This is a genomic window from Chryseobacterium sp. SIMBA_038 (genome assembly GCF_046535115.1).
In the GTDB taxonomy this organism is placed as follows: domain Bacteria; phylum Bacteroidota; class Bacteroidia; order Flavobacteriales; family Weeksellaceae; genus Chryseobacterium.
Genome location: NZ_JAWRXH010000011.1, coordinates 1 through 57671 on the forward strand (window position 1 = coordinate 1; position 57671 = coordinate 57671).

Annotated in this window: 48 protein-coding genes and 1 riboswitch; of the genes, 23 read left to right on the forward strand and 25 right to left on the reverse strand. The window is 33.5% G+C overall.

From position 1 onward, the window contains the following. Positions 1–54 precede the first annotated feature (54 nt). Together SB689_RS21325 and SB689_RS21330 are read right to left on the reverse strand one after the other, a co-directional pair. On the reverse strand, positions 55–861 hold the full coding sequence (locus tag SB689_RS21325) for a hypothetical protein (protein ID WP_410694103.1): 807 nt from the start codon (positions 859–861) through the stop codon (positions 55–57). 325 nt (positions 862–1186) lie between these two features. Then, a complete protein-coding gene (locus tag SB689_RS21330; protein ID WP_410694104.1) occupies positions 1187–3802 on the reverse strand; it encodes an MGH1-like glycoside hydrolase domain-containing protein in 2616 nt (871 codons plus the stop codon). 187 nt (positions 3803–3989) lie between these two features. Continuing rightward, a riboswitch (SAM riboswitch) is annotated at positions 3990–4097 on the forward strand. Between the two features lie 65 nt (positions 4098–4162). On the opposite strand from SB689_RS21330, the gene SB689_RS21335 reads away from it, so the two are divergent. From SB689_RS21335 to SB689_RS21365, 7 genes are all read left to right on the forward strand, one after another. Next, positions 4163–5101 (forward strand): alpha/beta fold hydrolase, encoded by a 939-nt coding sequence (locus SB689_RS21335; protein WP_410694105.1) that lies wholly within the window; start codon positions 4163–4165, stop codon positions 5099–5101. A gap of 3 nt (positions 5102–5104) precedes the next feature. After that, positions 5105–6643, forward strand: coding sequence for an ACT domain-containing protein (locus SB689_RS21340; protein ID WP_410694106.1), 1539 nt, complete (start codon positions 5105–5107; stop codon positions 6641–6643). 100 nt (positions 6644–6743) lie between these two features. Then, positions 6744–7910 (forward strand): O-succinylhomoserine sulfhydrylase, encoded by a 1167-nt coding sequence (locus tag SB689_RS21345; protein WP_410694107.1) that lies wholly within the window; start codon positions 6744–6746, stop codon positions 7908–7910. Between the two features lie 188 nt (positions 7911–8098). Further along, a complete protein-coding gene (locus SB689_RS21350) occupies positions 8099–9109 on the forward strand; it encodes a homocysteine S-methyltransferase family protein (protein WP_410694108.1) in 1011 nt (336 codons plus the stop codon). 63 nt (positions 9110–9172) lie between these two features. Then, positions 9173–11833: a methionine synthase gene (gene metH / locus SB689_RS21355; protein ID WP_410694109.1), complete on the forward strand. Its 2661-nt coding sequence runs from the start codon at positions 9173–9175 to the stop codon at positions 11831–11833. Positions 11834–11917: 84 nt separating this feature from the next. Beyond that, positions 11918–12874 (forward strand): methylenetetrahydrofolate reductase [NAD(P)H], encoded by a 957-nt coding sequence (gene metF, locus SB689_RS21360; RefSeq protein WP_123982691.1) that lies wholly within the window; start codon positions 11918–11920, stop codon positions 12872–12874. Positions 12875–13072: 198 nt separating this feature from the next. Continuing rightward, complete coding sequence (locus SB689_RS21365; RefSeq protein WP_410694110.1) at positions 13073–14590, forward strand: hypothetical protein; 1518 nt, start codon at positions 13073–13075, stop codon at positions 14588–14590. Positions 14591–14642: 52 nt separating this feature from the next. On the opposite strand, the gene SB689_RS21370 is transcribed toward SB689_RS21365, so the two are convergent. After that, positions 14643–15341, reverse strand: a complete 699-nt coding sequence (locus SB689_RS21370) for a hypothetical protein (protein WP_410694111.1) — start codon at positions 15339–15341, stop codon at positions 14643–14645. Between the two features lie 78 nt (positions 15342–15419). Then, the gene (locus SB689_RS21375) at positions 15420–16574 is read right to left on the reverse strand and encodes a hypothetical protein (RefSeq protein ID WP_410694112.1); all 1155 of its coding nucleotides are present in this window, start codon (positions 16572–16574) and stop codon (positions 15420–15422) included. A 98-nt stretch (positions 16575–16672) separates the two neighbouring features. On the opposite strand from SB689_RS21375, the gene folE reads away from it, so the two are divergent. The 8 genes from folE to SB689_RS21415 all read left to right on the forward strand — a co-directional run bounded on the left by folE (position 16673) and on the right by SB689_RS21415 (position 26165). After that, positions 16673–17338 (forward strand): GTP cyclohydrolase I FolE, encoded by a 666-nt coding sequence (gene folE / locus SB689_RS21380; protein ID WP_066752686.1) that lies wholly within the window; start codon positions 16673–16675, stop codon positions 17336–17338. A gap of 11 nt (positions 17339–17349) precedes the next feature. After that, the gene (locus SB689_RS21385; protein ID WP_410694113.1) at positions 17350–17781 is read left to right on the forward strand and encodes a DinB family protein; all 432 of its coding nucleotides are present in this window, start codon (positions 17350–17352) and stop codon (positions 17779–17781) included. Between the two features lie 150 nt (positions 17782–17931). Further along, the gene (cysS, locus tag SB689_RS21390) at positions 17932–19398 is read left to right on the forward strand and encodes a cysteine--tRNA ligase (protein ID WP_410694114.1); all 1467 of its coding nucleotides are present in this window, start codon (positions 17932–17934) and stop codon (positions 19396–19398) included. A gap of 309 nt (positions 19399–19707) precedes the next feature. Further along, positions 19708–20874, forward strand: coding sequence for a T9SS type A sorting domain-containing protein (locus tag SB689_RS21395; RefSeq protein ID WP_410694115.1), 1167 nt, complete (start codon positions 19708–19710; stop codon positions 20872–20874). Between the two features lie 123 nt (positions 20875–20997). Then, entirely contained in the window at positions 20998–23649 is a 2652-nt protein-coding gene (locus SB689_RS21400; protein WP_410694116.1) for a 4-alpha-glucanotransferase, read from the forward strand. A gap of 139 nt (positions 23650–23788) precedes the next feature. Then, positions 23789–24886 (forward strand): hypothetical protein, encoded by a 1098-nt coding sequence (locus SB689_RS21405; RefSeq protein ID WP_410694117.1) that lies wholly within the window; start codon positions 23789–23791, stop codon positions 24884–24886. A 184-nt stretch (positions 24887–25070) separates the two neighbouring features. Next, on the forward strand, positions 25071–25529 hold the full coding sequence (locus SB689_RS21410; protein ID WP_410694118.1) for a hypothetical protein: 459 nt from the start codon (positions 25071–25073) through the stop codon (positions 25527–25529). Between the two features lie 126 nt (positions 25530–25655). Next, the gene (locus tag SB689_RS21415) at positions 25656–26165 is read left to right on the forward strand and encodes a ferritin (protein ID WP_066759553.1); all 510 of its coding nucleotides are present in this window, start codon (positions 25656–25658) and stop codon (positions 26163–26165) included. A gap of 69 nt (positions 26166–26234) precedes the next feature. Here SB689_RS21415 and SB689_RS21420 read toward each other — a convergent pair whose 3' ends face one another. Both SB689_RS21420 and SB689_RS21425 read right to left on the reverse strand, forming a co-directional pair. Next, complete coding sequence (locus tag SB689_RS21420) at positions 26235–26687, reverse strand: hypothetical protein (RefSeq protein ID WP_410694119.1); 453 nt, start codon at positions 26685–26687, stop codon at positions 26235–26237. Between the two features lies 1 nt (position 26688). Further along, a complete protein-coding gene (locus tag SB689_RS21425) occupies positions 26689–29829 on the reverse strand; it encodes a UvrD-helicase domain-containing protein (protein ID WP_410694120.1) in 3141 nt (1046 codons plus the stop codon). Positions 29830–30012: 183 nt separating this feature from the next. Between SB689_RS21425 and SB689_RS21430 the strand changes: the two genes are divergently transcribed. From SB689_RS21430 to SB689_RS21440, 3 genes are all read left to right on the forward strand, one after another. Then, positions 30013–30759, forward strand: a complete 747-nt coding sequence (locus SB689_RS21430; protein WP_410694121.1) for a hypothetical protein — start codon at positions 30013–30015, stop codon at positions 30757–30759. Positions 30760–30806: 47 nt separating this feature from the next. Beyond that, entirely contained in the window at positions 30807–31616 is an 810-nt protein-coding gene (locus SB689_RS21435) for a carboxypeptidase-like regulatory domain-containing protein (protein ID WP_410694122.1), read from the forward strand. Positions 31617–31700: 84 nt separating this feature from the next. Next, positions 31701–32435, forward strand: coding sequence for an SIMPL domain-containing protein (locus SB689_RS21440; protein WP_410694123.1), 735 nt, complete (start codon positions 31701–31703; stop codon positions 32433–32435). Positions 32436–32588: 153 nt separating this feature from the next. Here the strand turns inward: SB689_RS21440 and SB689_RS21445 are convergent, their stop codons facing one another. The 5 genes from SB689_RS21445 to SB689_RS21465 are packed head-to-tail and all read right to left on the reverse strand — an operon-like array spanning position 32589 to position 37515. Continuing rightward, positions 32589–33101 carry a GNAT family N-acetyltransferase gene (locus SB689_RS21445; RefSeq protein WP_410694124.1) on the reverse strand — a complete coding sequence of 171 codons (513 nt, stop codon included), beginning with the start codon at positions 33099–33101 and terminating at the stop codon, positions 32589–32591. A 3-nt stretch (positions 33102–33104) separates the two neighbouring features. Continuing rightward, complete coding sequence (locus SB689_RS21450) at positions 33105–33326, reverse strand: PspC family transcriptional regulator (protein WP_034712816.1); 222 nt, start codon at positions 33324–33326, stop codon at positions 33105–33107. A gap of 1 nt (position 33327) precedes the next feature. Continuing rightward, positions 33328–34593 carry a DUF2851 family protein gene (locus SB689_RS21455; RefSeq protein ID WP_410694125.1) on the reverse strand — a complete coding sequence of 422 codons (1266 nt, stop codon included), beginning with the start codon at positions 34591–34593 and terminating at the stop codon, positions 33328–33330. Between the two features lie 26 nt (positions 34594–34619). After that, positions 34620–35768, reverse strand: a complete 1149-nt coding sequence (gene bshA, locus SB689_RS21460; RefSeq protein WP_066752650.1) for an N-acetyl-alpha-D-glucosaminyl L-malate synthase BshA — start codon at positions 35766–35768, stop codon at positions 34620–34622. Positions 35769–35772: 4 nt separating this feature from the next. Further along, positions 35773–37515 (reverse strand): glycoside hydrolase family 3 protein, encoded by a 1743-nt coding sequence (locus SB689_RS21465; RefSeq protein ID WP_410694126.1) that lies wholly within the window; start codon positions 37513–37515, stop codon positions 35773–35775. Between the two features lie 115 nt (positions 37516–37630). Between SB689_RS21465 and SB689_RS21470 the strand changes: the two genes are divergently transcribed. After that, positions 37631–38158: a hypothetical protein gene (locus SB689_RS21470; protein WP_410694127.1), complete on the forward strand. Its 528-nt coding sequence runs from the start codon at positions 37631–37633 to the stop codon at positions 38156–38158. Between the two features lie 74 nt (positions 38159–38232). Here SB689_RS21470 and ribA read toward each other — a convergent pair whose 3' ends face one another. The 8 genes from ribA to SB689_RS21510 all read right to left on the reverse strand — a co-directional run bounded on the left by ribA (position 38233) and on the right by SB689_RS21510 (position 45288). Further along, positions 38233–38829: a GTP cyclohydrolase II gene (gene ribA, locus SB689_RS21475; RefSeq protein ID WP_410694128.1), complete on the reverse strand. Its 597-nt coding sequence runs from the start codon at positions 38827–38829 to the stop codon at positions 38233–38235. Positions 38830–38854: 25 nt separating this feature from the next. Next, positions 38855–39313 carry a hypothetical protein gene (locus SB689_RS21480; RefSeq protein ID WP_410694129.1) on the reverse strand — a complete coding sequence of 153 codons (459 nt, stop codon included), beginning with the start codon at positions 39311–39313 and terminating at the stop codon, positions 38855–38857. After that, a complete protein-coding gene (locus SB689_RS21485) occupies positions 39310–39921 on the reverse strand; it encodes a DUF4254 domain-containing protein (protein WP_410694130.1) in 612 nt (203 codons plus the stop codon). The genes SB689_RS21480 and SB689_RS21485 overlap by 4 nt, the downstream gene beginning before the upstream one ends. 15 nt (positions 39922–39936) lie before the next feature. After that, positions 39937–40146: a twin-arginine translocase TatA/TatE family subunit gene (locus tag SB689_RS21490; protein ID WP_066752633.1), complete on the reverse strand. Its 210-nt coding sequence runs from the start codon at positions 40144–40146 to the stop codon at positions 39937–39939. Positions 40147–40177: 31 nt separating this feature from the next. Further along, the gene (locus SB689_RS21495; RefSeq protein WP_410694131.1) at positions 40178–41737 is read right to left on the reverse strand and encodes a peptidoglycan DD-metalloendopeptidase family protein; all 1560 of its coding nucleotides are present in this window, start codon (positions 41735–41737) and stop codon (positions 40178–40180) included. Beyond that, positions 41734–42579: a DUF4292 domain-containing protein gene (locus SB689_RS21500; protein WP_410694132.1), complete on the reverse strand. Its 846-nt coding sequence runs from the start codon at positions 42577–42579 to the stop codon at positions 41734–41736. Before SB689_RS21500 ends, SB689_RS21495 begins: the two co-directional genes overlap by 4 nt. A 108-nt stretch (positions 42580–42687) precedes the next feature. Continuing rightward, positions 42688–43704 (reverse strand): sugar phosphate nucleotidyltransferase, encoded by a 1017-nt coding sequence (locus SB689_RS21505; RefSeq protein WP_410694133.1) that lies wholly within the window; start codon positions 43702–43704, stop codon positions 42688–42690. A 156-nt stretch (positions 43705–43860) separates the two neighbouring features. Beyond that, positions 43861–45288 carry an oligosaccharide flippase family protein gene (locus tag SB689_RS21510; protein ID WP_410694134.1) on the reverse strand — a complete coding sequence of 476 codons (1428 nt, stop codon included), beginning with the start codon at positions 45286–45288 and terminating at the stop codon, positions 43861–43863. Between the two features lie 202 nt (positions 45289–45490). Here SB689_RS21510 and SB689_RS21515 point away from each other — a divergent pair, with 202 nt between their 5' ends. After that, complete coding sequence (locus SB689_RS21515; protein ID WP_410694135.1) at positions 45491–46828, forward strand: dihydroorotase; 1338 nt, start codon at positions 45491–45493, stop codon at positions 46826–46828. Between the two features lie 167 nt (positions 46829–46995). Here the strand turns inward: SB689_RS21515 and SB689_RS21520 are convergent, their stop codons facing one another. The 5 genes from SB689_RS21520 to SB689_RS21540 all read right to left on the reverse strand — a co-directional run bounded on the left by SB689_RS21520 (position 46996) and on the right by SB689_RS21540 (position 53954). After that, a complete protein-coding gene (locus tag SB689_RS21520) occupies positions 46996–47892 on the reverse strand; it encodes a helix-turn-helix domain-containing protein (RefSeq protein WP_066752618.1) in 897 nt (298 codons plus the stop codon). Between the two features lie 188 nt (positions 47893–48080). Beyond that, positions 48081–49082: an aldo/keto reductase gene (locus tag SB689_RS21525; RefSeq protein WP_410694136.1), complete on the reverse strand. Its 1002-nt coding sequence runs from the start codon at positions 49080–49082 to the stop codon at positions 48081–48083. 315 nt (positions 49083–49397) lie between these two features. Further along, complete coding sequence (locus SB689_RS21530) at positions 49398–51695, reverse strand: GH92 family glycosyl hydrolase (protein ID WP_410694137.1); 2298 nt, start codon at positions 51693–51695, stop codon at positions 49398–49400. 316 nt (positions 51696–52011) lie between these two features. Next, positions 52012–52692 carry a response regulator transcription factor gene (locus SB689_RS21535; RefSeq protein WP_410694138.1) on the reverse strand — a complete coding sequence of 227 codons (681 nt, stop codon included), beginning with the start codon at positions 52690–52692 and terminating at the stop codon, positions 52012–52014. Positions 52693–52709: 17 nt separating this feature from the next. Continuing rightward, a complete protein-coding gene (locus tag SB689_RS21540) occupies positions 52710–53954 on the reverse strand; it encodes a sensor histidine kinase (protein WP_410694139.1) in 1245 nt (414 codons plus the stop codon). 169 nt (positions 53955–54123) lie between these two features. Between SB689_RS21540 and SB689_RS21545 the strand changes: the two genes are divergently transcribed. The 3 genes from SB689_RS21545 (at position 54124) to SB689_RS21555 (ending at position 56785) form a co-directional block, all read left to right on the forward strand. After that, on the forward strand, positions 54124–54534 hold the full coding sequence (locus tag SB689_RS21545; protein WP_410694140.1) for a DUF1573 domain-containing protein: 411 nt from the start codon (positions 54124–54126) through the stop codon (positions 54532–54534). A 342-nt stretch (positions 54535–54876) separates the two neighbouring features. Continuing rightward, positions 54877–55758, forward strand: coding sequence for an SDR family oxidoreductase (locus SB689_RS21550; RefSeq protein WP_410694141.1), 882 nt, complete (start codon positions 54877–54879; stop codon positions 55756–55758). A 199-nt stretch (positions 55759–55957) separates the two neighbouring features. Then, positions 55958–56785: an endonuclease/exonuclease/phosphatase family protein gene (locus SB689_RS21555; protein ID WP_410694142.1), complete on the forward strand. Its 828-nt coding sequence runs from the start codon at positions 55958–55960 to the stop codon at positions 56783–56785. A 31-nt stretch (positions 56786–56816) separates the two neighbouring features. Here the strand turns inward: SB689_RS21555 and SB689_RS21560 are convergent, their stop codons facing one another. Beyond that, positions 56817–57647, reverse strand: a complete 831-nt coding sequence (locus SB689_RS21560; RefSeq protein WP_410694143.1) for a DUF3658 domain-containing protein — start codon at positions 57645–57647, stop codon at positions 56817–56819. Between the last annotated feature and the right edge of the window lie 24 nt (positions 57648–57671).

Genomic DNA, 57671 nt, shown 5'->3' on the forward strand with positions numbered 1-57671 from the left:
AAATTAGTAAGTTTATAAACCGAAAATCCTCCTTAAAGATTTAAACCAAAATGTCTAAATTGGTTTGAAGACATACAGACAATTGTGAGCATCTAGATTTACATTGTAATTATTAAAAGTCAAAGTTTTTAAACTAGGTAAATTAGAAACATTTAGAGGATTACTAATTGTGTTTGTAGTATATTCTTTAAGAGTTATATTTTCTAATGCATTACACCCTTGAAGTAATAAATTATTTAAGTTAATATTTTCAATATAAAGAGATTTTAGCGAAGTGAAATTATTAAGGTTTATAGTTCCTATTGTAGGGCTGCTATCGCCATTCCCATAAAGCTTAACTTCCTGTAAAGTTGTGCATCCATTAAAATTAAGATTTGCTCCGTTTGAAGCAGATGTCTTTAAGGTTTTTAAAGCTGTGCAATTGGAAACATTTATATCATGATTAAGAGTACTTGTAAAGCCTATGGATAAGTCTGCTTTTTCTAAACTTGCCATATTAGATAAATCAATTGCACCAGAGTAATAATTTGTATTTCCTATTTGCAGTTTAAAGCTTTTTAAAGCAGAAAAACTTTTAATTCCGTCTATAGAGTTGATAGTAGTGTATGAAAGCCCCGTGTCACTTCCATAAAATATTATATTTAACTCACTTACTTGTAATGCCTCACTTTGTTGTATTTGTCCATCACCGTTAGCGTCAATTTTAAAATAATTTCCACTTAAATTTTTGGCAACAGTGTTACTCGCTGATGAAGAAAGAAGCCTTGTTTTAAAATTCACATCAGGAATACTGATGTTTTGCGCATTTATTCCCAAGCTGAGCATTAAGAAATAAAGCAGACAAAATAATTTTGTTTTCATAGATAATTTTATTGTGTGTTTTAAATTTTCGATATTTCTGAACTTTAAGCAATAAAGAAAATACGTTCCGATAACATTTTATCAGAAATAATAGCTTGTAAGTGATATTTTATTGAAGTAAAATTAAGATAGATAACAGATCGTTTTAAAGTCTGTTTATGGATTCCTAATAAGTATATTAGGAACACAGGTGAAGAATTTGTGTTCATTTATTTGTGTTTTTGTGATGCAAATATAAATAAATTATCAATATCTCGCGGCTCTATTATTTAGATATAAATCGATGAATGTGCATCAAAAAAGCCCCTTAAAAAGAGGCTTTAAATTATATTGTCATTCTAGGTTTCATGAGTTTTGCGACGGTGGCCGTCCATCCTGTTTGGTGTGATGCACCGACTCCGCGGCCATTATCTCCATGGAAATATTCAAAGAAGGTAATGTAATCTTTAAAGTTGACATCATAATTAAACTTAGCATTTCCGCCGTTAAAGGCTCGTTCTCCATTTTCATCTTTTAAGAAAATAGAACACAATCTTCCGCTGATATTTTGGGCAACTTCATCAAGATTTCTTTTGTCACCACTTCCGGTTGGTAGCTCTACTTTCAAGCTGTTTCCATAATAAAAATGAAAACGCTGTAAACTTTCAACGATCAAAAAGTTGATAGGAAACCAAATCGGACCTCTCCAGTTACTGTTTCCTCCAAACATTCTGCTATCGCTTTCTGCGGGAGTATAATAAACCATATTTTCTCTTCCATGAACAGAGAATACAAACGGGTTTTCTTCATATACTTTAGACATTGCACGGATTCCGTAAGAACTTAAAAATTCCTTTTCATCAAGCATTCTTGTCAATACTTTTGAGAGTCTGTTTTTACGAAGAATACTCATCAAATGCTTTCTCCCGTGTCCTTCCTCTTCCCAATGAGAAACCAATTTCGTAAGTTCAGGTTTATTTTTTAAAATCCATTCCATTCTTGTGGTGAAATTGGGCATTTTATCAAGCAAATGATGATCAATAACCTCTACCGCAAACAATGGAATTAATCCAACAATACTTCTCAAACGTAAAGAAACACTTTCGCCGTTTCCTAGCTGTAAAACATCATAGAAAAACCCGTCTTCTTCGTTCCACAAGCCTTCTTTGCCGTCTCCCATATTTTCCATGGCTTCAGCGATATAAAGATAATGTTCAAAGAATTTGATGGCCATATCTTCATAAACCTGATAATATTGAGCTAATTCCATTGCCATTCTCATCATATTCAGGGCATACATTGCCATCCAGCTCGTTCCATCGGCTTGTTCGAGATGTTGACCGTCTTTTAATTCCATATTTCGGTCAAAAGCACCAATATTATCAAGTCCTAAGAAACCTCCACCGAAAATATTATTCCCGCTTTTATCTTTTCTATTTACCCACCAAGTGAAGTTAAGAAGCAGTTTTTGAAAAACTTTTTCTAAGAATAAAAGATCCGGTTTCCCGTTTGTTTTTTCATCGATTTTAAAAACCCGGAAACAAGACCATGCATGAACAGGCGGATTTACATCACTTAAATTCCATTCATAGGCAGGAAGTTGACCGTTGGGATGCATGTACCATTCTTTGGTTAATAAAAGAAGTTGGTTTTTGGCAAATTCTGCATCAATGATGGCAAAAGGAACACAATGGAAAGCCAGATCCCAAGTTGCATACCAAGGATATTCCCACTTGTCGGGCATGGAAATGATGTCTTTGTTGTGCATGTGATTCCACTCCGTATTTCTTACATAATTGTTGAAATCTCTCGGAGCTTCAAAATTGGGATCACCTTTTAACCATTTTCCAACATTGTAATGATAAAACTGTTTGTTCCAAAGTAGGCCTGCGAAGGCTTGTCTTTGCACATTTTTTTCGTCCTCACTGCTTACATCATGCTGAATGTCGTTATAATATTCATCAGCTTCAGAAATTCTTGCATTAAAAATTTCATCAAAGTGATTAAATGGTTCATCTGTTTCATTCGGAGAAAGTCTGAAATCAAAGGTTTTTGATTCTCCCGCTCCAATCATTTCATCAATTAAAAAAGAAGCCTTTGTGCCCTGTTTTTCAGGGTTTACAGTGTTGCTTCCGTAGATAATATGATCATTAATTCCGTCTTTAAAATACGTATTTCCAGAATAAAGCGTTCCGTATAATTTAGGAGCATTCGTTTCATTTTCACAAAAAACACTGTTGGAATTATCCTTTCTCGAGTAGAATTTTTTAATAGAAATACTGTCGTGATTAATATCGATACAGTTTTCCGAAGAGGCATTCAACTGACCTTTGTAAACGTTGTAACCCCATTTCCAGTTATTTCTGAACCATACGGTCGGAGCAACCAATATCGGAGCCTCTTTCTGACTTCTGTTGGCTACCGTTACTCTTACTAAAATATCATTATGCTCAGCTTTACAATATTCAATGAAAATATCGAAGTACTCATCGTTATCAAAAATTCCGGTGTCAAAAAGCTCGTATTCGGGTTCTTTTTTGCTTCGTCTTCCGTTCTCGGCAATAATTTGGTCGTACGGAAATTCGTTAATAGGATATTTGTACACCATCTTCATATAGCTATGAGTAGGTGTGTTATCTAAGTAATAAAAGAGTTCTTTGATGTCTTCGCCATGATTTCCCTGATGATTGCTCAACCCGAAAAATCGCTCTTTTACCATTTTATCTTTTTTGTTCCAGAAAGAAAGGGCAAAACATAAAAGCTGCTTCGGATCCGAGATTCCGGCGATGCCTTCTTCTGCCCACCTGTAAGCATAACTTTCCGCTTTATCATGACTTGTAGATCCCCACGCATTACCGTCCGGACTGTAGTCTTCACGCACATTTCCCCATTGTCGGTTGCTTACATACGGTCCCCAGTTTTTCCAGTCTTTATCTTGTAGTCTTTGTTTTTCAACACTCATATTTCATCACTTTTCATTACGAAGGTAAGTTTTTTGAAAAATAATTCCAACATTTGGAATCTGAATAAAACGTAACATATCCCTGAAGCTCTTTTGTTTAAAGGCTTTTCGAGATTAAATTAAATTTTTATAAATTTTTAAAATAAAAGTTTTATCTTTGCAGCATTCGATCATTCACATATTGAAAATGTTATCAAGAAAGGTTGAGGGATAGACCCTGTGAAACCTTAGCAACCCTTTGCGCAAGCGAAGAAGGTGCTACGTTCTACCAAATATAATTTTGGACAGATAACTTACTGAAGTTCTTTCAGCCATTTCTAGTGGCATTTTCAAATTGTATTATCAAAAAGTATAATAGAATTGAAAACAGAACTAAACTATATTAATCTTTCGTATCAGACAAATTCCAAAAAGGAATACAATATCCCGTTGAGCTACCAGCTTTTCGGGAAAGACCTGTTTTCAGCACCTATCATTTTAGTTAATCATGCCTTAACCGGAAATTCAGATGTTTCTGGAGAAAAAGGATGGTGGAAAAAACTGATTGGTGAAAATCAGGTCATTGATACAAATAAATATACAGTTCTGTGCTTCAACATTCCCGGAAACGGCTATGATAATTTTTTAATTGATGAATATGAAGATTTCACGCCTTCAGATATTGGCAATATCTTTTTAAAAGGTCTTGAAAAACTTAATATAAAAAACTTGTACGCCATTATTGGAGGTTCTCTAGGAGGTGGAATCGGCTGGGAAATGTTGGTAAAAAATCAACAGATTGCCGAAATTTTTATTCCTATTGCCTGCGATTACAAAACTCATGATTGGCTTCATGCACAATGTCTGGTTCAGAAATTTTTATTAAATGGAAATGATAAACCACTGCAAAAAGCCAGAATTCATGCGATGTTGTGTTATAGAACACCACAATCTTTAAACGATAGATTTCAAAACAAATACAATCAGGAAAAACAGCTTTTAGAATCGGAAGATTGGCTTGTTTATCACGGAAATTCATTAAACGAAAGATTTAGTTTAAAATCTTATAAACTGATGAATCATTTATTAATGAACATTAATGCAGAAGAAACTCAACTGGAAAAAATCGGGGCGCGAATGCACATGATCTCCGTTGATACAGACTTATTCTTTCCTGCTTCTGAAATCCGAATGTGTTTTGAAAAGCTTAAAGAAAAAAAGGAAAATGTTTTCTATCACGAGATCAAATCAATTCATGGGCACGATGCCTTCTTAATGGAATACGAACAATTAAATAACATTATTAAAAATATTTTATAGACGATGAAAAATGCTAACGAAATAAAATTTTTAAAAAACAGATCAATCATCAAATTTGAAGGAGAAGATTTCTTAGGTGAAATCGGGATTGACGGAAGAATTTTTAAAGCGCTTACTTTAGCGAGAATCAGTGTTGGAGTAATTTCTCAACAGGCAATTGAAAACGGATTATCAATTTTGGTTCAGGAAGCTGATTCCGAAAAAGCGGTTAATTGTCTGATTGACGAATTTGAAGCAGAAAGAAAATCGGGAAAAGTTTCTCAGATTTACAGTATAAATAATGTTTCTGTAATAGGTTTTGTTGCAGAAGACTTAAATAAAGTGTTGGCAGAATTAGCTAGAAACAACGTTTTTCCATTGCTTTTAAATCAAGTAGGAAGCGAAAAACGTATCAATATTGTGGTAACTTCTTCGCAAGACGAAAAAGCAAAAAATATCATCGAATCTGAGACGTCTAAAAAACCAAAAACGGTTCATTTAGCAATTATCGGCCACGGAAATGTTGGAAAGACTTTGATAGAACAGGTTTTACAATCGTCAGAAGAAATCAGAAGACGTAAAAAAATCGATCTTAAGGTTGTAGCGGTTGCTAATTCAAGAAAAATTGCCTTCAACAAAACAGGATTTGATAGCAATTGGAGTGATGAGGTTTTAGCTGCAGAAAATCCATCAGATGTTCAGGAGTTAATTAAGTTTTCAAAAGAAAATCAACTGGAAAATCTTATCGTTGTTGATAACACAGCGAGCAAAGATTTTGTTCACAACTATCACGCATTGGCAGAAAATGGATTTGACTTGGTTTCTTCCAATAAAATTTTCAACACCCTTCCGATCGAAGAATACCGTAAACTAAGATATACGTTGAACAAAAATAACAGACGTTATTTATACGAAACCAATGTTGGTGCGGGTTTGCCGTTAATCGATACCATAAAACTTTTACACCTTTCAGGAGAAAATATCACAAGAATTAAAGGAGTATTCTCCGGAACATTGAGTTATGTTTTTAACAATTTTTCTTTAAGAGACGATAAGTTTTCAACAATCATCAATGAAGCCCTAGAAAAAGGATTTACAGAACCAGATCCAAGAGAAGATTTGTCAGGAAACGATGTTGCGAGAAAATTATTGATTTTGGCGAGAGAACTTGACTTAATTAATGAATTCGATGACATCAATGTTCAAAATTTGGTACCTGAAAATTTACTTTCCGTTTCAAAACCGGAATTCCTATCCAAATTGGATGAATTGGATGATGAATATCAAAAAATCAAAGAAAACCAAGAACCTGGTCACGTATTGAGATATGTTGGAGATTTGCATGGAGATTTACAAAAAGATAAAGGTGAATTAGATGTGAAATTAATTTCTGTTCCTGCGACTTCCGCATTAGGACAATTGAAAGGTTCAGATTCAATCTTTGAAATTTATACCGAGAGTTATGGTGAAAATCCAATCGTAATTATGGGAGCCGGAGCCGGAGCTCAGGTTACTGCGAGAGGTGTTTTCGGAGATATTTTAAGAGTAAGCGAAACTAAATAATCAGTGAACCCGAAGGGTTCAATATCAATAGCCGTAGGTGAAACCTATGTAACGAAATAATAACAAACAACCGTAAATAAAACCTACGGAAAATATAGAAATGGAAAACGAAAATTTTGAAACCTTCGCAATAAGAACGCAGACTGAAAGAACCCAGTTTGATGAACATTCTACACCGTTATATCTTACATCCAGCTTTATTTTTCAGGATGCAGAAGATATGAGAGCGAGTTTTGCAGAAGAAAAACCAAAGAATTTATACAGCCGATTTTCAAACCCTAATGTTACGGAATTCACAGATAAAATTGTGAAAATGGAAGGCGCAGAAGCAGGATATGCTTTCGCAACGGGAATGGCAGCGATCTATTCAACATTTGCGACTTTGTTAAATGCTGGAGATCATATTGTAAGCTGTCAGTCGGTTTTCGGATCTACACACACATTGTTCACAAAATATTTCCCGAAATGGAATATTGAAACAACCTATTTCAAAGCTGAAGATGCCGAAAACGTAGAAAAATATATTCAACCAAATACCAAGATCTTATATCTTGAGACTCCTACAAATCCTGCAATTGAAGTATTAGATTTGGAATTTTTTGGGAAAATAGCGAAAAAACATAATCTTATTTTTATTGTAGATAATTGTTTTGCAACGCCTTATCTTCAACAGCCTATTAAATATGGTGCAGATGTTGTTGTTCATTCAGCAACGAAATTGATTGACGGTCAAGGTCGCGTTTTAGGTGGAGTAGCGGTTGGTAGAGAAGATTTTATTCGTGAGATTTATCTTTTTGCAAGAAATACGGGGCCTGCAATGTCACCTTTCAACGCTTGGGTTTTGTCAAAGAGTTTAGAAACGTTGGCAATCCGTGTTGAGAAACATTGTGAAAACGCGTTGAAAGTAGCTGAGTTCTTGGAAAGTCATCCGAATGTAGAATTGACAAAATATCCTTTCCTGCCTTCTCATCCAAGTTATGAAGTGGCAAAAAAACAGATGAAGCTGGGAGGAAATATCGTTGCATTCGAGATCAAAGGCGGAATTGATGGCGGAAGAAACTTTTTAGATAAAATAAAAATGTGTTCACTTTCTGCAAATCTTGGTGATACCAGAACAATTGTTACGCATCCGGCTTCTACCACGCACTCGAAGCTATCAGATGAAGAAAGAAATGAAGTAGGAATTACGGCTGGTTTGGTTCGTTGTTCAGTAGGTCTGGAAAATGTAGACGATATCATCGCAGATCTGAAACAGGCATTGGATTAATTATTTGGGCAGCTGTATCCGCCTTCCGCTCCCAATCTTTTTTTTCCATCGCTTTTGCCAGATAAAAAAGGATTTCCGCTCAAGTCGGGCTGCAAAAGAACCCGAAGGGTTCAACAACAATAGCCATAGGTGAAACCTGTGGAAAAATATCAATCAAAGGATTAATTCACCAATGAAAAATAAATAAAATGAAAAATTCAGAACAACTATATAAAGCATTATCCGAAAGAATTCTTGTTTTAGACGGAGCGATGGGAACAATGCTTCAGCGATACAAATTCGAGGAAGAAGACTACCGTGGAGAAAGGTTTAAGAATTATGAACACCCTGTAAAAGGAAATAATGATCTACTTTCATTAACACAACCTAACGCGATCGAGGAAGTTCACAAAAAATACTTGGAAGCTGGGGCAGACATAATTGAAACCAATACTTTCTCAGGAACAACCATTGCTATGGCAGATTACCACATGGAAGATCTGGTATACGAACTGAATTATGAGTCCGCAAAAATCGCAAGAAAAGCTTGTGATGAATATACCGCTCAAAATCCTGGTAAACCAAGATTTGTAGCAGGTTCAATCGGGCCAACGAACAGAACGGCAAGTTTAAGTCCTGATGTAAACGATCCAGGATACAGAGCAATCACTTTTGATGAATTGAGAATTGCTTACAAACAACAATCTGAAGCTTTATTAGACGGAGGTTCAGATATTTTATTGGTAGAAACTATTTTCGATACTTTGAATGCAAAAGCAGCTCTTTTCGCTATCGATGAAATTAGTGAAGAAAGAGGAATTAAAATTCCAATCATGGTGTCGGGAACCATTACCGATGCATCAGGAAGAACGTTGAGCGGACAAACCGCAGAAGCTTTCTTGATCTCAGTTTCACATTTAAATTTATTGAGTGTTGGTTTCAATTGTGCTTTGGGAGCCAATCAATTGACGCCTTATTTGGAAACATTGGCGCATAATTCAGATTTCTTTGTTTCAGCTTATCCCAATGCAGGTCTTCCCAACGCTTTCGGAAAATATGATGAGACGCCAGAATTTATGGCAGAACAAATCAGAGAATATGTAGAAAAAGGACTCATCAATATCATCGGAGGTTGCTGTGGTACAACACCAGATCATATCAAAGCGATCGCAGATTTGGTTGATAAATATGAGCCAAGAAAAGTGAGAGAAATTGTATAAATTTTTCAACATTTATTGCTTAGGATTAACGCTACTAATTTATTTTAGAAGAATACACAATTAATGAAATATTTAAGATTATCGGGGCTTGAGCCTCTTATTATAACGCCGGAAAGTAATTTCATCAATGTTGGTGAAAGGACGAATGTTGCCGGTTCCAAAAAGTTTTTGAGATTAATTAAAGAAGAGAAATTTTCTGAAGCTTTGGATATTGCCCGTCACCAGGTTGAAGGCGGTGCACAGATCCTTGACGTCAATTTTGATGACGGATTAATCGATGGAAAAGCATCCATGATAAAATTCCTGAACTTAGTAGGTTCAGAACCGGATATTTCCAGAATTCCGATCATGATAGACTCCTCAAAATGGGAGATCTTAGAAGCCGGATTACAGGTGGTTCAGGGGAAATCTGTAGTGAATTCCATCAGTTTAAAAGGTGGTAAAGAGGAATTTGTCAAACAGGCTAAAGCCATCAAAAGATACGGTGCAGCGGTTATTGTCATGGCTTTTGATGAAGACGGACAAGCTGATACCTATGATCGTAGAGTTGAAATCACAAAAAGATCTTATGATATTTTAGTTGATGAGGTGAAGTTTCCCGCAGAGGATATTATTTTTGATTTAAATATTTTCCCTGTTGCAACGGGAATGGATGAGCATAGAAGAAATGCAATCGACTTCATCGAAGCAACAAGATGGGTTCGCCAAAATCTTCCGTATGCATCGGTAAGTGGAGGAGTGAGTAATGTTTCGTTTTCTTTCCGTGGAAATGATACGGTGAGAGAAGCGATGCACTCGGTTTTCCTTTACCATGCGATTCAGGCGGGAATGAATATTGGAATTGTAAACCCTGCGATGTTGGAGGTTTATGATGAAATTAATAAAGAATTATTAGGTCTTGTAGAAGATGTAATTCTCGATAAAAGAGAGGATGCAACGGAAAGACTTCTTGATTATTCTGAAAAGAATAAATCTGTCAAAAAAGAAGTTGTTGAAGAACTGGAATGGCGTACCAGACCTTTACAGGAAAGAATTACGCATTCTTTGGTAAAAGGAATCGATCGTTTTATTGAAGAAGATGTGGAAGAAGCAAGGCTACAATCTGCTAAACCTTTACATGTTATTGAAGTTAATTTAATGACAGGAATGGGCGTAGTCGGTGATTTATTCGGAAGCGGAAAAATGTTCCTGCCGCAAGTTGTAAAATCGGCGAGGGTAATGAAAAAGGCGGTTGCTTATTTACAGCCGTTTATTGAAGCTGAAAAGGATGGTGAAAGACCTGCCAACGGGAAAATTTTAATGGCAACAGTAAAAGGTGACGTTCATGATATTGGTAAAAATATTGTGAGCGTTGTGTTGGGTTGTAACAATTATGAGATCGTAGATCTTGGAGTAATGGTTCCGGCCGAGAAAATTATTCAGGCTGCGATTGAACATAACGTTGATGTTATCGGTCTTAGTGGTTTGATAACACCAAGTTTAGATGAAATGGTGTATATCGCATCAGAATTGGAACGTCAGAATCTTAATTTTCCTTTATTGATCGGTGGTGCAACGACTTCAAAAGCACATACTGCCGTAAAAATAGATTTAAAATATAAAAATGCAGTAGTTCACGTAAACGATGCTTCCAGAGCGGTAAACGTGGTGAGTTCTTTATTGGGAGACAGAAATAAAGAATATGTTAGCGATTTAAAGAATGACTATTCGGATTTCCGTGAAAAGTTTCTGAATAGGCAGATTGATAAAGAATATGTTTCCATTGAAGATGCAAGAAAAGATAAATTTAAAATTGATTGGGAAAATGAAGAGATTTTCACACCGAATAATTTAGGAATACAGGTTTTCGAAGGTCAAGATTTAAATGAATTGGTTCCGTTTATCGACTGGTCACCGTTTTTCAGAAGCTGGGATCTTCACGGGAAATACCCGAATATTTTTGATGATGAGGTCGTAGGAGAGCAGGCTAAAGAATTATTTAAAGATGCTCAGGTTATTTTAAAGAAAATCTTAGATGAAAAAGCATTGACAGCTAAAGCTATTTTCGGAATATTCAAAGCAAATTCAACTGAAGATGATGATATTTTAATTTTTGATGAAAATGATCACCAGCAATCGAAATTCATCACATTAAGACAGCAGCTTCAAAAATCTAAAGGCAAAGAATATTTAGCATTAAGCGATTTTATTGCTCCTCAAAGTTCAGGAAAAACTGATTATGTGGGAGCTTTCTGTGTGACCACAGGTTTTGGAACTGATGAATTGTCAGATGAGTATGAAAAAGCCAATGACGATTATAATGCAATCATGGTAAAAGCTTTGGCTGACCGTTTTGCAGAAGCTTATGCCGAATTTTTACATAAAAAAGTAAGAACAGAATATTGGGGATATGCCAATCAGGAAAATTTAAGCAATGATGACTTAATTGCTGAAAAATATAAAGGAGTTCGTCCCGCACCAGGTTATCCGGCTTGTCCAGATCATTTGGAAAAACATGCCATTTGGGATCTTTTAAAAGTAGAAGAAAATATTGGAGTTTATCTTACAGAAAGTTTAGCAATGTTCCCAACAGCTGCAGTTTCTGGATATTATTTCGGAAGTCCACATGCAAAATATTTTGGGCTCGGAAAGATTACAGAAGATCAGTTGAAAGACTATTCTAAGAGGAAAGGAATTTCTTTACAGGAAGCAAGGAAATGGTTGTCACCTAATTTAGCGGATTAATAAAAATAGTTAATGGTTGATAGTTGTTTGTTGCTCGTTTAAAACAATCAACGAGTAACAATCAACACTCAACAAAAATATAAAATGAAGATTACAGAACACATAAAAAATGCAAACGGAAAAACTTTGTTCTCCTTAGAAGTTGTTCCGCCTCAGAAAGGAATCGGGATTGAAGATTTGTATAGAAACATAGACCCTTTGATGGAGTTTAAACCTCCTTTTATTGATGTAACGACTTCTCGTGAAGAATATATTTACATTGATAAAGGCAACGGTTTGATGGAACGTAAAATTACCAGAATGCGTCCCGGAACGTTGGGGATTTGTTCGGCAATTCAGCATAAATATAATGTAGATACCGTTCCACATTTGCTTTGTGGAGGATTTACAAAAGAAGAAACAGAATATCTTTTGGTAGACTGTATGTATCTTGGAATTGATAATGTAATGGCGCTTCGTGGCGATGCTATGAAAGGTCATCAATATTTTGAGCCAACAAAAGGAGGTCACGAAAGTGCGATGGATTTGGTTCATCAAATCAATGATTTAGGAAGAGGGAAATATCTTCATGACGAGCAGGCTTGTGAAGAAAACAACAAATTTTGCATTGGAGTAGCGGGTTATCCCGAAAAGCATATGGAAGCACCTTCCATGAATTACGATTTAAAATGGCTGAAACAAAAAGTAGATGCCGGAGCAGATTATATCGTGACCCAAATGTTTTTTGATAATAAAAGATTTATCGAGTTTGTGACAAAAGCTAGAGAAATGGGAATTACAGTTCCAATTATCCCCGGAATTAAGCCGATTGCAACAAAAAGACATTTAAAGTTATTGCCACAGGTTTTCAAAATCGATTTGCCGGAAGATTTAATTAATGCAGTGGAAAGTGCTAAAAACAATGAAGCCGTAAAACAAATCGGAGTAGAATGGGCAATCAATCAATGCAAAGAACTTCTTGATTTTGGGGTTCCTGTTTTACACTTTTACTCAATGGGGAAAAGTGACAATATTAAAAAAGTAGCTGGAGAGCTATTCTAAAGTAAAAATGATATTTGATTTTTTTTAAGCCTTGCTTTTTAGCAGGGCTTTTATATTTAAAAATTATTGATTTATTTAATGATTAAGGAATATAAATAACTTATAAGTATGAATTGCCGTAGAATTAATATGTTAAAATATATTTTTTAACATAATTTATTAATTATAATTATTATTTTCATTTCAAATTCGATTTTCATGAAAAAAATAACGTTATTTCTAAGTTTTATTTCTTTAGCTACAACTTTTAATGCGCAAGTTGGTATCAATACCCCAACACCTCAAACTACTTTAGATGTTGTAGGAAATGGGGCATCTACAAGCATCAAAGATGGTTTTAGAGCTCCAAGAATCACAAAGCAACAATTAGCAGCAAAATCTGCCGGAGTCTACGGTGCGACAGAAAGTGGAGCGCTGGTTTATGTTACAGATGTTACGGCTCCTTCGGGCACAACTCCAAGCTTAACGCAAGTTGCAGAAGTTGCAGGAGCAGGTTATTATTACTTTGACGGCTCAATTTGGAAGCAGGTTGTCAACTCTACAGGTTTTACAAATATTTATAACTCAAATGGAACTCTTACTACGAACAGAACCGTTTCGCAAGGGACAAATACATTAACTTTTGCAAATTCTGCAACTGCAGGAACAAACCATTTTTCTGTCGATGGAAATACTTTTTCTGTTGATGCTGTAACTGACAGAATTGGAATTGGTACCACGACTCCTGAAACAAAATTACATGTGATTTCTGGTGTGGCAAGTTCTAACAGATATAATATTATTGATGCTGCCAATTCTACTAATCAATATGCATTTTTAGCATTAAGAAATACTTCTCCCTTGGCTACAGGTAATTATTCTTTACTAGGATTTACCAATAGTGGGCCTACATCAGGAGGTGCCAATTGGGCTTTAGGAAGTATTCGTACTGGTGCAACGATTGTAAATGGTACTGAGGAAGATTTTTATGTAGGGAATTCTTTAGGTGGAGGTTTAAATGAACGTTTCAGAATTACTTCTGCAGGAAACGTAGGAATCGGAACAAGCACTCCGGCTAGAAGACTTCATGTAAATGCCAATTCAAGTGCTGTAAGATTTGAAAGCTTAGCAACATTACCGACTAACACAGCTGCGACTAGTTTAGTTATTGATACAAACGGGGATATTTATAAAAATAATACAGTTTCGGTAGAAGGTCAGATTCTAAGAATAGGTTTGAATGCATTTACTTACACAACAGTGAGTGAAGTTGGACTAAGGTTTAACTCAAATGATAGTACAGCGGAAATGGGAAATGCACCCAACACTGCACCCAATTTTATTAATACCATTGTAGGAGCAACGATAAATGATGCTGTGTCTGCACCTGCAGGACAAGGATCGCCGGCGAGAACTGCAGATCAGATTTTATTACAGCCTGGAATATATAAAATACAGGTGAGACTTGTAGGGAATTTTGCGGGAACAAGTTCATTAAATAATCTTTTCCTGAAAAGTATTGTGAATAATAATGAATATTCTTTGGTGAATTTCACCAATAACTCAAATCAGACAACAACTTATTATTTTGATGATTTCATTAATATCACAGGGTCAGCACAAACTGTTGATTTTACGATACTTCCTGGAACAAATACTTTTACGACAGCATCAAGTCAGAGTCCGAGTACGGGGAATTCTTACAGAAGTTTGATTTTGATACAGAGATTGAGATAATTAAATTTTATGAAAAAATACCCGTTTTATCAAAGGATAAAACGGGTATTTTTTAGTTTTGATTCAAAAAGTTGACTAATTTTATTAGGTCTTCTTCTTTATTGAATTTTATTTTATTTGATTTTACAAAAGTTTCAATAGCTTCTTTTTTTTCTGGGATTTGATCAACTATTTCTTTCAAATTTTTAGGATCTTTTATAAATCCTTTTTCTGTTTTTATATAATATTTTGGTTCAAGCGTTTGAAATTTTGCAGGTTTGTCTTCTGCATAGCCATTTGAAGATTTTACCATATCAATAAATCTGGTTTTCACCTTCTTATAAAGAGGATATTTACCACTTGATAGTTCAAAAAAATACCCGGATAAATCATCCCCAGTATTTACAAGGGCTAACTTCTCTTTTGTATTTGTAAATATAATTTTTGAAAATACATCTTGTTTTGGCAATACATGTACTTTTTCGTCTTTTTGAAATTCAATTTCATCAGAGTAACTGTTATATCTGGCAACTAAAGTTTCATAATTATCTGCCACTTTTGCAGGCGTAAATTCTTTTTTATAATATGGAGATCCTGAAATATCACTATAAGATAATGTTTTACCTGATTTTGGAGAAAGTATTTCGTAATAACTGTGAGTATCTACTGATTGTACAGTTTGAAGAACTTGCCCAAATAAAGAAAAGTAAGAAAATAATAGAGTAGGAATAATAAGGAATTTTTTCATAATTATTATAATTAATTTTTTCAAATATAGCAAGTTTAATTTAAAATGAAATCTTAATTTTGATAAAAATTCCCATGAAGTAGATTTGTTATATTAACAAAATTAAAGAATAGCATGCCTCTCAAAAACTTTCTCTCGATCAAACAAATAGCGATAAGTCGCCAATTTCCTAGTCACCTCTGTATCCAGATTTTCCGCAATCTTAATCATTTTTGGATTAAAATCTCCGATCCATTGCAGTTCGGTAACTTTAAAATCAGTGTGTTTTCTTAGATGTTGAGTACCTTCCCAAATCATATAACCTTCAAGACCTTTTTTTTGCCATTCGGGTACAACTCCGAAAACGAGACCAACCATTTTTTCATTTTTTTTGAATTTTTTGATCCATAAAAACTTTAGTTTCTCTATAAGTCCAAATTTCCCATTCATATATTTAAACCATTGATTCAAATCCGGAATATTCATCCACATGGCAACGGGTTTTTCATTTTCATATACAAACCATGAAATATGTTCATTGATGATTGGTTTCATGGTTTTAAACATTTTCAATGTCTTTGCTTCTTCAAGCTGCTTTCCTTCTCCGTGAGCTGCCCAGGCTTTGTTGTAAATTTCAGTAAAATCTTTAGCAAATTTTTCAAGATTATTTTTTTTCAATGGTCTTGCTGAAATTGCAGGATTTTTACTGTGTTTTGCATGCATAACTGTAAAGACTCTCGAAACTTCCGCGAAAATAGGTCTTGAAAAACAAAGCTGTTCGAAATAAATTTGAAAACCATAATTTTCAAGAAGCTCTTTGTAATAAGGAAAATTATAATTCATTCCATATAAAGGTTCTATGAATCCATCTATGAGCAATCCCCAGAATTTATCCCTTTCACCGAAATTTATAGGTCCATCCATCGCTTCCATTCCTCTTTCCTGAAGCCATTTTTTACAATAATCAAAAATAAAATTAGCTGTTTCCTGATCATTAATGCAATCAAAGAATCCAATTCCTCCAGTAGGTTGATTTTGTTTGTATAATTGATTAACAAAAACCGCTATTTTTCCAACAGTTTTATTGTCTTTATTTTTAAATATGAATCTTTTACATTCTCCGTTTTTGAAGAATTTATTTTTTTGATGATCAAAAATAGCTTCAATATCTTTATCTAAAGGTCTGATGTAGTTTTTGTCATGTTGATAAAGTCTGACAGGGAATTCTAGAAATTCCTTTTTCTGATTTTCGTGGTGTACTTCTTCAGCAATAATCATAACTTTTATACGAATGAGGAGATGAGGTAATATTTTTGGGTTAAATTGAAATATACGAACAGATATTATCCGTATTTTTGTTGCAAATTAAATAAAAAATGGTTGATTTTACTGATAACGACGATGATATTTTCACAGGAAAAGAACATACGCCTATACGGGAAGATGCTTTTGATAAATCGCCACAGGAAAAAATAGAAAAGATCACTGAACTTTTCGGTGAGATTATGGAAACGCTTGGATTGGATATGACAGACGATTCCTTGAAAGATTCTCCAACGCGTGTTGCTAAAATGTATGTGAATGAAATTTTTGGAGGATTATTGCCTGAAAACAAACCGGGAATTTCCACGTTTTCCAATAAATATAAATACAGTCAGATGTTGGTGGAAAAAGATATCACTGTATATTCTTTTTGTGAACACCACTTTTTACCAATTATTGGAAGAGCGCATGTGGCCTATATTTCAAACGGTGAAGTAATTGGACTTTCAAAAATTAACAGGATTGTAGATTATTACGCGAAAAGACCACAAGTTCAGGAAAGATTGACAATGCAGATCGTGAACGCTTTAAAAGAAGCTTTAGGAACAAAAAATGTTGCCTGTATCATCGATGCAAAACATCTTTGTGTAAATTGCAGAGGAATTAAAGATACTGCAAGTTCAACGATAACGGCAGAACTAAGTGGAATTTTCAAAACAAATCCTATTACAAGACAGGAATTCTTACATTACGTAGGAAGTCATGCTAAATTGGATTAAATTTGATTGTAATGAACTATCACATTCTTAAAAATATCATTGAAGAAGAACTTCTTAGATTCGAAACGATCTATGAAGAAGATTGGTGTTATAAAATTTCGCCTGAAAAATGGTCAAAAAAAGAAATTTTAGGTCATCTTTGTGATAGTGCAATTACAAACATCAGAAGATTTGTAGTCACTCAATATAAAGAAAACGAGAATATTGTTTATGATCAGGATTTTTGGGTAAAAGCTCAGAATTATCAGAATATTCCCACTCAGGATGTGATCAATCTTTGGAAATTTTTGAATTTTCAAATTGTTCATACCGTTGAAAATATTCCTGATGAGGCATTGAAAAGAACTTGCGATACCACAAAAACGAATCCTCAGAATTTCACTTTGGAATTTATTATTCAGGATTATGTTGATCATTTAAAATATCACTTAAAAGCAATTTAATAATGATAAAATTTAAAAAAAGCTCAGATAAAATTTTCGTAATGACAATTATTTGTTGTTGCTGTGAATGTTGCTGTTAAAAGATTTCGGTCTTTTAGCATATCTAAACTTTAAACTAAATTTTAAAATCATTAAATCAAATACAACACAATGCAATTAAAAATATACAACTCGCTTACAGCGGAAAAAGAAATATTTAACCCAATTTTAGAAGGAAACGTCGGAATGTATGTCTGTGGGCCTACCGTTTACAGCAATGTGCATTTGGGAAATGTGAGAACTTTCCTTTCTTTCGACTTTATTTACAGAAGCTTAACGCATTTGGGATATAAAGTAAGATATGTAAGAAATATCACCGATGCAGGGCACCTTACAGACGATGGAGACGTAAACAACGACAGATTTGTAAAGCAAACCCGTCTTGAAAAACTGGAACCAATGGAAATCGTACAAAAATATACAGTTGATTTTCATAAGGTTTTGGAAATGTTTAATTTACTTCCTCCAAACATTGAACCGACAGCAACAGGTCATATTGTTGAGCAGATCGAATTAACTCAGAAATTAATTGAAAAAGGGTTCGCTTACGAAAGCAACGGATCTGTATATTTTGACGTTCTTGAATACAATAAAAGAGGCCTTAATTACGGCGAACTTTCAAAACGTAATATTGAAGAACTTTTTGCCAACACTCGTGATTTGGACGGACAAGGAGAAAAGAAAAATCCACAGGATTTTGCCCTTTGGAAAAAAGCTTCACCTGCACACATCATGAGATGGAATTCGCCTTGGGGAGAAGGTTTCCCGGGATGGCATCTTGAATGTACTGCGATGAGCACTAAATATTTAGGTGAAAAATTTGATATTCACGGAGGTGGAATGGATTTGAAATTTCCACACCACGAATGTGAGATCGCTCAAGGAAAAGCTTGCAATGATACCGCTCCGGTAAATTACTGGATGCATGCTAATATGTTGACAATGAACACGCAACGTATGAGTAAGTCAACAGGAAATTACATTTTACCGATGCAGTTGGTTACGGGAGATAATGATTTCTTTGAAAAACCTTTCCATCCGTCGATTGTACGTTTTTGTTTCTTACAGGCTCATTATAGAAGTGTTTTGGATATTTCTAATGATGCGATGATTGCGAGCGAAAAAGGTTTCATCAGATTAATGGAAGCAGTAAAAGTTTTAAATTCAATCACTCCGAATGATGAAAAACAATCTGGTTTTAATCTGGAAGAGTGGAAAAATAAAGCATACGATGCTTTAAATGATGATTTCAATTCTCCGGTTCTTATTGCTCATTTATTTGAAGCTGTGAAATTTATTTTTGCTTTAAATGATGAAAAGGAAACGATTTCAACGAAAGATTTAGAGGATTTGAAATCAACTTTAAATGCTTTAATATTTGATGTTTTAGGACTTCAGGCGGTTGAAGAAAATAACAATGAAAAGTTGGATCAAACGTTACAGGTTTTAATCGAACTGAGAAATCAGGCAAGAAAATCGAAGAACTTTGACCTTTCAGATCAAATCCGCGACAAACTTCTTGCTGAAGGCATTGAATTAAAAGACGGAAGAGACGGAACAACTTATGTCTTAAATTAAAATTTAAAAAAATAGTATATACTTAAACTCTCACAAATTTGTGGGAGTTTTTTATGCATGTTTTTGTCATTTCGACGAAGGAGAAACTCTTGTCTTAATAACCTTAACACCTTAAATAAAATCTTAATGGTTAAAATTTAAGTATAAAAAGATATTAGGCTTAAAACATTCTCCAAATTATCACAATTACATTATTAAAATTAAATTATTGTAAATGTTATTCAATTAATAGAGATTTTTTGTTATTCAATTTGAAAATTATGTAACTTAGTAATAGTAAAATCATTACGAATCTAAATCCAACTTATTATGAAAAAACATTTATTCCCTTTATTTTTGGTATTATTAGGAGCAAATGCTCACGCACAGCAAGATTTTTTTGCATTGACGGGAAAAGATACTCCAGGTATTGTTTTCAATGACTTTCGCGCCATTGATGCAGTAAACGGAACTTCCGGAGAAGCTGTCTTCACGGCAGATTCTTCTGCAAAAATATTTTCGCAGACAAGAAACGGTTCTGTAACTGAGGATAAAAATTCTTATAACAATTCTCAGGCGACGACAATGGCGACTTTAGCATACGATTCTAGGAATAACAATTTGGTGTATATGCCGATGTTTTCATCCAATATCTATGTTTTAAATTCTAAAACAAAAGAAATCACTTTGGTAGAAAACAGTGTTGCGAGAGTAACTTCTTGTGATATTAATTCTCACATAACGAGAATGGCGACCGGATATGACGGTAATATTTACGCGATGAATAATTCCGGAACACAGTTTTTACAGATCAGTAAAAAGAACAATCAATATATCGTAAATGATCTTGGGATTGTTAAAGATGATTCTTCAAACGGGAAAAATTCTTTCACAACAATTGAAACAGGCTTTGGAGGTGATATGATTGCCGATGCAGATAATAATTTCTATGTTTTTGCAACTTCAGGAAATGTTTTTAAAGTTTCAACTAAAGAATTAAAGTCCAAATTTGTCGGAAAAATAACAGGAATTCCCGAAGGTTATTCCGTAAACGGAGCTGCGGTGAATTCTAACGGAAAAGTTGTGATTGCAAGTGCAAAAGGAGCACCTTTATATGAAGTGAATTTGAATGATTTACAGGCAAAACAACTTCCCGGAAATTTAAATTTACATATTTATGATTTGGCGAGTAAATATTTCGCTAATGATAAAGCAATTTCAAATAATGCGTTGGCAAATTTAGATATCTATCCGACCAGAGTTGATGAGCAATTAATCAACGTAAATGTGAATGATAAATCGGTAAAAGGAAATCTTAAACTTACTATTTTTGATATCTCGGGTAAGAATGTAATGCAACAGAATTTATCCATAAAAGATGGTTCATTAAATCAACAGGTTTATTTGAAAAATCTCATCAATGGAGCGTATATTGTGAGTATCGCTAATGAGTCCGGAAAAATATTATTAAGCAAGAAAATTATTGTAACAGAATAATCTTTTAGCTTTCTTAAAAATTATAGCCTTTTCAAATATCTGAGAAGGCTTTTTTAATGAATATTTGATATTCAATAAGTTTTGTTTTTCGAGATTAAAATGTATTTTTATAAAAAAATATAGATGAAATTATACTTTAATATAGGTTACAGCGCAAAACCAGGGGAATCTTTGCAGTTGATCATCAATGAAGAAGGAGCTGTACCCAAAACTCATAAAATGTTTTGCACCGAGAACGGTTTGTGGAAATGTGAAGTAGACTATTTTTCAAAATCGATCTCTTATAAATATCAGCTTACAGGTGAAAAAGAAAGTATTCTTAGAGAAGAATTTGTTTTGCATCATCTTAATTTCCCTCACAACTATAAAGAATTTTCTATTTTCGATGAATGGAACAATAAAAATTTCCCCGAAAATTATTTAAACAATAAAATCCTTTACAATAAGCTGAATCAGTTTGTTCCTGAAAAGATTTCGGTCTTAAAAAAACATACCCATTTATTCAGATTAGAAGCTCCGGTGTACAATCCGAATTGGAAGATTGTATTGTTCGGAAGTACGGCTTCTCTGGGAAATTGGAACTATGAGAAAGTAATTCATTTATCTCAGACGGATTTCGGTATTTGGGAGACTTCGGTTGAAATTCCTGAGAACGAATTTATCCAATTTAAATATTGTCTTTATGACAAAAATGAAGGTAAAGTAATTGATGTAGAAGCCGGAGAAAACAGATTTGCGGTTGCCAATCAACAGAAAGATGTTTTGCAGGTTGTTTCAAGTCATTATTTTAAATTCAAACTATATCAAATGTATCATGATGCAGGAGTTGCGGTTCCTGTGTTCTCTTTGAGAAGTGAAAATGGTTTCGGTGTCGGAGAATTCTCTGATATGAAAGAATTGGCAGACTGGACAAAGGAGACAGGTTTAGGGATTATCCAGATTCTTCCGATTAATGATACAACGGCCAACTATTCTTGGACGGATTCTTATCCTTATGCAGCGGTTTCTGTATATGCTTTACACCCTCAATATATTTCTTTGGAGAATCTTGATTTTAAATTGCCTAAAGATTTAGTTGAAGAATATAATGCTGAGAAATTAAAATTAAATTATTTAGAATTAATTGATTACGAAGAAATGATTTCCGGAAAATGGAAATTTTTGAAAGCCGTTTTCAATACAGAAAAAGAGAAAATCTATAAAGACAGAAACTTTAAGAAATTTATAAAAGATAATGAAGATTGGCTGATTCCATATTCTGCATTTTGTGTGTTGAGAGATAAATATAAAACTCCGAATTTCAATGACTGGAAGACGCATAAAAAATACATCGCAGGAAAAATTTCACCATTCTTTTCAGCAAAAAATAAAGAATATGATGTCTCAATGCTTCATGCCTGGGTGCAATATCAACTTCATAAACAGTTAAAAGAGGCGATTGAATATATCCATAGTTTAGGGGTTTCCGTAAAAGGAGATTTGCCGATCGGGATTTACAGACATTCTGTTGAAGCTTGGACGGAGCCGGAATTATTCGGGATGGATTTCCAAGCCGGAGCACCACCTGATCAGTTTACGGAATTGGGTCAAAACTGGGAATTTCCAACCTATAATTGGGAAGCGATGAAAGCTGATGATTATACATGGTGGAAAAACAGATTCAAAGCATTAGAACAATATTTTGATGCGATGAGAATTGATCATATTTTAGGGTTTTTCAGAATTTGGAGAATGCCAATTTCTGCTACTCAGGGGATTTTAGGGTATTTTTATCCTGCAGTTCCGGTTACTGAAGAAGAATTTAAGGCTTGGCATATTCCTTTTGATTTTAACAGGTATTGTAAGCCGTTTATTAATGATCAGATTCTTTGGAATTATTTCGGAGAAGATCACGGAAAAGCTCTTGAATTTATCAATAATAATTCTAACGGAACGTATTCTTTCAAAGAAGAATTTGATACTCAGAGAAAATTATCAGATTTCTTTAAGAAAAATCCAAGAGGTTCGGTTGAAGAACAATTAATTGCCCTTTGTGCGAATGTTTTATTTTTAACTGAAGAAAGAGAAGGCGAAACAGTTTATCATCCAAGATTTAATGTTTATAATACTGAGTCTTACAAATATTTGTCGGATTGGGAAAAGAAATCTATTTACGATCTATATCACGATTATTTCTTCAAGAGACAAGATAAGCTTTGGAGTGAAAAGGCAATGGAAAAGCTTCCAATGATCTTAAATGCAACCGAAATGTTGATCTGTGGTGAAGATTTAGGAATGGTTCCCGATTGTGTACCTGCTGTAATGGATGAATTGGCGATCATAGCCTTGAAAGTTCAGCGTATGCCTTCGGATAATATTCCATTTTACAATCCTAAAAATGCGAGTTATTTGAATGTAATTACGGCTTCTTCACATGACAGTTCAACGTTAAGACAATGGTGGAAGGAAGATCCGGCTTTGACGCAGAAATATTTTAATCAACAATTAATTCAATACGGAAAAGCTCCACAAGAATTGGATGCTCATTTAGCTGAGATCATTATGAAGCAACATCTTTACACGAATGCGATGTTGGCTATTTTCCCGATTCAGGAGTTTTTTGCAACGGATAAAGAGCTTACCAATCCGAAAATGGACAATGAAAGGATTAATAATCCGGCAATATTTCCGCATTATTGGCGTTACAGAATGCATTTAAATTTAGAAGATTTAAAAAACAGTACAGATTTTAACCAAAAAATAAAATATTGGGTTAAAGACAGTGGAAGATTGTAAATTTAACATTTGATTATCAATTAGTTAATAATAAATTAAAAGAAGTTGTATCGAAAGATTTAACTTCTTTTTTTTATTTATATCCAAAAGATAGATTAGAGATAGTCTACTATATATTAACCAATTAACGACAATAAGAATGAAAAAAATATTTTTGGGATTTGCTTTGAGTTTGGCGACTTTGTCGTTTGCTCAGCAATATCCAAACAACGGTTACGGTAATGGTAACGACGGATACAATAACGGTTACGGAAATAATGGTTATGAAAATAACAACTATGGAAGTAATGACGGATATTATTCTAATGAAGATGATCAGAATTATTTCCCTGATGATTATTACTACAACTATCCTCAGGATTATTATCCTCAAGATTATTACCAGAATAACTATAACGATTACAGAAGCAGTATCGTAAATGTCAACTGGAATGTGTTCTTTAATCAAAATAGATTGAACCGTTGGCAAATTGATCAAATCTTAAGATTGAATAATCTGTATGTAAGCTTTTCAACATGGGATAACTACTACAGATACAATCCGGACAGATGGTATTATGATAGATTCTATGCGTTACAAAGAATTATGGGACCGCAGATTTTTATTAGTTTTCAAAACAATTATTATAGAGGAGCTAGCCCAGTTGTGTATTTTCAAAATTACAGAAGAACGCATTATGCTTCCATCTGCAGACCAATGCCTCGCTATAGAAACGTAAATATTAATATTTACAGAGTAGACAGAGCCAAATTTAGAGGAAATAATAATCCTTCCTTTAATATTGCAAGAACGAGCCAAAGAGAAAATAACGGATTTAGAGGATCTGGAAGAGATAATAATAACTCAGGATTCCGTAATCAGTCTATTAAGAGAGATAATAACTCAGGAGGTTTCCGTGATTCTGGAAATAACGGAACAAGAAATAACGGAGGCTTTAGAGCAGGAACTGAAAACACTGGCGGAACCAGAAATACAGGAGGTTTCAGAAATGATGTGAGAACAGAACCTTCTGCTCCTAGAGAAAATAACGGTGGTTTTAGAGGAAACGCAGGAAATAGCGGTGGAACCAGAAGCTCTGGCGGATTCAGAACTGAAACAAGAAGAGAAAGTTCTGCACCAAGAGAAAGCAACGGAGGTTTCAGACAGCAAAGATCTGAGAGTTCTGCTCCAAGACAAGGTAATAATGGAGGAGGGAATAGAAGTGCTTCCGGAGGTTTCAGATTAACGAGTAATTAATTTTCATATATTATATTTAAGTGGTGTGAAGGGCAGATTTTTATAATCTGTCCTTTTTATTTTGTGTTTTATTATTTTGGTAGTAAAATTTAACATTTTTTATGAATATTCAGCTTTAACTTCTATTTTAATTAAGTATCAAAAAGATGTATAACAATTAATTAATAATTAAATATTTAAAAAGATGAAAAAATTAGTATTAGCAATAGCATTTATCGGAATGGGAAGTTTTGCAATGGCACAACAAACTACTCCTCAGGACAAACAAGCTAGAAGAGCAGAAATGCAGCAGAAAATGCAACAAAAAGAGCAAGAGCATTTAGATAAAATGCAAAAAGATTTAAACTTAAATCAATCACAGGTTGCTCAGATAAAAGGTCTTCACGAAAAGAGAAAAGCTGAAATGAAAGCTGAGTTTGATAAAAACAAAGGAGAAAGACAAGCTAAAATGGAGAAGATGAAAGGCAAGAGAGAGCAAATGGATGCAGATATGAAAAAAATCTTAACTCCTGAGCAGTACGGTAAATGGCAAGCTGACAGACAGGCTAAAATGGAGCAAAGAAAAGCAGCAATGAAAGACAGAGGAATGAAGGGTGGAAAAATGAAGAGATCAATGGATACGGCCGCTCCTGCTGTGAATTAAGAGTTTTCAATTTTGATTTTTTAATGTGTTAAGGACGGATGTATTTCCGTCCTTTTTGTATTAAATTTGATTAAATCTTTTGATTTCGGGGTTTTATTCCATAATTTTACTGTAAAATTTATTATTATGGTAAGCGATAAAATTGCACAATTAATTAACGAACAAATAGCTCACGAACAATACGCCGCACAATATTATCTTTCAATGTCTGCTTGGTTTTCTAGCAAAGACCTTGATGGAATTGCCAATTATTTCAGAGTGCAAAGCAAAGAAGAATTGATGCATGCTGATAAAATGTTTGATTATTTAAATGATGTTGGAGGACAAATCATCATCGGAGAAATTGCAAAACCACCACACGAATTTGCAAATGCAATCGACATTTTTGAAAAAGCATTAGAACACGAGAAAAAAGTAACGAAAAGTATTTTCAACATCGTTAAAAATGCGAATGACGAAGGAGATTTTGCTACAACTTCTTTCCTACAATGGTTCATCAACGAGCAGGTAGAAGAGGAGGCAAGTGCTTCTCAGTACGTAACGAAGATCAAAATGGTGTCTGATAATCCATCTGCATTATATCTTTTTGATCAGGAATTATCACAAAGAGTTTTTGTTGCAAATGCAACGGCTTAAGATTAACTTTAAATAAAGGTTAAAATAGTTTCGGCGGCACCAAAGGTGCCGCCGAAACTATTTTAAGTATTAAAAATAATTGTTCCAAAACCAGCTAGGATAAGGAATGGTGTCGAGTTTCTTTTTTAAATCTGTATTGTTAAGAATCAGATTTTTCAATTGAATTTGATTCAAATCTTTTGAAACAGGAATAGAAACATATATTCTATTGACGTTAACATTACTTTTTAAATAGACAACTAGAAAAGTGTTTTCTTTATATTTTTTTGCGTCGTTAAAATCTAAATTTCCGACGTCACATTGAGATTCATATTCTTTATCATTAATTTGAAAAGTGTAAACAAAATCATATCCAGTACCTCTTCCGTAAGGCTTTACATCTCTTATTTTTCCAACAGTATAAAATCCCTCTGTTTTATATAATTCTTTATACTTATTCCTAAAATGATGATCTGAAAGTATAAGACCAATAATAAGAATTATCCAAAAGTATGCATGATATTTCTTAAGAAAATCAATCATGTTACAAATAAATAAGTTGAGTTCTTAAAACCTTTCTTCCCAAATGTTCCAAAACATTCTTATATCGTTCAATCTGTCGATCATTCTTCGCCGTTTCTTCACCAGTCTTGAAATCCACAATAATATAACCTTCACTACCTTTTAAAATTCGGTCGGGTCTGTAGATTCGGCTTTCTCCATTTTCTGAGATCATGATATCTTGTTCATTGATCACTTCCCATTTTTCATCAAAAAATTCAGAATGAGTATGGACGATCTCTTGCAACGTTTCTTGAATATCATTTTTTTCTTCTAAGGTAATTTGTCCTTCCAAAAGATAACTTTTAAGAACTTTTGCAATATCCTTTTTGGTATTGATTTTTGATAATAATTCGTGAACGAAAAGACCGATTCTCACTTTCTCATTTCGAACTTGGTAATTTTTAGATGGAGTCGCAATTTTTACGGAATTACTTTTTTCATTGATATTTTTAAGATTCTCAATATTTTTTGTTTTGAAAGAAGACGTTTTATCTTTCGAATACTTTTTCAGCATTTCTGGCTTGACTTCATACAGATCAAATTCGTCACTTTCATTGACGTTTTTAGTTTGAAGAAACTCAAGAAGCTCCAAATTGTTTGAGGTTTTGTTCGCTTTTTGAAGATAGAAAAATAATTGTTCCACAGGTCGGGTAGTGGCAACATATTGCAGACAAAGCCTGTCGACAAGGTTTTTGTAAGAATTTTGTTTGTTGAATTTCTCAATTTCCTGATCGTAAACTTCAAGATTTTTACTGAACTGATTGATATTAACAGATTTCAAAGCTTCATCGCTGCTTGTTTCAAACCAGTTGGTGAATTCGCTATCACGATTTTTATTCATCATTGGAATAAAAACAATAGGGAATTCCAGTCCTTTAGATTTGTGAATCGTCATGATCTGGATCGCATCAATGTTTTCCGAAGCCTGAATCGTGTATGTGGAAGCTTCTTCATCCCAATATTTCAAAAATTCTTTGGTGCTTGCTCCTGCATTTTGAGTAAAATTAAAAAGCATTTCCAAAAAGTTCAGAAGAAAATCAGTTTCTTTATTCTCAATTGAAAATTCATTAACGTAATATTCTACAAAGTTGTATAAATTAAATCTCGGGAAATTCTCTTGTTTTAATTGTAAAGAATATTTTAGTTGAAGAAATTGTAAAATTTCCTCATGGGTTTCAATATCTAAAATTTCCTTCATTTCCAAGGTGAAATCCGGCATACTTACTCTTCCTAATGTATTCAGATGATACATCATCATGATCAGATTAGGTTTGTTTTTCGGATTGGTTTCCCACTTTAAAAACTCGATAACAGCCTGTAGAGTATTGGATAATTCTAAGGTCAATCCTTTATCAGAAATAGTTTTGATATTCGTTTCTTCCCCTCGATAATTGACTTTTAGATTTCCCAATTTTTGAGAATAACTAAAAATGTCAAAATTTCCACGACATAGAATCGTAATATCAGAAAACTTAAAACCATTATTCAGACATTCCTGAATATTTGTTTTCATCCTTTCGGAAGTGTCGTTGTAAAAATCTTCGTTGGTGAGATTTTCAATAAGATTTACTTTTACGCGACCTTCATGTCCTGATTTTGCGTTTTGTTCGGCATCAGTTCCGAAAATATTTTTATGTTCTTCTTCAAGATCTCTAGAATGATATTCGTACAATTCATTATTGAACTGAACAATATTTTTTGCACTTCGCCAGTTATCTTTTAAAACAAGTAACTCTGCTTCTTTGGGTGAAATCTCCTTTTTATTTATAATATCAAGCATCAATTTACTTTCTCCACCACGGAATCGGTAAATACTTTGCTTTGGATCTCCAACCAACGTAAAAGATGTATTGTCTGTTGAAACACTGTGATCTCTTAGCGGAACAAAATTCTGCCACTGAAGCTCAGAAGTATCCTGAAATTCGTCAAAGAAATAATGCTGGAACTGTGAGCCTACTTTTTCATAAATAAAGGCGGAAGGCTCGTTTTTAAGGTTTTCGTTAATTAAAATATTAAACTTTGAAAGCAAAACAAGATCATTTTCATCTTCAATTTTTTTCAATTCATCCTGAATATCTTTATTAACTTTCAAGGGAAGTAGAGCAGATAAAATTTTCTCTTTTTTCTGAGTTTCTATGAATAAAAGAATCAATTGCATTCTGTTTTCCAACAATTGCTCTAAGATTTCAAAAATTTCAGATTCTTTACTTTTAGATTTTGCAGAAGCTCCTTTTCTGTAATTATTCACAACCGATTCTTCTTGTGTTGTCGGGAACGGAAATCCAGGTCTTTTTTGATTGTAAAAATCTAAAACCTTGGTAAAAAATCCTCCGATTCCATTTTTACCCTGAGCAAAATCTTCAATTTCAATATTTCTTGATTTAAATAATTCGATAGATTGAGTAGCAATCTCTAGAGCATGCTTTTTATTGAAAATAATCTCTTTTCGAATCGTATTTTTTATACTTTCATAATTTGTATCATCAAAACTTTTATTGTTTTTCAGTTGCTCATAATGAATGTCTTTTACAAACTCTTTTGCCGAGTCATAAAGGTTTTTATTAAGGTTGATTCTTTCATTATTTTCAAGACTGTAATCTACATAATCCATGAAAGAATTGGAAATAAACTCGTTTTCCCCAATCTGATCAAGCATTTTATCTACAGCTTCAATCAAAAAAGGTTCTGCATCAATTTCAAGATTGAAATTTTTAGCCAAGCCTAATTCATAGGAAAAACTTCTTACCAATCGGGCGTTGAAACGGTCAATCGTACCAATATTTAATGTAGAATAATTGTGAAGAACGTAATCTAACAGTTTTTTAGAACGAACATGCAATTCGTCAATTGTTATTCTTAAACCCTGTTTTTCAAATTCTTTTTGAATATTTTTTAAATCTGCATTTTCAGCAAAAGTATCTGCTGCGAAATTATTTAACCAAGATAAAATTCTTTCTTTCATTTCATTGGCAGCCTTATTGGTAAAAGTTAAAGCCAAGATATTTCTGATGGCGTGTTGTTGATTAGGATAACGAAGACAGATCATCAAAAGTCTCTGAACCAAGGCATAAGTTTTCCCTGAGCCCGCAGAAGCGTTGATAACTGTATAAGAATTTTGCATTTTTTTGAAAGAATTGAGAGTGCAAGTTAGCTAATTTTTAAGTGAAATTTTAACAATTTGAATTCACTATTTAACAATTTGGAAATAGAAAATTCACAAAAATTTCCTAAAACGCGTTAACTGTGGTTAAACTTATCAAATACAGTGAAAATAGTTTTAGTTTTGCGTTATAAAAAACTTTCCGTGAAATTTAAACTACTCTTTTTCTTATTTACCATATTTTTCATCAATATTAATGCTCAGGATTATATTTTTGGGAAGATATCTTCTGAAGAAAATATTGAAATGCCCGATGTTACTGTTATCAATATCCGAACTGATGAAAGGGTATCCACAAACCGAGATGGACATTTTATGATTTCCGGAAGACAGGGCGATGAACTCCGTTTTGTGAAATCCGGTTATGAAAGACTGAATAAAAAGGTAACTTCAGAAAATATCAGTTCTGCGATCAATATTACTTTAGTGAGATCTGCCGCATTAATTGCTGAGGTTGAAATAAAAAAAGGACTCACCGGAGATTTGAAGATTGATTCTAAAAATCTTAATCCTCCAAAAAAAGTTGAGAAGCTAAAAAGCGATCTGGCAGTTTATATGTCTCAAAAATCTGATCCAAGGCTTCTGGCAGCAAGAGCCGGAGAATTTGTTCAGCCGAAAGGACAAGGTTTTTCTATCGGAAAGATTAAAAATAAATGGGATGATGTTGATTTAATGGATTATCTTACAAAGGCTTTGGGAGAACAGTATTTTACAGATCTAAAGATTGATAAAGCACTAACTCAAAATTTTATTTATTACGTTTTTGCAGGCGGTTTTGAGAGAAAGAATATTTTGAAATATGGGTATTGCAGCGATGCGGATCTGTATAGATTTCAGCGATTTGTTTTAACAAGGATTTCTTCTTATCGTGCTCCTCAAACTCAAAAATAATCGTAGATGAATAGAAAGCTGGAAAATAGAAATTAGCAAACAAAATAGTGAAATTCAACAATAAATACACATTTTTATCAGGCTGGAAGAAACTTTTTCTGTTCCTTATATTTTTGTGTAATTATGTGTTTTCCCAACAAATTGTCACGGGAAAAATTACAGACGATAATGATATTAATCTCGGTTCTGTTACGGTAATTAATATTTCTACAGATCAAAAAGTATATACCAATTCTCAGGGTGAATTTTCTATTGAAGCTTTTAATAATAATGAATTAAGATTTGTAAGAGCCGGTTATGGAAGAGTTTCTAGAAGAGTAATGACAGACGGAATAAATTCTCAATTATTCATCACGCTTATTAAAATTCCTGAAGAAATAGAAGAGGTTAAAGTCGCCAAAAGATTGACAGGTGATTTGGCAGATGATTCCAGAGCCGTTGCAAAAGTAGACAAAGGTGAAATCGTTCAACAGGCGGTCGGACTTCCGCAACCTATCGGTAAAATGAGAGAAACGCCTGCCGAAGTGAAAAGTGTTTTACTTCCGATCCTTTTGGGAAATCTTAATGTACAAGGCGTTTATGATCTGGTGAGCGGAAAAGCGAGAAGACAAAAACGACAATATCGATATGATGATTTGCAGGAACATATTTTGTGGATTCGTACAAGAGTCGATGACGATTATTTTACAAAAGCAGGAATTCCTATAGAAAGAATTTCGGAATTTATAGAGTTTTCTTTTCTCACAAAACCTCGAACAAGAACTTACGTTAAAGCCAAAAACCTGTCCGGAGTATTATTAAGTCTCGAAGAAACGATCCCTCTTTACGCTGAAAGATTAAAGCAGATTAAACAATAATTTAAATGTTAATAAAATCTTAAAATTTCGGAATAGAAATTGATATATTCTTAGAATTAAAATCAACCAAATTCACGAATTTTTATGAATAAAAACATTATTGCAATCGCGGTTGCATCTTTAGGCTTCATTATTGGTCTTGGACTTTTAGGAAGCGCTATTAAAAACAGAAATAAATCTGAAAATACTATTTCAATTACCGGTCTTGGAACTAAACAATTTACTTCCGATTTAATTACCTGGTCGGGCAGTTTTTCTAAAAACAATGCCGATCTGAAATCTGCTTACGATGAATTGGCGATGGACAGAAAAGTTATCAACGATTATTTGATTTCAAAAGGAATCAAACAGAATGAGATCGTTTTTTCTTCCGTAGATATTCAGAAGCAGTTTAGAAATTATACGGATTCAAATGGAAATAATGTACAAGGAGAATTTTCGGGATATAGTCTAACACAAAGGGTTTCTATTGAAAGCAAAGAGGTTGCAAAAATCGAAAATCTTTCCAGAAATATTACAGAAATTATCAATCGAGGAATAGAATTTACTTCTTCTTCACCTTCTTATTTTTATACCAAACTAGCGACTGTAAAGCAGGAAATGATTGCTTCAGCAACAAAAGATGCCAAAGAAAGAGCTGAAAAAATTGCTGAAAATTCTGGAAGCAAATTAGGAAATCTTAAAAAAGCAACGATGGGAGTTATTCAAATTACAGCGCCAAATTCTAATGAAGATTATTCTTACGGTGGAACTTTTAATACGTCTTCTAAAGAAAAAGAGGCGAGTATTACGATTAAGTTGGAATATGAAGTGAATTAGTTTTTACATAATTTTTCTCCTACAGATTACACAGATTTTCACAGATGTTTATGTAATATTTTATCTTTAAAAATTATACGCAATCATCTGTGAAAATCTGTGTAATCTGTGGGAAATAAAAAACGCCAGAATAATTTCCAGCGTTACTATATTTTAATGATAAACAATATCATAAATTTCATCTTTAACCTCCTTCAAATTTTCAGGAGTATAATTCGATAATAACCAGAGGTCTAGCGGTTTTTTGCCTTCACCATAACTTGGCTGCACATACATTTCATCAAGAAGTTTAAAGCCGTTTTTCTGATAAAAAGAATAGCGTCTTTTAGCGTCTTCACCTAAATGTTCAGGCTCGATTTCTAAAATAATTCGCGGATAATTTTCAAATAAATATCCCGTAATATGTGACCCGAATTTCTGACTTCTAAATTCTTCAAACACCTCGAAATGCTCTACAAAAACATAATTACTTAATTCCCACAAAATGAGGTAACCAACTGTTTTTGATTCGTGTAAAACAGAAATTATTTTAACGTTCGAATTTGAAAAAAGGTTTTTAAATTTATTCCAATCTCTTCTTTCATCTTCAGGGAAAGTACTTGAATATGAAGAATAAATTTCTTGGACTCTAAAGTCGTCTGGTGATGTAATCGGTAAAAATTCCATAATTTATAAGTCGAAAACGCTGGGTCTTCTTGTGATAAAAATATCTTTGATCCAAAGGGTAAATGCCAATCCTAAATAGATAAGAAAGAAAAAACCTGCCGTGGCAAAAGTAGAGTAGATAAAGAAAACCCTAAGTTTAGACACAGGAATTCCCAATTTAGCGCCCATTCTCGTAAGAACGCCAAACCATTCTCTTTCCATTTTATGGCGAATATTATCGAACATTTTAGGTTTCTTTTAAAAGTTTAAATCCAATACTGCAATTTAAGCAATTTTTTTCTTCACAGGAATTTTTATAGAGATAAATCAAGCTCTGACTTTCTAAGGCATTTTTAGTTTTTAAACCAAGATTTTTCCATTGATCAATAATTGAATTTTTTTCTGATGAAATATTCGTGTAAAATGCTAAGATCTCATCATTGATCTCTTCATTATGATATTTATGATAGGTGTATTTTAAAGGAAGAATTGCATTTAAAATAATTAATTCAATGAAATCTTTAGTCAAAGTTTTAGGTTGATTGACTGTTGATATTTTCCTGAAATTAAAATGGGTATCCCAATATTCAGAAGCTTTTACATTTTTAAAAATTTCAAATAATTCATCAAAGCTTTTCGCGAAAATTACTTTTGAAAATAAGTTATGATGCTGATTATAAAGGTTTGCCAATTGCGACAAACGAATGGTCGGGAAATTAGGAGGTCTTAATCTTAGAAATTTTGGACGAAATTTTAATTCTGAAATATTAAATTTAGCTTTAATAAAATCAAACTCTCGCTTCCAGATTTGCATTTTGTCGTCTTCTGGAACGTCTAACCAATCTGAAATCCCGAAGAATAATGCTTCAAGCTGAGTTTCGTTTTGCTTGATTTTATTGATGGTTGTGAAGTTGATACTTTCTGCAATTTGTTTAAAAATAAAAGCATTTACTTTTAAGCCAAAAGAGTAGGCGAGGTGATGAAAAAGTACGGCTTCGAAATTATTTTTATAGAGTTCTAAACTTTTTTCTATTTCTAAAGATTTTTGTTGAAGCTTTTTGAGAACATTTTCTTCATGAAAATTGACAGGAATTTTTTTTACATCAAAAATATTTTCACAAGGAATAAATTGATTTTCGCTGACCAATTTTTCATATTTCCAAAGAATATTTTTATCGATGAAACTTTTCAATTCCAGTGTTGGAGTGTTTTTACTTTTCAATTCATCAATATCAGTATCGTTTTGGAATACGACGTGAAGAATGATGTTTTGATAATTGGGATCTTTAGAATGGTTGTGGAAAATCCAGTCGGAGGATTTTACGTGAAGTTCGATGTTTCCAGCAAAAATTACATTGTTGATTTTAATTTTCGCCAATAAAAAATCGGGTCCGGAATCGGTATTCCATTTGCCGAAATCTAATATTTCAACGGAATTTCCTTCAATATCCTTGAAGTCAAAATTTTTGAAAATCTTAAAGTTCCAAAGATATTGAAGTAGTTTTTCCGTCATGAGTGTCTTACAAATATAGCAGACTGCTATACTTTAGACAACTCCTTTTTAAAATTTTCTATCGTTGTTCTATACATTTCTTCATATATAGGAAGAATGTTTTTCAAATCGAATTTTATTGCCTGTTCTTTCGCGTTTTTCTTCATTTGGGTTAAAAGTTCCTCGTTGCTCAATAATTTGATCGTGTAGTTGCTCATCGCTTCTACATTTCCAATTTCGGCTAAAAAACCTGTCTCTCCCTGAATGTTAACTTCCGGAATTCCACCTGCATTTGAGCTAATAACCGGAGTATTTGCCGCCATCGCTTCTAACGCTGCCAAACCGAAACTTTCCTGTTCAGAAGGCAATAAAAACACGTCTGAAAGCTGAAGAATTCTGTAAAGATCATTCACTTTTCCTAAAAGACGAATTTTCGAGATCAAATCTGGATTTTCTTCTAAAAACTGATTAACTTTTTCCATATCCGGACCTTCTCCGATAATGATCAGTTTAGATTTTACTTTTTTCTGAACATTTTTAAAGATCTGAAGAACCTCTTCTACACGTTTTACAGGACGTAAATTGGAAACGTGAATCAATATTTTTTCGTCAGGATTCGCAAATTGCGTTCTCTGACAATCACTTGGTTCATCAAATTCAGAATTATCAATAAAATTGGTAATCACCTGAATCTCTTTTTTTATCTTGAAAAATTGTAAAGTATCTCTTTTTAAACTTTCAGAAACAGAAGTGATCGCGTCTGATTGGTTAATTGAGAATTCTACCGCATGTTTGTAACTTGGATGTTGCCCAACAAGTGTAATATCCGTCCCGTGAAGCGTTGTTACCAATGGAACGTCGTTGTTGTCCTCCTGTAACATTTGCTTAGCCGTAAACGCTGCGTAAGCGTAAGGAATCGCATAATGAGCGTGAAGCAAATCCAGTTTATAAAGATTTACGACACGGTAAATCATCGAACTTAACGCAATATCATAAGGCTGATATTGGAAAAGCGGGTAAGTCTGAACATTTACTCTGTGAAAGAAAATATTCGGATTGGTGATGTCTAGTCTTGCGGGAAGCGCGGAACTGATGAAATGTACCTCATAGCCTTTGTTGGCTAGCGACATTCCCAGTTCTGTAGCTACAATTCCGCTTCCGCCGTATGTTGGATAGCAAAGTATGCCTATTTTCATTAGTTTATTGTTGTTTTTTGGATGTTGTAAACACTGTTGAACTTACTTTTGTACTGGAAGCGGAAGTTGGGTTTAAATCAATTCCCATTCCTGCTTTCAAATTATCATTTACTGAAACAGGAAGTCTGCCCCAGATTTTTGTTTTTCCGTTGAATGCGTTGGCTGTTGCAGTCGTTGAATCATCATTGTTTTCGTAAGAAACGAGAACGGTGGAAACTTTTGAAATATCAATGTCCTTCAAAGCATAGGCACTTCCGAAAACATTTAAAATTATTTTTTGATTTTTCGTTAAATCAGATAAAACTTTTTTAGAAGCTTCTGATATTTTATAAGGTTTGTAAGCTGTTGAATTGTCTTTATGAAAACCTACAATTACAGTAGAATTCTTTGGAATTGAATTAATTTCTCCAGCTTTTTTAATAGTTATATTTGAACCTAATTGATTCGCAAATGTCTGATAAGGCGCTTCTTCCAAAGGAACATAATAGACTTGTTTTCCATTCAATGGAAGCAGTTTTTTATCATCTTTTATTAATGTTAAAGCGTTTGCGTAAAGGTTTTGAACTAAATTTTTATGTGAATCATTATTAAGATCTTGATTAACATTTTCAGGATTTTTTGGAGTGTATTGAGTCAATCCTAAATAATATTTTGTCAATAAAATTTTCTTTACACTTTCTTCAACTCTAGATTGAGGAATTTCTCCATTATCAATTGCTTTTTGGATTAATTTTTTACCGTTAGCTACACCTTGAGAAAACAGCATAATATCGTTTCCAGCTTTGAAAGCCATTGCATCTAGTTCTCCTGGGTTATATTTATTGGCTACAGCTCCCATGTTCAGAGCATCTGTGATGATTAAACCTTTGTAACCTAATTTTTCTTTCAATAAACCTGTAATAATATTTTTAGAAACCGAAGCTGGAATTCCTTTTCCTGATTCTAAACTTGGAACGTACAAGTGCGCCACCATAACACCGCCGATTCCTTTATTCATCAATGCTTTGAATGGTGCTAATTCAATACTATTCAATCTTTCTAAACTATGAGAAACTACGGGAAGATCAAGGTGCGAATCTGTACTCGTATCACCATGCCCCGGAAAATGCTTTATTGCAGCAAGAATATTGTTATTTTGAAGACCGTTTGAATAAGACAATGCTGAATTAATTACATTATCAACCTCAGAACCGAAACTTCTGTTTCCGATGATCGGATTATTTGGATTTGTATTCACGTCAACAACTGGCGCAAAGTCCCAATTGATGCCCATTCTGTGGCAGTCTTCGGCTATTTTGGCAGACATCTGCTCAATTAAATTTTTATCCTGAATCGCTCCCAAAGTCATTGCCCAAGGGAATTTATGTGCGGTTGCAATTCTTTGGTATAAACCCCATTCTGCATCCATCCCAATCATTAATGGGATTTTAGATTTTTGCTGAAATTCATTAACCAAATTGATTTCTCTTGCTGCATCATCCTGCATCAGAATCAAACCACCAATTTTATCATTTAAAACAATATTTCTTACCTGATTGATATGGTTATCGTCTTTATTGGTATATAAAGCAACAATGAAAAGCTGACCTAATTTTTCATCCTGAGAAAGAGATTTGTATGTTGTATCAACCCATTGATTGGCTTTGTTTATGTCTGCTTGGGAAATATTTTTAGGCTGGTATTGCGCTGTAATTTTTGTGCCAATACATAAGAATGCAAAGAGGGAAATATAAACTACTTTCTTCATGACTTTTTGAATATGAACAAAAATACAATTAAAAAAATGATGAAAACAAAGTTTTTGAGTTTTTTGGTATATGTTTTGAATAAGCCATATCAATAATAAATTAAACTTTTATAAAATGAAAAAATTTCTTCCAATTTTACTATTAGCTTTTGTGAGCTTATTCATATTTAGCTGTGATAATAATGATGATGTTGACAGCGATACTGTTGCTGTAATGAAAGACGCTACAGGAACATTTTCAAGTGGAAATAACTTTACACTTGGATTAGATATTAATATTGAAGGTACAGATGTAGTTTTAGTATACAGAAGAGTAGGGAATGTTTGGCAAATTATACCTAAAACATATTATTTAGATGATGTTCAAAACTTGCCAACAGGTAGAGAGTTAGATTATAATTTCGATTTTACATCTCAGGATGTTGAAATTAGAACTACTGCTAACTTTAATCAGGCAACTCAGATGACAGGGACAGAAACAAATCAATATTTAACAAATCAGACATTTAGAATTGTACTTGTTCCTGCTAATGCTGCTGGAAAAGCTTCTAAATCTGCAAGTGTAGATTATAACGATTACAACGCTGTAGTTAAATATTACAATCTTAATGATTCTAATGTTAGCAACACTAAAGTAAATTAAGAATATCTTTTCAATTTTTTATAATTAAAAGGCTCCGGAAGAATTTCTTTCGGAGCCTTTGCTTTTATTAAGTTTTAATTATCGTTGTCATCAAGAAGATGTCCAAAATAATCTTTCTTTGTTTGTAAGTATTCTTTACTATTCTCGTTAGCCGGAATCTGTAAAGGTATCCTTGAGTTAAGATGAATATTACTTTTCTCAACATGCTTCACCTTTTCAGGATTGTTTGTAAGTAAGTTGATATCTTTTACATCTAATATATTTAGGATCTCAATGGCTACTTCAAAGTTTCTGTCGTCTGCCGGAAGTCCTAGTTTTAGGTTGGCTTCTACGGTGTCAAAACCTTTTTCCTGAAGAGAGTAAGCTTTAAGCTTATTGATGATTCCTATATTTCTCCCTTCCTGTCGAAGGTAAATTATCATTCCTCCATTTTCATGGGTATATTTCATTGCGGCATCGAGTTGCTGCCCGCATTCACATTTTTTTGAATGGAAAACTTCTCCGGTAATACATTCTGAGTGGAAACGTACATTTACAGGCTTAGAAAAGTCTGTGTTTTCGGCAATAATAGCCATGTGAGGCATCCAATCATTTTCATTTTCAGAGAAAGCAATCATTCGGAAACTGCCGTGTTCTGTAGGAACGTTGGCCTCCGCCTGAATTTTAATCATTAAAGCTCAATTGTTGTTTGTTGTTTTAATTTCCTTTTAAGGAATCTTCGATAACGGTGATATTGGTTTTTAATCTTACCAAATATCTGTTAAGTACTTCGTCATCATCTTTGTTAAGAGTCTGTCTCAGTTTCTGAATTTTTTTATAAGACTTTTCGAAGCTTTTAATAGATCTGTTTTTTCCTGACACATTGCTTGCATCGATTGCATAAAGATAGTTCTGCAAACTGTATTTCAAGTTTGTAACTTCTTCATTCAAATCTGCATTTTTAAACTTAGGAAAAGTTGAAATTAGGTTAGAGATCTCAGATGCATTTACATTTTCTTTAATGTTGATGTCTATGCTTTTCTTTACTCCTCTATCAGAATCTGAACCTTTGGCTTCGCTATAAAAATTATTAGACAGCGGAGAAAAATTTAATTTTTCCGTTGCGCAGGAAGTTGTTAGAATTATTAGTACTCCGAAAAAAAATAGTCGTTTCATTTTTGCCCCTTTTGATAAAGGATTGGGTTAAGACTATCATCGTTGTACATTTTCATTTGTTTGTACACTTTCATCTTAACGTTACCGTTCTCAATATCAGTAAGCAACTGATTAATAGAAGTAAACAGATCTTCTTTCTGGTCTAGAAGCACATCTAGTTTTGCCTGGCAATTCTGGCGGTGCTCTTCAGAAGCGGATTCTCTGTTGGCTTCTAATGACATGTGATAAACCTTTAATGCAAGAATCGACAATCTGTCTACAGCCCAAGCGGGAGTTTCAGTATTGATTTTTGCATCAGATTTAGGAGTTATATTTTCATACTTTGTAAGAAACCAACTGTCTATAAATTCCACTAAATCAGTTCTTTTCTGATTAGAAGCATCGATAGTTCTCTTTAATTGAAGAGCTTCGGTCGGGTCTATATTCTCATCTCTAATAATATCTTCCAAATGCCATTGAACGGTATCAATCCAGTTCTTTGCATACAAAATTCGTTCCAAACTATCTTTTTCGAACGGGTTATTAATTAGAGTGTTAACGTCATCAAGCACGTGATAATCTTCAATAGAAGTATTAAAGACTTGCCATGCAATCTCTGTAAAGTTCATTAATTCTGTAGAATTTTAGTTGCTGGTAGGGTTATTATCAGTAGAAGATTTCTTTTCAGAACCTGGTTTGTCTTCTTCTTTTACCGCATCTTTAAATTCTTTGATACCCGAACCAACACCTCTCATTAATTCCGGAATTTTTTTACCTCCAAAAAGTAACACAAGAAGTACAGCTACGATAAGGATATGTTGCCAAGATAAGGCTAATATTGTTAGTGTTTGCATTGCTTAATTTTTTACAAAGTTAATCTATTTTTTAATAGGAAACCCAACCTAATGGATCAACTGGTGTAGTTCCGCTCCATACCTGGAAATCAAGGGTGTAAGATCCGTCAAAATCCTGACCTACAACACCTACCGGAGTGCCTGCTGAGACCTGTTGTCCCTTAGAAACATTTACACCACCTAAGTTGGAATAGATTGTAAAATAGCTTCCATGTTTGATCATAACGGTTTTTGTACCGTCACTATTAGCCAAGATTGAAGAAACTGTTCCCGGGAATACAGATTTTGCACGTGTACCTGAAGGCACGGATATCTTGATCCCATTGTTTTCTTCAACAATATTTTTGAAAACCGGGTGAGGCTGCCTTCCGAATCGGTGGGTAATCTGCCCTTTATCTACAGGGAAACCTAGTCTTCCTCTGTTTTCTGCGAAATTATTTCCTGCAACTGTAGAATTTACCCCGAAGTTGGTCATTACTTTGGTTTCTGCAGCTTTTTTCTCGTCGTCTTTTTTCTTTGTTAGTGCAGCTTCTGCAGCTCTTGCAGCGATCAATTTGTTTGATGCTTCTCTTGCTCTTGCATTGGCTTCTTCCGACGCTTTAGTAGCAGCTATTTTTCTTTCAGCATCTTTTGCATTAGCTTCTGCTCTTGCGGCTTCTTCTGTACGTTTCTTTTCTTCTGCAGCTCGTTTTGCAGCTAATTCTGTTGCTCTTTTAGCTTCTGCTTCTGCCAGCAATCTTTCTTTTTCTAATGCTTCTGCTCTCGCTCTGTTTTCAGCTTCAATTCTAGCCTTTTCTCTTTCTGCAGCGATTTTTGCAAGACGTATTTTTTCAGCTTCTGCTTTTCTTCTTGCTTCTTCTTCAGCTTTTGCGATTCTGATTTCTTCAGCAATAATAGATCTGATTTGCCCTTCAAGAGCTTTAGACTGAGTTTGTTTTTGCTTAAGTTCAACCGTTAACTGAGATTCATTTTTCTTGAATTCTGCTACAAGTTGTTCTTTCTGAGCTCTTTCAGCATTGATTGTAGTTAAATCTTTTTGTTGATTAACTAAAAGCTGCTCTTTATCTTTAATAGATTTTTGTCTTTGGGTAATGGTATTTTTTATCTTGGCTGCAGCATTTGAAATTTCAGCAGCTTTTTTATCTTGATAATCAGCGTATTGTTTTAAATATTGAACCCTTCTGATTGCTTCTCCCATATTTTTGGCAGAAAGAATAAAAGTTACCTTATTTTGTACTCCCTTATTTTTATAGGCATTTACCAAAACTTCAGCGTAATTCTTTCTGAGAATCGCTAATTCTTTGTTTTGACGGTTAATTTCCAACTGACGAAGGTAAATATCATCCTCAATAAAACGTTTTTCTTTCTGAGTATTAGTATATACTTTTTCTCTTAAAACTAATTTTTTATTGACGTTGGTAAGGTATGCTATAGAAAGCTTAGATTCGCTTCTTGTTTTAGCTAAATCTGAATTTATTTGTGCAATTTGTTTTTTAAGGTCAGCATTCTGGCTTTGTAATTGCTCTTTTTTTTGCCCATATTGCAATGAGAACAGCAAAATACCTATTAAAAAGCTAAATTTTTTAATCATTTAATTTCAATTTTCTTATAACTGGATGGTACTGAATACGGTGTTTCCATCGGGGAAAAGTCAAATTTCGTATTTTCTAGTAAAATCTGACTGCTTTTTGACCCTTTTATAATTATTTTAACATTTTTAGGTAAACGAATTCCATTATATTCATCCCAATTGCTGTAAGATATTTCTAATTCATCAGGAGATAAAACATCTTTTAAATTTACATTCAATAAATCATAATTCGTATCATACTGCAAGGTAATTTTATATTCTCTTGTTTTTTCATCAGTGACGATCTTTTGATTTCCATTGGATGTCATTTTAAATCCCTGAGCGTTTTTGGTAAGGGTAAACTGAGAATCACTGATCTTTACAAACGTTCTTCCCATCAATATTTTTTCCAAAGATTTATAATCAATAAAATTGACATTCAATAAGTTGTTAAGATATTCAAAATCTGAATCAATGTAAGATTTACTGGTTCTGTCTAGTCCTTTAACGCCTTCCGGAGTTGCAATTCCTCTTGCTACACCAAGAAATAATGCAGTTAAATTCATCCACACTTTTTTATTGTTTTCAATATAAATGGTAGCGTCAAGAGTCGGAATAAAGCTTCCTGTCTCTACATTTACTTTACTGCTGATTTTTATCTGATCAAATTTTGGTGGAATAATTACATGTTCAAAGAATGTAATTTTATCTCTTACAGGTTCATTGGCGTCTTTAGGATTTCCATCGTCTTTTACTACGATAGTGCTGTCTTGTATGTTGTTGCTGTTCTTTTTAGCGGCATTTCTTGTCTTACAGGACGACAAAACGAGAAGCAGTAAAATTAATGGTATCCAGTTTTTCATGTATTTATCTTTTGGATTAAAATAATACTTTGCAATATTAACGCCAAACCACACAAAACATTTTGTGTGGTTTGAAGATATGTTATTTAAATATAATAATTTATAGTCTTATCTAGATAAAAAATCTAAAACAGAATAATCTCCTAAAGAAATCTCTCTTGAAACTCCAAAATACTGAGCAGAATTTCCAATCATAGAATTAGAAAGGTTTCCGTGGTTGATTCTTGTATTCTCCTGAATCAAAGAGTTCTCAATATTTGAATTAACAACGATCGTATTATTTCCTAAAGAAACTCCAGGACCAACTTTTGAGTTCGAAATTTTCACATTTTCACCAATAAAACAAGGATGAATGATCAGTGAGTTTTCGATAACTGCGGAAGCCGGGTAGGTTGACATTTCTTCAATCTCGTAAGCAAGAATTTTACTGTTTGTTTCTACGGTTGCATTTTTGTTCCCGCAATCCATCCAGTCGTTTACCTTTCCTAGAGAGAATTTTGCACCTTTTGCTCTTAAGTTTTCTAATGCCGTTGTCAATTGATATTCTCCACCGTTTTTAATATCATTATCCATGATATAATTGATCTCGCTCATCAATTTTTCAGCACTGTTAAAGTAATAAATACCAATAATTGCTAAGTCTGAAACGAAAGTAGTTGGTTTTTCAACAAAATCAGTAATAAAACCATAATTATCTAATTTTACAACACCAAAAGCAGACGGATCTTCTACGCTTTTTACCCAAATTACACCATCTGAGTTTTTATCTAAAACAAAATCTGCACGGAAAAGCGTGTCTGCAAAAGCAATCACAACGTCTCCTGTCATGGAAGCTTCTGCACATTTGATAGCGTGAGCCGTTCCGAGAGGATCATTTTGATAATAAATGCTTCCTTTTGCACCTAGTTTTTCAGCGATATGAAGTAATGATTTTTCGATTTCAGGACCAAAATCTCCGATGATAAAAGCAACTTCTTCAATTTCTTCTCCAGCAACTTTTGCAATATCTTCTACCAATCTTTGAACGATCGGTTTTCCTGCGATAGGAATAAGAGGTTTTGGAACAGTTAATGTATGTGGACGTAATCTGGAACCGCGTCCAGCCATAGGTACTATAATTTTCATTTATATAATTCTAAGTGTTTTATTATTTAAGTATTTTTTATTTGTCGGCTAAAGATAATAATTAAAACTATTGTTATTCGTAATATTTATCAGCTTTAGTGAGTTTGTTTAATTTTTAAAAACAGAATTGATTACTATCAAAAGAGAGACCAATTTTTAGCTTTTTTTGATTCGGGAGAGGATCATATCTTTTTCGGAGTAAAATAAAATTCCAATGAAAATTATGAATAATAGATTACTCATTAAGATATTATAGTTAAGATATTTCACAATGATAAAACTGAAAACACCAAGTAATATCAGGAAGAAAGACATTTTTTTCATTCTATAAGGTATCGGATAATATTTCTGACCTAATAGATAAGATACAATCATCATGATGACATAAGCTCCAAAAGTAGCCCATGCGGAACCAATCATACTGTGGAAATATTTTAACGCTAAAAGGTTCAATGCAATATTGATCCCTGCTCCAAGCCAAGAAATAATCGTTCCAACACTTGTTCTATCTGTTACTTTATACCAAGTTGAAAAGTTATAGTAAATTCCGAAGCAAAGATTGGCTAGGACAATAATTGGGATAATATCTATCGCGATCCAATAAGATTTGTTAGGAATAAAAACGCTTTTTAACCAAGAAATATTCGCAATAATTCCTAGTGCAACAGCGCAGGCAAAAAATGCAAAATATTCAGCAACTTTTGCATACGTTTTTTTAGAATCGCCTTTGTCCATTTGTTTAAAAAAGAAAGGCTCAATACCCATTCTGTAAGCGGTAACAAATAGTGTCATCAAAACGGCTAATTTGTAACAACCGCCATAAGCACCGGCCTCTTCATCTGATATAAGACCTTTTTGAATCGATTTGTCGAAATTCTCATTAACCATAAATGCTAAACCAGCTAACATCAATGGGAATGAATATTTGATCATTCGCCTAAACAAAGAAGTAATGAATTGAAATCTTACCTTTACTATAATCGGAAGCAATAATAAAAACCCTAATGCACTTCCCGCAAGATTACTAAAGAAGGGATAATCTACATTTTGGTCTAGTCCAAAGCTTCTTGAAATACTTTGTGGAATCCAGAAAAATAACGCAGCCGTAAAAATTGCCTGAAATATAGCTTGAACGATCCTTACTACTGAATATTTTATTGGTTTATTATGAAAACGTAACCAAGCAAAAGGTATCACTAATAAATTATCAAAAAATGCAATTAAAGCGAACCATTTAATGTATTCAGGATTATCATGATATCCGGCATAATCTGCTAACTGCTGATTAAATAAATAACACAACGCAAGGAAAACAGTAGAGGTTGAAAATAAAAACCAAAAAGAAGTATTGAAAGTTTTTTTCTCATTTCCTTCTTCTGCAGAAAATCTAAAATAAGCTGTTTCAAAACCAAAAGAAAGTATGATGTTCACAAACGAAATCCATGCGTAAAGCTGTGTGAAAGTAGCAAAACCTTCATTGGGAATTTTATAAATCAAAAGTGGATTAAGAATAAATAAAATAATTCTTGGCGCAATTGCACCTACTCCGTATATGATTGTCTGCCCTAATAGTTTCTTATACAATGTCGAAATTTTTTCTGCAAATGTAAATATTTAGAAATAGATTTTTGTGAACGATCTTAAAATTCATTCATAAACCTTAATTTTGCTTTTATGTAGAAGCTAGAAATTAGAGGTTAGAAATTAGTGATGAAAGATTCGCATAATTTTTAACTAAAACTTTTTCTAACTTCTAATGTCTAACATCTAATTTCTAAAAAAATAAATGAAGACCTTAATCAAAAATGTAAAAATCGTTAACGAAGGCCAGATCTTTGAAGGTGATATTTTAATTGAAAATGATTTAATTTCTAAAATAGATTCCAATATCTCGGAAGAGGCTGATCAAATTATTGAAGGTGAAGGAAAATATCTTTTGCCGGGAGTGATTGATGATCAGGTGCATTTCCGTGATCCGGGATTGACTCATAAAGGAGATATTGAAACTGAATCTCGTGCTGCCATCGCTGGCGGAATTACAAGTTTTATCGATCAGCCAAATACTGTTCCGAATGCCGTTACGCAAGAATTGTTAGCTGATAAATATGAAATAGGTTCTCAGAAAGCATATGCTAATTACGGCTTTATGATGGGCGGAACCAATGATAATCTGGAAGAAGTGTTAAAAACAAATCCAAGAAATGTTCCCGGAATTAAGTTGTTTTTAGGTTCTTCAACAGGAAATATGTTGGTCGACAATCCTGAAACATTAGAAAATATTTTCAGTAATACAAAAATGCTGATCGCTGTTCATTGCGAAGATGAAGCGACCATCAGAGCAAATACTCAACAATATATGGATGAATACGGTGAAGATATTCCTGTGAAATTCCATCATTTAATCAGAAGTGAGGAAGCTTGTTATAAATCTTCATCAAAAGCAATTGAATTAGCACAGAAGACAGGAGCAAGACTTCATGTTTTCCATCTTTCAACTGCAAAGGAAATGGAACTTTTCAGAAATGATATTCCTTTAAAAGATAAAAAAATAACGGCAGAAGTTTGTGTTCATCACTTAACTTTCACGAATGAAGATTACGATACAAAAGGCGGATTAATCAAATGGAATCCTGCTGTAAAAACGCAAAAAGACAAAGATGCACTTTGGGAAGCTTTGTTGGATGACAGAATTGATGTGATCGCAACAGACCACGCGCCTCACACCTGGGAAGAAAAACAAAATGTATATACAAAATGTCCTTCGGGAGCGCCTTTGGTTCAACATTCCCTGGTTGTGATGCTGGAAAACTATATCAATGGAAAAATTTCATTAGAAAAAATTGTTGAAAAAATGTCTCATAATCCTGCGATTCTGTTCAGGATTGAAAAAAGAGGTTTCGTAAGAGAAGGGTATAAAGCTGATTTAGTTCTAGTTGATTTAAATGAAAACTGGACAGTTGCCAAAGAAAACATCCTTTACAAATGCGGCTGGAGTCCCTTGGAAGGAACGAACTTCCATTCCAAAGTTACCCACACTTTTGTCAACGGAAATCTGGTGTATGATAACGGAAAAATTAATGATACAAAATTCGGAGAGCGATTGCTTTTTGAAGTTCAGGAATAAATTATAACAAACTAATTATATCAATATAAGCGGGCTTTAGCCCGCTTTTTCATTTAATATTCAAAATTGGCTTTAGCCAAAACATAATTTTTCTCTCGCAGATTTTGCAGATAATGCAAATATTTAAACACTATCATCTGTGAAAATCTGAGAAATCTGTGGGAGATTTAATTAAAAGACTGTCGAAATTCCAACGGCGACATATTCGTTTTCTTTTTAAATAGAGTAGAAAAAGACTGAGAATGTTCAAATCCCAATTCATAAGCAATTTCGCTTACCGAAAGTTCAGTCGTCGAAAGCTTTTCCTTTGCTTTACTGATTAGCTTTTCGTGAATATGCTGTTGTGTATTTTGTCCCGTATGAACCCGCAAAAGATCACTTAAATAATTAGCAGAAAGATTCATCGCTTCAGCAATTTGATGAACCGTTAAAAGTCCTTTATCAGAAGATTCTTTATCAAAATAATCATTCAAAAAAGATTCAAATTTCGTCAAAAGCTGATGACTTCCACTTTTTCGGGTAATAAATTGTCTTTCATAAAAACGCTTCGAATAATTCAGTAACAATTCAATCTGTGACAAAATAATTTCCTGCGTATGATGGTCGATATGCAGACATTCCTTATCGATTTTATTCATGATTTCAAGCAAATCATTCTCTTCATCTTCAGACAAATGCAAGGCTTCATTTACAGCATACGAGAAAAATCCATAAGAAGAAATCGTCTTTGCCAACGAATGCTTCAACAGAAAATCTTCATGAAAAATAAGCAGATAACCCGTATTTTCACAATCCATCGTCTGCAAATCCAGATACTGAACCTGATTGGGCGCTGTAAAACTCAAAACACCCTTGTCATAATCATAATGTTGCTGACCGTATTTTATTTTCCCCTTCGCATTTCGTTTCAGGGCGACACAATAATACCTGCTCACAAAACCTTTCCAGACATCATCTTCAATAAAAACACTTTCATGAAGGTTAATGACACTTACCATCGGATGTTTTGGTTCAGGAAGTGAAAGCAACCTGTGAAATGCCGAAATAGATTGTATCGTGTTCATAATTTTTAAACTTTTTTAACTTTTATGGCGCCTTTTTCCGTCTTCCACTCCCGCTTTTTTGTTCCGCTTCGCTCCACAAAAAGAACTCCGTTCAAGCCGGGGCGCGATCGTATTGCGCTTTAATATAAACCTCATAGGTTTCAAAAACGTATGAGGTTTGAGTTATTTTCAACAATTAAAGTTACAAATTAATAATCCAAAAGTCCCATTCCGAATTCGTCATACGTTGCTCCGGTGTCTGTACCCAAAGGTACGATACTTTCCAGCTTTTGTAGATCAGCTTCACTTAGAACAATTTTACTTGCTTCAATATTCTGTTCTAGGTATTTTCTTCGTTTCGTTCCCGGAATTGGAATAATTCCTTTGCTGATAATCCAAGCTAATGCCAGTTGAGAAGAAGTGATGTCCTTTTCCTTTGCCAGATCTTCAATCGCTTCTACCAATTCAATATTTTTATGGAAATGTTCCCCTTGAAAACGTGGAATTCCTCTTCGGAAATCATTTTCAGGCAGATCATCAATAGAACGAATTTGTCCGGATAAAAATCCTCTTCCTAAAGGTGAATATGCTACAAAACCAATTTCCAATTCGTTCAACGTTTTGATTACGCCCTTTTCTTCAACCGTTCTTTCAAAAAGAGAAAATTCACTTTGTAAAGCTGTAATTGGATGAACAGCATGTGCTTTTTTCACAGTCTCAGAAGAGACTTCAGACAAACCGATATAACCTATTTTCCCTTCTTTAACCAAATCACTCATCGCTTCTACCGTTTCTTCAACTGGAGTGTTTTTATCGAGACGGTGCATGTAATACAAATCAATGTAATCAGTTTTTAGATTTTTAAGAGAACGTTCGACAGATTTTTTTACATAATCTTTAGTTCCGTTAATTTTCCATGTTACTTGGTCGTTATCATCAATTTCCCATCCGAATTTTGTTGCGATAATATATTGATCTCGATTACCTTCAATAGCTTTTGCTATCAATTGCTCATTTTTGAAAGGTCCGTACAAATCTGCGGTGTCCAGAAAATTACCTCCCAATTCTAAAGAACGGTGAATCGTTGCAATAGCTTCTTTCTCATCGGTTTTACCATACATATCTGCATCTCCAAAACCTGTCATTCCCATACACCCCAAACCGATATTCGGAATTATTAATCCTTGATTTCCTAATTTTACTTTGTCCATATTCTTGTTGTTGATTTTATAATACAAAATTGAACAGAAATTAAGAATCGGGTGTATGCAAAACCATGATTGTCGTATTCAAATTACGGATTGTATTTTTTCAATTAAAAAAAATATACACAATCATCTGTGAAAATCCGTGAAATCCGTGGGATAGTTTTATATAATATTTGTTATTCCGCAGGAATCTAAACAATGTAACTAAAGCTATGCTTAGATTCCACGCTCCCCTGCGTTCCGCTCTGAATGACAGCTTTGCAGATTTTATTTGTGAAAATTAGTGTAAAATATTAGTGTTATTTGTGTTTAAACAAATCATTTTTTAGCTTTAGAACTCATATAAAAACTCAATTTTCCGCCATTCATAATCTCAGAATGCTTCAATGTAAAGTTTTTTATTTCTTTTCCATTGAGAAGAATTTTTTCAACATATACATTTTTCGGACTTTGATTAATCGCTTCAACTTCAAACGTTTTTCCGTTTTCTAAATTCAGAACGGCATGATCTACAGCTGGACTTCCAATCGCATAGTCTTCCGAGCCCGGAGCAACAGGATAAAAACCAAGCGAACTCAAAATATACCACGCACTCATTTGTCCGGTATCGTCATTTCCGCCTAATCCATCGGGAGTGGCTTTATATTGCATTTCTAAAATTCGTCTGATCTGCGCCTGAGTTTTCCACGGTTGCCCAGCCCAATTATAAAAATAGGCAACATGATGAGCCGGTTCATTTCCGTGAACGTAACCGCCAATAATTCCTTCTCTTGTAATATCTTCTGTATCTGCAAAAAACTCATCTGGTAAATGCATTGTGAATAACTCATCTAATTTTGAAGCAAATTTTTTCTTTCCACCCATCATTTTAATTAATTCATCCGGATTTTGAGGAACGAAGAAACTGTAATTCCAAGAATTTCCTTCAATGAAACCTTGTCCGTGCGTACTCAGTGCATTAAAATCTTTTTTGAAACTTCCATCCGCTAAGCGAGGACGCATAAATCCGATGGTTTTATCAAAATTGTTTTTCCAGTTTTCAGAACGTTTGATGAATTGATTGTAAACTTCTGTTTCACCTAAATGTTTTGCCAATTGAGCAATCGCCCAATCGTCATAAGCATATTCTAAGGTATTGGAAACCGAAGTCCCACTTTTTTCTGCAGGAATATATCCTAAATCAATATATTGTCCGATGCCTTCATAATCTTTTTTGTTGGCTGTTTCAACGCAAGCCATTAGCGCAGCTTTTGCGTCACCGTTATAATTTCCTTTAATAATAGCATCGGCAACCACGCTCACACTGTGATAACCACTCATACACCAATTATCATTCGCATAATGAGACCAAATAGGTAACATTTTCATTGAGAATTGATCATAATGAGCCATCATCGACTTCACCATATCTCCATTTCTTTTAGGTTGAATAATGTTAAAGAAAGGATGAAGCGCACGATAGGTATCCCAAATCGAGAAGGTAGTATAATTCGTAAAACCTTCTGCTTTGTGAATATTTTGATCTAAACCTTTATATTCTCCATTGACATCTGTATACGTTGTTGGATTAATAAAAGTGTGATACATCGCAGTATAGAAATTTGTCTTTTCAGCTTCAGAACCTTTAATGACAATTTTATTTAATTCTTTATTCCAAGTTTCCTGAGTTTTTGCTTTCACCTCATCAAAAGATAGATTACCAACTTCTTTTTCTAAATTTTCTAGTGCATTCACTTGACTTACGGGTGAAATTGCCAATTTAACTTCAATGGCTTCATTTTCATTTGTATCGAAATCAAAGTACATTTTCAGATTCTTTCCAGCTATCTCCGGAAAGTTTTTAGTCTGGTCAAATTTTCTCCAGAAACCATTATAAACTTGCTTCCCGTCATAATTTTTCTGACCATAAGATTTAAATGGTTTTGAAAATTTCATGGCAAAATAAACCGTTCTAGTTCTTGCCCAACCATTCGTTTGTCGATAACCTGTAATGGTATTTCCGTTTTCTACTCGAACATACGTCCAGACATTTTTACCCCCATAATTGTAAATTCCGGCCATCAAATCTAAAATAATATGAGCTTGATCAGACTTTGGGAATGTGTAGCGATGAACTCCGACTCTCATTGTGGCGGTTAATTCAGCTAAAATATTATGATCATCAAGCTTCACTTTGTAATATCCTGCTTCTGCTTTTTCGTTTTGATGAGAAAATCTACTTCTGTAGCCACTTTCAGGATTTGAAGCGGTTCCTGGATTCAACTGTAATTTTCCAACCGTTGGCATTACGAGGAAATCTCCTAAATCGGAATGTCCTGTTCCGCTAAAATGGGTAGAACTGAAACCTACAATCGTTTTGTCTTCGTAACGATATCCGGCACAATATTTATAAACATCGCCATTGTATTTTCCGTTGAGTTCATAAGAAATGGTATCTGTTTCCGGACTTAATTGAACAGCTCCAAAAGGGGCCGTTGCTCCGGGATAGGTGTGTCCCATTTTTTCAGTTCCAATCAATGGATTTACATATTGATAGAGCTTTTCGAATTGTTGAGCTTTAAGATGTAAACTAAATAATAAAAATAATAGAAAAACAGAAGTTCCCGAATTTTTCATGGATAAGTAAATTTTCGAATGATAAAAGTAATCAAAATCAAAGAATAATTATTATTTAAAAAAAGCTGTTTATTTTAACCACAAAAGAGACAAAAGATTAACACTTTAGTGTTTTTAAGTTAATTATTAAACTGCTAATAAGAGCACATAAGTTTTTAAAAAAATCTTTGATTTTTATTCTTTTGAGTGGCTTTTGCTTTCTAATGATAAAACACAATGGTTAAATCTGCAGAGAGCTTTTGTACCTTTTGCGGTTAAATTTTCAATGAATTTAAGATTTAGAGATAAAACAAAAATGTAGTAAATTATTGAAAGGCTATTTTTCAGAAAACCTAAAACCTATTCCGTGTAGATTTTCAATAATTACATTTTGTTCATCAGCCAATAATTTTCGCAATCTTGAAATAAATACATCCAAGCTCCGTCCCATAAAGTAATCGTCATCTCCCCAAATTGCTTTAAGGATGTCTTGTCTTTTTACAACGCTGTTTTTATGATTGATAAAATATAATAACAGTTCAGATTCTCTTTGGGTAAGGGTAATCGTATTTAGTGAATCTTGTAAAGTATAGTTTCTAGGATCGAAGTCATATTTTCCGACCTTATATTTTGATGGAGTGGTGTTTGTTTTCTTTGAACGTTTTAGAAAAACTTCAATTTTTAGAATAAGCTCTTCAATACTGAAAGGTTTTACCAAATAATCGTCTGCGCCAATTTTCAAACCTTTAATTCTGTCTTCTTTCAAAGCTTTCGCAGAAATAAAAATAATGGGGATCTCAGAGTTTTTATCGCGAATGTATTGTGCTAATTCAAACCCATTTAATTCGGGCATCATAATATCTAAAAGGCAAATATCAAAAATTTTGGTATTGAATGCTTCCAATGCCGATTTTCCATCAGGATAACAATCTATATCATAATAACTCTCCAAGCTATCCTGAATCAGGAAAGCGATTGTATTGTCATCTTCTGCATATAAAATTTTAGATTTTTCCATGGTTTGCACTGATATTTTTAAGACGGTAAAAATAGAGTTATCGTAATTCCTTCATCTTTATTGTTTTCCACTGAAATTTTCCAATTATGTTGCTGAACGATCTTTTTTACGTAAAATAAACCTAATCCAAAACCGTTTACCTCATCACTTTTTTTTGTATTTACTCTGTAAAATTTATCAAAAATATGAGGGATATTTTTAGGTGGAATTCCCATCCCGTTATCTTTAAATTTTAAATATAAACCTTTTGAATCTTTAAAGGAAGAAATTATAATAGTAGGTTTCGTTTCGCAGTATTTGATGGAGTTGTCTAAAATGTTATAAATGATATTTGTAAAGTGAAATTCATCAGCAATGATTGAAATATTACTGTCAATTTCTATTTGAATAGAAAGATTTTCATTTTTTTGTTTTATCGTATCGACAATTTCCTGAATGAAAGGCAATAAAATTATTTTCTGAGGTTTTAATGACAGTCCGGAAGCATCATTTTTAGCGATATTCAATATTTTTTCAATATGATTATTAAGCTTATAACCCTGATCGGTAATGATAGAAGTGTAGGTCTGTAGCTTAGGGTTTTCCTTAATGAGTTCTTGCTTTGTGAGCGCTTCTGAAGCCAAAAGTATAGAAGAAAGAGGAGTCTTAAACTCATGTGTCATATTATTGATAAAATCACGCTGCAGCTCAGAGAATTTTTTCTGTTGGATAATAGTATAAATAGAATAAACATATACCAAAAGAATGATAATAAGAGCAAAGGTGAGTAAATACCAAAAACGTAATGAACTGATCAGATACGTCGTTTTATCGGGAAAGCGTATAGAAAAATAATAGACTAAATTTTTATGTTTTGGAAATTTAATAGCCATATTTGGACTTTCCTGATGCTTAGAAACATATTTTCCATACATCATTCTATCACTTTGGCAATTGTATAATGCGTAAACATAATCGGTATTTATCTGTAAACGAGTGAATTCTGTTTTCAAATAATATTCCAATACTTCGGGATGAAATTCATTATTAATATTAACCACATAATAGTCGTTGGAAATATTCTGAACCGGATTTTCACTAAAAGAAGTTTTTCCTCCGGATAATTTTTCCACGACTTCGAGTAAAGCAATATTTACGGTTTGGTTAAATTTTTCATCCTCAATATTATAGGCTTGTCTTGTCCATAGAAGTTGGGCTATCAAAATTCCGATAATAGCGACAAAGCCGAGGGTAATAATAATATTGAGTTTCTTTATTTCCATTTAATGAAGCAATATTATCCAAAAATATCTATTAATCTTTTATCATTAACAACTTATTAACAAATGTTTGATAGCGGTTAACATGTTGAAATAACAATCAGCTTTACATTTGTTATATCAAAAAATAATAATTGTTTTTTATATTTAACTATTAATAAAATTTATACTCATGAAAAATTTAAAAATTACAGCTCTTTTAGCAGTGTTAGCATGTTCTCCATTTTATGCAAATGTATTTCCTACTGAAGGAACTCCTGTTGTGAGAACAATTAAAGCTGATATCACATGGAAATCAGAATCTATTGACGTTGGAAATATTCCTCAGGGAAAACCAAAATTGATCAGATTTGAATTTACAAATACATCTAAAAAGCCAATTGTTATCGAAAATGTAGCACCATCTTGTGGATGTACTACAGCAGATTACACTAAAACTCCTATTCTTCCAGGAAAAAAAGGATTTGTAGAAGCTAGTTTTAATGCTGCAGCTGCAGGTCCATTCATGAAAACGGTTAACGTTACAACAAGCGAAAGCAAAACTCCTAAAACACTTTCGTTTAAAGGAACTGTTACTGCATAATTAATTTAATCTTGTTCAATATAAAAGCAGCCTGATAATTTATTGTCAGGCTGTTTTTTGTTTTTATTTGAAGCTTTTTCCCGCTTTCCGCACTCGCTATTTTTCAGGCTTCGGGTTTCGGCGGCGAAGCCGCCGAAACCCGAAGCCTGAAAAATGAGCTCAAACAAAGCTGCAATCGGGGCTAGGGTTGCAGTTTCCCATTTAAAAATTTGGTGAAAAATTACCAATTCTTTTGCGATAAAGACTATAAAATGTAAAACAGTTATTTATAGCATCATTTCTTGATTTATTTTAAAGCATTACATTTTAATATTTGTTATTTTTAGGAAAAATTAAAACAATATGAATCTATATACACAACCGATGTTGCGTGAAGATGCACTGAAAGATAAAGTAGCCATCGTTACAGGCGGTGGAAGCGGTCTAGGAAAAGCAATGACCAAATATTTCCTTCAATTAGGTGCAAAAGTGGTCATCACTTCCAGAAATTTGGAGAAATTACAAGGAACTGCAAAAGAATTAGAAGACGAAACGGGCGGAAAAGTTCTTTGTGTTGCATGTGACGTAAGAAACTGGGATGAGGTAGAAGCGATGAAAGAAGCTGCTTTGAAAGAATTCGGAAGAATTGATATTCTATTAAATAACGCAGCCGGAAACTTCATCTCTCCAACAGAAAGATTAACACATTCTGCTTTTGATTCTATTTTAGATATTGTGTTGAAAGGAACAAAAAACTGTACACTTTCCATCGGAAAACATTGGATTGATTCAAAAACTCCGGGAACAGTTTTAAATATCGTAACGACTTACGCTTGGACGGGTTCTGCTTATGTCGTTCCATCCGCTTGCGCAAAAGCAGGCGTCTTAGCCATGACAAGATCTCTTGCTGTAGAGTGGGGGAAATATAACATCCGATTCAATGCAATCGCGCCAGGACCATTCCCAACGAAAGGAGCTTGGGACAGATTGCTTCCGGGAGATATGAAAGATCAATTTGATTTAGCGAAGAAAAATCCGCTTAAAAGAGTAGGAGAACATCAGGAATTAGCGAATCTTGCCGCTTATCTGGTTTCTGATTTTTCATCTTTTGTGAATGGAGAAGTAGTAACCATCGACGGTGGTGAATGGCTACAAGGCGCAGGAGAGTTCAATATGCTGGAAGATATTCCGCAGGAAATGTGGGATGCGCTGGAAGCAATGATAAAAGCAAAAAAGTCAAACTAAAAATTATAAATTATAACTGATGAGTTAATTTTGCTTATTGCTTATTGCTTATTGCTTATTGCTTATTGCTTATTGCTTATTGCTTATTGCTTATTGCTTATTGCTTATTGCAAGAATTAACATAATAATTATACATCTAAAACTTCTCTCTCACGGAGAAGTTTTATTTTTGTGTCTTATTAATTTAAAATAGATGAATATGAATTTCAGATTTTCAATGGTATTGCTGATGTTTTTTGCGTTGGGATTTTCGCAGGATCTAAAAGTGATGAGTTTCAACATCAGGCTTCAGGTAGAATCGGATAAGGAAAACGCCTGGACAGTGAGAAAACAAGATGCAGTAGATTTATTAAATTATTATCATCCGGATTATTTCGGAGTTCAAGAAGCGCTTCCCGAGCAGATGAAAGATATCAAAAACGGATTGAAAAATTATGATTATGTAGGTGTCGGAAGAGAGGATGGCAAAGAAAAAGGAGAGTTTTCGGCTATATTTTATGATACAAACAGACTTCAGGTTGTAAATTCAGGAACATTTTGGCTTTCTGAAACGCCTGAAAAACCGTCAAGAGGTTGGGATGCTGCTTTGAACAGAATTTGTACTTATGCTGTTTTTAAAGATAAAAAATCAAAGAAAGAATTTTTAGCAATGAATCTTCATTTTGATCATATCGGAAATGTGGCAAGAGTAAAGTCTGCAGATTTAATTCTAAAGAAAATCAAAGAAATCAACCCTAAAAATTTACCGGTAACATTGACTGGTGATTTTAATTTAACAGATGATTCTGAACCCATTAAAATTCTTTCACAAAATATGAAGGACAGTTTTTATAATTCAGAATCAAAACATTATGGCCCTGTTGGTACTTTTACAGCTTTCAATGTAAATGAAGTTCCGAAAAACAGAATCGACTATATTTTTGTAAAAGGATTAAAGATAAAATCTCACCGACACATCAATGACAGAAGAGAAAACTTGTTGTATCCTTCCGATCATTTTCCGGTCTTGGTAGATTTACAGTTTTAATGAAATACTTAAATTAAAATAAAAATGAGCTTTATTCTACGGGATGAAGCTTATTTTTTCTGATTTCTAAATCTCGCATTATCGACAGATCACCTTGATATTCTAGTAGTTGCTGATCGATCAACATATGAGTTCTATACAAAAGATAATAGTCTCCAATCGTAGATTTTTGCTTCCCCATTGTTTCGCCAATTACTCTCGCTGCTTTTTGATAGTCTGAAGTGCAGTTATCTAAAATACTTTGGTCATAATAATCCTCATTTACAGAAATTACACGGTCATCTTGCAATATTCTATTTGTTTTTTGATCTTTTTTCAGTCTTTCCCATTCATTTGCATAAAACGATTTCGTATTTTCATCAATCTCGTTTAAAATATTGAAAACTCCGTCCAGATCTTCCGGATTTTGTATGGCTAAACAATTGGTTCTATAGTCGTTCTTTAACGTTGTTGGCCAATCATCCAGATTGATTTCATATAAATCCCTATTCTTTAAAAGATTACAGTAACGGTATAACATCAGTTTTTCGCCAGCATCACTTCCATGCCAGATAATTAACGGGGTTTCTTTTGGGAAATCAATGCTAAATTCTTTTGATAAATCATTGAAATTTATGCTGTTTTCTTCATTGTTTTCAATTGTTTCAGGTGAACAAACAGCATCGATAGTTTTCCAGTATGAACTGAATTTTTCAAAGTCAGGAGCAGATGTGAAATCATTCAAAGGTCCTGTCGTTAAATCATTATAAATACAGTGAATTTGTATTTTATCCTCGGGGAAATGGGTTTTGAAATAAGATTCTAAATTTCCTCTTCCGGGGTTGCTATACACCAAATGAATTGCCTTTTTAAAATCGATCATACTATTTATATTAAATCAATTAGA

Bases quoted from the DNA above. Each gene is read 5' to 3' on its own strand.
- bshA (WP_066752650.1), bottom strand. From the start codon at position 35,768: ATGAAAATAGGCATACTTTGCTATCCAACATACGGCGGAAGCGGAATT.
- SB689_RS21525 (WP_410694136.1), bottom strand. From the start codon at position 49,082: ATGGACAAAGTAAAATTAGGAAATCAAGGATTAATAATTCCGAATATC.
- SB689_RS21420 (WP_410694119.1), bottom strand. From the start codon at position 26,687: ATGATTGATTTTCTTAAGAAATATCATGCATACTTTTGGATAATTCTT.
- cysS (WP_410694114.1), top strand. From the start codon at position 17,932: ATGCAATTAAAAATATACAACTCGCTTACAGCGGAAAAAGAAATATTT.
- SB689_RS21410 (WP_410694118.1), top strand. From the start codon at position 25,071: ATGAAAAAATTAGTATTAGCAATAGCATTTATCGGAATGGGAAGTTTT.
- SB689_RS21345 (WP_410694107.1), top strand. From the start codon at position 6,744: ATGGAAAACGAAAATTTTGAAACCTTCGCAATAAGAACGCAGACTGAA.
- metH (WP_410694109.1), top strand. From the start codon at position 9,173: ATGAAATATTTAAGATTATCGGGGCTTGAGCCTCTTATTATAACGCCG.
- SB689_RS21440 (WP_410694123.1), top strand. From the start codon at position 31,701: ATGAATAAAAACATTATTGCAATCGCGGTTGCATCTTTAGGCTTCATT.
- SB689_RS21330 (WP_410694104.1), bottom strand. From the start codon at position 3,802: ATGAGTGTTGAAAAACAAAGACTACAAGATAAAGACTGGAAAAACTGG.
- SB689_RS21490 (WP_066752633.1), bottom strand. From the start codon at position 40,146: ATGCAAACACTAACAATATTAGCCTTATCTTGGCAACATATCCTTATC.
- SB689_RS21545 (WP_410694140.1), top strand. From the start codon at position 54,124: ATGAAAAATTTAAAAATTACAGCTCTTTTAGCAGTGTTAGCATGTTCT.
- SB689_RS21385 (WP_410694113.1), top strand. From the start codon at position 17,350: ATGAACTATCACATTCTTAAAAATATCATTGAAGAAGAACTTCTTAGA.
- SB689_RS21445 (WP_410694124.1), bottom strand. From the start codon at position 33,101: ATGGAATTTTTACCGATTACATCACCAGACGACTTTAGAGTCCAAGAA.
- SB689_RS21555 (WP_410694142.1), top strand. From the start codon at position 55,958: ATGAATTTCAGATTTTCAATGGTATTGCTGATGTTTTTTGCGTTGGGA.
- SB689_RS21495 (WP_410694131.1), bottom strand. From the start codon at position 41,737: ATGATTAAAAAATTTAGCTTTTTAATAGGTATTTTGCTGTTCTCATTG.
- SB689_RS21395 (WP_410694115.1), top strand. From the start codon at position 19,708: ATGAAAAAACATTTATTCCCTTTATTTTTGGTATTATTAGGAGCAAAT.
- SB689_RS21485 (WP_410694130.1), bottom strand. From the start codon at position 39,921: ATGAACTTTACAGAGATTGCATGGCAAGTCTTTAATACTTCTATTGAA.
- SB689_RS21340 (WP_410694106.1), top strand. From the start codon at position 5,105: ATGAAAAATGCTAACGAAATAAAATTTTTAAAAAACAGATCAATCATC.
- SB689_RS21540 (WP_410694139.1), bottom strand. From the start codon at position 53,954: ATGGAAATAAAGAAACTCAATATTATTATTACCCTCGGCTTTGTCGCT.
- SB689_RS21515 (WP_410694135.1), top strand. From the start codon at position 45,491: ATGAAGACCTTAATCAAAAATGTAAAAATCGTTAACGAAGGCCAGATC.
- SB689_RS21465 (WP_410694126.1), bottom strand. From the start codon at position 37,515: ATGAAGAAAGTAGTTTATATTTCCCTCTTTGCATTCTTATGTATTGGC.
- SB689_RS21405 (WP_410694117.1), top strand. From the start codon at position 23,789: ATGAAAAAAATATTTTTGGGATTTGCTTTGAGTTTGGCGACTTTGTCG.
- SB689_RS21550 (WP_410694141.1), top strand. From the start codon at position 54,877: ATGAATCTATATACACAACCGATGTTGCGTGAAGATGCACTGAAAGAT.
- SB689_RS21500 (WP_410694132.1), bottom strand. From the start codon at position 42,579: ATGAAAAACTGGATACCATTAATTTTACTGCTTCTCGTTTTGTCGTCC.
- SB689_RS21350 (WP_410694108.1), top strand. From the start codon at position 8,099: ATGAAAAATTCAGAACAACTATATAAAGCATTATCCGAAAGAATTCTT.
- SB689_RS21505 (WP_410694133.1), bottom strand. From the start codon at position 43,704: ATGAAAATTATAGTACCTATGGCTGGACGCGGTTCCAGATTACGTCCA.
- SB689_RS21530 (WP_410694137.1), bottom strand. From the start codon at position 51,695: ATGAAAAATTCGGGAACTTCTGTTTTTCTATTATTTTTATTATTTAGT.
- SB689_RS21470 (WP_410694127.1), top strand. From the start codon at position 37,631: ATGAAAAAATTTCTTCCAATTTTACTATTAGCTTTTGTGAGCTTATTC.
- ribA (WP_410694128.1), bottom strand. From the start codon at position 38,829: ATGATTAAAATTCAGGCGGAGGCCAACGTTCCTACAGAACACGGCAGT.
- SB689_RS21415 (WP_066759553.1), top strand. From the start codon at position 25,656: ATGGTAAGCGATAAAATTGCACAATTAATTAACGAACAAATAGCTCAC.
- SB689_RS21535 (WP_410694138.1), bottom strand. From the start codon at position 52,692: ATGGAAAAATCTAAAATTTTATATGCAGAAGATGACAATACAATCGCT.
- folE (WP_066752686.1), top strand. From the start codon at position 16,673: ATGGTTGATTTTACTGATAACGACGATGATATTTTCACAGGAAAAGAA.
- SB689_RS21375 (WP_410694112.1), bottom strand. From the start codon at position 16,574: ATGATTATTGCTGAAGAAGTACACCACGAAAATCAGAAAAAGGAATTT.
- SB689_RS21480 (WP_410694129.1), bottom strand. From the start codon at position 39,313: ATGAAACGACTATTTTTTTTCGGAGTACTAATAATTCTAACAACTTCC.
- SB689_RS21325 (WP_410694103.1), bottom strand. From the start codon at position 861: ATGAAAACAAAATTATTTTGTCTGCTTTATTTCTTAATGCTCAGCTTG.
- SB689_RS21560 (WP_410694143.1), bottom strand. From the start codon at position 57,647: ATGATCGATTTTAAAAAGGCAATTCATTTGGTGTATAGCAACCCCGGA.
- SB689_RS21365 (WP_410694110.1), top strand. From the start codon at position 13,073: ATGAAAAAAATAACGTTATTTCTAAGTTTTATTTCTTTAGCTACAACT.
- SB689_RS21520 (WP_066752618.1), bottom strand. From the start codon at position 47,892: ATGAACACGATACAATCTATTTCGGCATTTCACAGGTTGCTTTCACTT.
- SB689_RS21425 (WP_410694120.1), bottom strand. From the start codon at position 29,829: ATGCAAAATTCTTATACAGTTATCAACGCTTCTGCGGGCTCAGGGAAA.
- SB689_RS21400 (WP_410694116.1), top strand. From the start codon at position 20,998: ATGAAATTATACTTTAATATAGGTTACAGCGCAAAACCAGGGGAATCT.
- SB689_RS21455 (WP_410694125.1), bottom strand. From the start codon at position 34,593: ATGACGGAAAAACTACTTCAATATCTTTGGAACTTTAAGATTTTCAAA.
- SB689_RS21450 (WP_034712816.1), bottom strand. From the start codon at position 33,326: ATGTTCGATAATATTCGCCATAAAATGGAAAGAGAATGGTTTGGCGTT.
- metF (WP_123982691.1), top strand. From the start codon at position 11,918: ATGAAGATTACAGAACACATAAAAAATGCAAACGGAAAAACTTTGTTC.